Origin of the sequence: Glycomyces niveus, assembly GCF_017592475.1 — a bacterium.
Classification (GTDB): Bacteria; Actinomycetota; Actinomycetes; order Mycobacteriales; family Micromonosporaceae; genus Glycomyces; species Glycomyces niveus.
In genome coordinates this window covers 441,510-496,598 of sequence record NZ_JAGFNP010000002.1, presented here as the reverse complement: position 1 = coordinate 496,598, position 55,089 = coordinate 441,510, and the positions used below count along the sequence as shown (strand labels likewise).

Below are 55,089 nucleotides of genomic sequence, written 5' to 3'. Positions count from 1 at the left end.
GGAGCTCGGTTACGGCGCGGCCGGCGCCGGCGGCGTGATCGGCCCGAACGAGACCCTCGTGTTCGTGGTGGACGTCGTCTCGATCAACGGCCAGTCCTAGCCGAGAAAGTCGAAAGGGGCGCCGCGCGACATGCGCGGCGCCCCTTCGGCGTCTTATCCCCCGGCGATGGACGGGAGTATCTGGATGTCGCGGCCGTCGACGGGCGTCGCGAGGCCCTGGAGCCGCCGGGACTCCTCGTCGCCGATGTAGACGTTGACGTAGCGGCGGAGCTTGCCCGCTTCGTCCCGCAACCGCCGGCCCAGCCGCGGGTGGGCGGCGGCGACCTGGTCGAGGACGTCCGCGAGGGTGGCCCCGGGCCGCGCGTCGACGTCGAGGTGGCGGGCCCCGCCGCATTCGGAGGCCAGCGCGGCGGGCAGTTTCACGTCGATCATCACGGGGTCTCCATGGCGCGCACGCAGAGGACGTCGGGCAGGTGGGCGGCGATTTGGTGCCAGTGGCCGTCGTCGTCGGCGGCCCAGACGTCGCCGCAGCGGGTGCCGAAGTACCAGCCGGGGTCGGTGGCGCCGTCGGTGCAGGCGCCGTCGCGCATGACGGTGCCGAAGTAGGGTTCGTCGGGGAGGCCGGTGCCCCAGGCGTGCCAGGTGTCGCCGCTGTCGGTGGTGCGCCAGGCGGTGATGCGGTGGTCGGGTGGGGTGCGGTCCATGGATTCGCCGACGGGCCAGGCCATGACGGTGCCGGCTTGGTGGGGGTGGGCGACCATGGCGAAGCCGAAGTTGGACGGGAGTGTGGCGGAGATGTTGGTCCAGCCGCCGTCGGGGCGGGTGGCGCGGTAGGCGGGGCCGTGGGATTGGGCGTAGAGGGTGCCGGCGGCGTCGCGGGTGACTTTGTGGATGCATTGGCCGGAGTCGGGTTCGGGGTCGGGGCCGTAGTCGATGGTGATGCCTTTGGTGATGCCGGTCCAGGTCTGGCCGTCGTCGTCGGTCTGGTAGATGCCTCCTGAGGAGATGGCGACGGTGAGGTGCTGCGGGTCGGCGGGGTCGGGGACGATGGTGTGGACGGCGGGTCCGCCGGCGCCGGAGGCCCAGGTGGTGTGGTCGGGGTGTTCCCAGAGGGGTCGGTTGAAGGTGAAGGTGTCGCCGTCGTCGTCGGAGGTCCAGAGGCTGGTGGGTTCGACGCCGGCCCAGACGCGGCGGCCGGGGCCGAAGGTGAGTTGCCAGATGCGTTTGACGGTGTTGGTCTGGTCGGTGTCGGGTTGGTCTTCGCCGGCGGTGTCGGAGAAGTCGAGGGGCCGGTAGGGCAGGTCTTGCGGGAAGGCCATGGGGGCGTTCTCGGGTTCGGACCAGGTTTGGGCGTAGTCGGTGGAGCGCCAGATGCTGGGGCCGAAGAAGGTGGCGGCGCCGATGAGGATGCGGCCGGTGGCGGGGTCGCAGGCGGCGGCGTAGATTTCGGCGACGGCGGTGAAGCCGTCGTCGTCGAGTTTGGCGGGGCCGTCGACGGACCAGTGGACGCGGTCGTCGCTGGTGGCGGTGAACAGGCCTTTGCGGGTGCCGATGAGGACGAGGTAGGCCATGGCGGGCTCCTTTGCCGTTCGTTGTGGCTTCTCGTTCCCCATCGTCGCGCCCGGGTGTGACGTTTTCTGGGAGTTACGCGTTTAGGGCGGCCTTGATGTGTGCGGCGACTTGTTCGGGGGTGCGGTGGGTGGTGTCGATGACGTGGGTGGCGTCGCGCATCCATGTGTCGAGGGCGGTTTCGTAGGCGGGGCGGTGGTCGAGGCGCCATTGTTTGGCGGTGGGTTCGTCGGTGTCGTTTTCGACGCGGTGGCGGAAGGTGTCGGGGTCGGTGTGGAGGGTGAAGGCGCGCAGGGGGATGCGGGCGGCGGTGAAGCCGTCGGTGAGTTCGGTCCAGTAGTCGTGTTGGAGGACTGATTGGGGGATGACGAGGGTGCCGCCGACGTAGTCGAGGACTTGGCGGGCGGTTTCGATGGTGAGGCCGCGCCAGGGGTCCCATTCTTTGAAGTCGTGGTGCGGGAGGTCGCCGATGATGCCGCGGAGGAGGTAGCCGATGTGCTCGGCGTCGAAGACGCGGGCGGGGAGGGTGTCTTTGAGGATGCGGGCGGTGGTGGTCTTGCCGGCGCCGAAGTTGCCGTTGAGCCATACGATCATTCGGGGGAATCTAGCAGGAGCGGACCTGTTCGGGCGCGGGTGTTTGTGTTACGTTGCGAACACCCCGGCCGTCCTTTGCTCGAATGTGTCCCGTTAGGACTCTGCTCATGCGCGCTCCCCGTCTGCTCCTGGTGCTCCCGCTGCTGTTCGCCGCCGGCTGCGCTGACCTGGCCGATCTGGCCGACGATGTGGCCACGACCGATGCGGCCGGTACGGGTTCGGAGGTGTCGAACGAGTTCAGTGCGACCGCGCCGTTCACGGTCACGGTCGACCCCGCGGAGTTGACGGCCGCGATCGAGGCGCTCGAGGTCGCCGAGGAGCGCGACGACGGCTACGACCGGTCCCTGTTCCCGCACTGGAAGGACGACGACGGGAACGGCTGCGACGCCCGGGACGACGTCCTGGTCGAGCAGGACCGCTCCGGCGCGTTGACCGAGGCCGACTGCGACGATGCGATGACGGGCGAGTGGATCTCGATGTACGACGGCGAGACGGTCACCGCCTCGGGTGACATCGACATCGACCATTTCGTGCCGTTGAAGGAGGCGTGGGGGTCGGGGGCGGTCGACTGGACCACCGAGGACCGCCAGGCGTACGCGAACTGGCAGGAGAACAACTGGCACCTCATCGCCGTCACCGCCTCCTCCAACCGCTCGAAGTCGGACCAGGACCCGGCGGAGTGGATGCCGACCGACGAGGGGGTCTGGTGCGCTTACGTGTGGGCGTGGGTGGCGGTCAAGACGGAGTGGCATCTCAGTGTCGACGAGGCCGAGAAGACTGCGCTGTTGGACTACACCGCTTCGTCCTGTTAGCCGAGTGCGAGCCAGGTGATCCCGCGCGCTTCGACCGCGGCCTGTTCGGCTGGGGTGAACGCGTCGCGGCCGGTGGCCTTGGCGATGAACGCGACCTTGTCGAGGCCGAGGGCGGCCAGCGCGGTGTCGTGGTCGGGGCCGAGGAGGAGGGCGGTGACGTGTGCGGCGGCTTCGGGGGTGGTCCAGCGGGGTCGGTGGAGGGCGTCGGCGAGGTCGATGCCGTGGACGGCGGTTTCGACGACGCGGGTGGTGAGGAAGTCGTCGAGGGTCATGGGGTCGCCGTGGCGGGTGGTGACGCGGCGTCCGGGTGCTTGTTCGGCGCAGCGGGTGAGGATGCGGTGGCAGGTGGCGTCGAAGTCGGCGGTGAGGGCTGCTCCCCCGGCGCGGGCGGCTTGGGTGGCCGAGTCGATGCGGATGTCGTTGACGGCGGGTGAGAAGCGTTCGTCGGGCCGGTAGTAGCCGGCGGCGTCGACGGTGGCCGCGGGGGGTTCGGGGGCGTCGAGCATGGTGTCGAGGCGGGCGAGGGTCCCGGTGATGTGGGCGAGGAGCGCCCCGGCGTCCCAGGGTTCGCAGCGGGTGGGGGCGTTCCAGTCGGTGATGTCGTTGAGCGCCAGGGACAGTCGTGCGGTTTCGGCGGCGAGCGCGGTGAGCGGTGCGGGTGGCATCATGGGGGCTGATCCTATCCTCTCTGCCTTGTGGAGGCTGTCATGTCGCATCCGCTCGCTTCGTATGCCGCTGTGATCCGTCCGGTGGTGGACCGTCTGCATGTGGCGGTGCGGCATGCCTCGCGGGCGGAGGTCCGTGCCTTGTATGCGGCTCGCGGGCTGGTGCCGGGAGTGGAGATCGATCTGTTCGCCGCGCTGCTGGACCATCCGGTGCCGGAGACGGCGCTGGCGGCGCGGGTGGTGTACACGGGTTTCGATCCGGAGGCGACGCAGGCGCAGGGGCTGGTCGAGCTCGTGGACGGCTGCTGGCGTTTGACGGGGCCGGGCCGTGAGCTCGTGTCGGCGGTGGACGAGGTGCTGGGTGCGGCGGCGGAGCGGTGCTGGTCGTACCGGCCGAGCCCGTCGCTGCCGGGTCTGGCGGCGGTCGAGGCGGCGCTGCCGTTGGTGGAGCGGCTGCTGGAGGCCGGGCAGGCGTCGGGCGGTCCGGTGTTCCGGGCGTTGACGCCGGTGTGGGAGCGGCCGGGCGCTTCGGCCGCGGCGCGCCTGGCGGTGCGGTTGGAGGCGCTGCGCCACCACCGCGCGGATGCGCACCGCGCGGCGTGGGCCGCGGCGGGTTTGACGGCGGCGGAGATCCAGGCGCTGGGGCCGGGGCCGCAGCGGGAGGCGATCGAGGCGGAGACGAACCGTCTCGATGCGCCGGTGTACGAGGCGCTGGACGCGGAGGAACGGCTGGTGCTGCTGGGGTCGCTGGGGGCGCTGCCGGACGGGTTCCAGGTGCCCGCGTAGGGTTCGCGGCTATGACTGGTGAGGCTTGGGAGGCGCGGGTCGCCGCGTTGTGGGAGCGGCTGGACGCGATGGGCCGCGACGAGTTCGTGCGGGCGATGCTGGATCTGGCCGCCGAGTGCGACCCGGAGGATCCGGTGGCGCTGTTCGAGGTCGGGTCCGCCCATGATTCGACCGGGTACACCGAGGCCGCCGTGGGCTACTACGAGCGGGCCGTCGAGGCCGGGCTTGCCGGTGTGCGGCGCCGGCGGGTGTCGATCCAGTTGGCGTCGTCGCTGCGCGAGACCGGCCACCCCGAGCGGGCGCTCGCGTTGCTCGCCGAGGAGCGGGGGCGCGGCTCGGACGAGTACGACGGCGCGCTCGCGATGTGCGAGGCGTTGACGCTCGCGAAGCTCGGCCGCGACCGGGAGGGCCTGTCGGTCGCGCTCATCGCCCTCGCCCCGCACCTGCCGCGTTATCAGCGGTCCACGGTGAACTACGCGCGCGGCCTGGTCGGCGAGCCCCCGATGCGGTAGGCCGGCGGCGTTTCGGCGCGAGCCGCTCCCCCGTCGGGCGGCGGGCGATAGGTTCGATGGCGTGGACGAGCGTGTGACGGTGGCCGAACTGGTTCCGGACCGGTGGCCGGATTTCCTGGCGCTGGCGCGGCAGATGGGCGGCAATCGCAGCTGCTACTGCATGTGGTGGCGCGAGGAGCGCGGGGAGCGCCTGCGCCGGCCGCGGGCCGAGGCGGCCCGGGAGGTCGTCGAGGAGGGGCCGCCGGGGTTGATCGCCTATGCGGGCGGGACCCCGGTCGGCTGGTGCGCTGTGGCGCCGCGCGCGGCGTATCCGCGGCTCAACACCGCCCGTGACACCCGGCCGCTGCCCGATGCCGGGGATCTGGACCGCGTGTGGGTGGTGTCCTGTTTCTTCGTGCCCGAGCAGTGGCGCGGGCGCGGCGTGTCCCGCGCGCTGCTGGACGCCGCCGTGGCCTTCGCCTATCGGAGGGGCGCCACCGTCGTCGAAGGCGTGCCGGTCGACCCCGCGGTGGTCGACCGCAGCCCGGGCGGCTCGTACACCGGGACGCTGCCGCTGTTCCTGGCCGCCGGGTTCGAGGAGGTCGCCCGCCCTACTCCGAAGGCCCGGGTGACCGTGCGGCATCGCCCCCGGCGCTGAGGCTCACCCGTCGATCGGGTCGGCCAGGACCGCGGCGAGGTTGCGGGCCTGGGCGCCGTCGTCGTCGGTGCCGGAGATCCCGGCGATCATGATGAGGGCCTTCCAGAGGGTCCAGGCGCGGGCGCGCGCCCAGGTGGCGTCGTCGAGTCCCGCGGCGGCGCGGAAGCGCCGCCGTTCGTCGCCGGTGAAGTAGGTCCAGGCGATCTGCAGGTCGCAGGCGGGGTCGCCGACGCCGCAGGTGCCGAAGTCGATCAGCGCCGAGAGCACGCCATCGGTGGTGAGGAGGTTCCCGGGGGCGATGTCGCCGTGGAACCACACCGGTCCCCGCGCCCACACGCTGCGCACCCCCGCCTCCCAGACCGCTTGGCACGCTTCGGTGTCGACCGCGCCTTCGAGCAGCCGCAGCGACCGCTGGACCTGGTCGGCGTAGGCGCTGGGGTGGCAGCCGCGGTAGAACGAGTGCCGCCCGGCCGCGGGGCCGCCGGCGGCGGGGACGGCGCGCAGGATCGTCAAGATCTTCCCGAGGTCGTCGGCGAGCCGCCCCCGGTCCACGTCCGGGGCGTCGAGGAGGGTCTCGCCCTCGAGCCAGCGCCGGACCGACCACGGGTGCGGGTACGCCTCGGAGGGGCGGCCGGTGGCGACCGGTTCGGGGACGGGCAGCGGCAGGTGCGCGGCGAGGGCGGGCAGGCACTGGTCTTCTTTGGCGACGGCCGCGACATAGGCCGCGGCGCTGGGCAGGCGCACGGACAGGTCGGTGCCGAGGCGGAAGGTGCGGTTGTCCCAGCCTTGCCGGGGCACGGGCGTCACGGGCAGGTGCGCCCAATGCGGGAACTGGTCGGCGATGAGGGCTTCGACGATGCCGGTGGTGGGTTCAGGCACGGGTGTGCTCCTCCGCGGTCAGGTGCAGGACCAGCGCCGCGCGTTCAGGTGCGGGCGCGGGCGGGATCGAGAGGCATTCGTAGCCGAGTTCGCGGTAGGTGTCGCGGTGGATCTGTTCGAAGTGGAGCGCTTCTTGGAGGCCGATGTGGCGCGCTTCGGTGTGCGTGATGAACCCGAGGTTCTCGACGAAGAGGACGCGGCGCTGATAGACCGCTTCGCGGCGGATGCGGTCGAGTTCGGCGGTCAGGGCCGGGCCGATCGCGCGGCCTTGCAGCCGCGCCAGCGCGAGCGTGCATATCGGGGACCGGTCGAAGTACTGGGAGGGTCCGGGCAAGGTGTCGGCATGGACTTGCCTGCGGTGCTGCTCGCGGGCGATCGCGTCGAGGAAGTCCGGGGCGTTCCAGGGCAGGGGGTCGCCTGCGGCTTGTGCTCGTGTGATGAGGTCGGTGGCGGTTTCGGGGACGACGGTGTGCCCGGCGGCGGCGAGCAGCCCGGCGATGGTGGTCTTGCCGGCACCCGGTGTGCCGGTGAGGATGTGGCGCCGCAAGCGGTCCCTTTCAGATGGTGAGGTCGCGGGCGGTGTCGACGATCGCCCGGTCGCCCGCGTCGAGGTGGTGTGCGAGGCGGTCGGCGGCGATCCGGTACAGGGCGAGGGCGGCCCGGCAGCCGGTCTCGTGGTCGGCCGGGAGGACGCCGGCGGCGGTGTCCCAGGCGGCGGCCCAGTCGGGGCCTTCGGCGGCGGCGACGGCGTCCCAGAGGTCGTTCTCGGAGTCGCACACGAGCCGGCCGGCGACGGCGAGGGCGTAGCCGAGCTGGAGGACGAGGATCGCCCGGTTGGCGGCCGCGGCGCGGGGCCGGTCGAGGGCGAGCATGCCGTGGGTCTTGTGGACTTCCTCGGCGAGGCCGACCAGTTCCCGTGCCGCCCACCGGTCGGCCTCGGCCCCGATCGACTCCCAGGTCCAGGCGCGGGCGCGGGCTTGGAGGTCGGCCATGCGCCCGTCGGGGTCGTGGAGGATCCGCGCGGTGCGCCAGGCGCCGACGGCGGTCACGGCCTCCCACGGGTGGGCGAGGCCGCCTTCGAGGTCGGCGGCGCTCTTGCGCGCGAGGGTGACCATGCGGCCCTCGACCTGCCGGACCTCGGTGCCGGGGTCGGCGTCGACGGCGAGGAACAGGTCGATGTCCGAATGCGGATGGTCGGTGCCTTTGGCGACGGATCCGAACAGGCCGATCCCGAGCGTCCCGGGGGCGAGGTCCGCGGCGAGCCGCTCGGCGATCGCCAGCGCCTGGGTGTGGTGGTGCACGCGTCGAGTATCGCCGCGGGCCCCGTTGGTGTCGAGGGGTTTTCAGACGGACCGGTAGTAGTCGATCTTCCCGGAGATGTAGTCGCGTTTCGCGGCGAGGTCGGCCATACGGTCGTCGACGGCGAGGCGGTGGGTTTCGAGGAGGCGGATGCGTTCGGGGATGGTGTGGTCGCCGTCGCGGACGAGGTCGGCGAAGCGGGCCATCTGCTCGACGGGCATGCCGGTGTCGCGCAGGCATTTGAGGGTGCCGAGCCATTCGAGGTCGCCGTCGGTGAAGCGCCGCTGCCCGGTCGCGGTGCGGCCGACCGCGTCGATCAGGCCGATGCGCTCGTAGTAGCGGAGGGTGTCCATCGTGAAGCCGGAGCGGCGCGCGCATTCGCCGATGGTGTAGGTGGGGGCCGTTGCATTGTCTGCCACAAGCAACGACGATACTCCACTGCCGCTGCCTGCGGGTTTGCGTTGGAGTCCACTCCAAGCCCTAGCGTCGGGGTCCGGAAGAGAGGAGACCGCTGTGGAGCGGATCGCATTGGGACCGGACCGGATCGGCGTCTCGCGCCTGTGCCTGGGGGCCATGGCCCTGGGCGGGGTGCAGGACGAGGCCACGAGCTTCGCGATTCTGGACCGGTTCGTCGAACTGGGCGGCAATTTCATCGACACCGCCAACTGCTACATGTTCTGGATCGACGGCGGCACCGGGGATGAGTCGGAGCTGCTGCTGGGGCGCTGGCTGGCCGCCCGCGGCAACCGGGACGACCTGGTCATCGCCACGAAGGTGGGGCGCCGCCCGTCCTTCCCGGGCGGGGGCCTGGAGCATTCGGAGCCGTTGACGCCCGAGCGGATCGCGACCGGCCTCGAGGAGTCGCTGGCCAGGCTGGGCACCGACCGGGTGGACCTGTTCTGGTCGCACCGCGACGACCCGGGCACGCCGCTGGAGGCGACGGTCGCGGGCTTCGACGCGGTGGTGCGGGACGGGAAGGCGCGCATGGTCGGCGCGTCGAACCACACCGCGTGGCGCGTCGAGCGCGCCCGCGGCATCGCCGCCCGGACGGGGGCGGCGGCGTACACGGCGATGCAGAACCGGTACTCGTACCTCAAGCCGCGGCCCGAGACGGTGCTGCCCGAGGGCGGGCACGTCCACGCCGCGCCGACGGACCTGGAATTCATCGCCGCGACCCCGGGTGCGGCGCTGCTGGCGTACTCATCGCTCCTGTCGGGCGCGTACACCAACCCGGCCAAGCCGCTCGGCGACCACTACGAGCACCCCGGCACGACCGCGCGCCTGCGCGTGCTCGACGAGGTCGCGGCGGAGACGGGCGCCTCGCGCAACCAGGTGGTGCTGGCGTGGCTGGCCGGGCACGACGCACCGGTCATCCCGCTGGTCGGGGTCTCGTCGGTCGCGCAGCTCGACGAAGCCGCCGCCGGACTCGAGTTGAAGCTCGACCCGGGGCAGTGGGCGCGCATGACCGACGCGGCCTAGCCGAGGAAGGACAGGCGCACGGTCCGGTCGGGGTTGTCGCGGTTGGTGTCGACCAGCAGCACCGACTGCCACGTGCCCAACGCGATGCGCCCGGCCACGACCGGGAGCGTGGCGTGCGGGGCGACCAGGGCCGGCAGGACGTGGTCCCTGCCGTGCCCGGTCGAGCCGTGCTGGTGGCGCCACCGGTCGGTGCGCGGCAGGAGGTCGGCGAGGGCGTCCAGGAGGTCCTCGTCCGACCCCGCGCCGGTCTCGATGACGGCGATCCCGGCGGTCGCGTGCGGGACGAACACGTTGAGCAGGCCGTCGCGGGCGCCCGCCTCGGTCAGGAACGCCTCGCAGGCGCCGGTGAGGTCCGTGACGGTCTCGCGGCGTCCGGTGTGGACGGCGATGGTGGTGGTGTGGAACGCCGAGCTCATGACGCGATCTTGCCACGCCGGCGCCTGTCGTACCGTCGGGGTACGTTGCGTCCATTGCGGCGAGAGGGGACATCGTGACGACCTATGCGGCACTGCTGCGGGGCGTGAACGTCGGCGGGCACCGCAAGGTGCCCATGGCCGGCCTGCGCACCGCGCTCACCGAGGCCGGGTTCGCCCGGGTGCGCACCTACATCCAGTCGGGGAACCTCGTCCTCGACGCCGACACCACCGCCACAGCGGTCGCCGAGGCGATCGCGGGTGTGATCGAGGCCGAGTTCGGGCACCGGGTCCCGGTCATGGTCCGCACCGGCGCCGAACTCGACCGCATCATCGACGCCGACCCGTTCGCCGGGCGCGGCCTCGATGAAGCGAAGGTGACCGTGACGTTCCTGTCCGGGCCCGCGCCCGCGCTGGCCGTCCCCGAGGGCCGGCCCGAGGAGGCGGTCGTGGCCGGCTCGGAGGTGTGGGTGTACTACCCGGACGGGCTCGGGAAGTCCACGCTGGACCGTTCGGGGTTCTGGAAGCCCCTGGGCGACACGGCGGCCACGACCCGGAACCTGCGCACGGTCCGCCGGCTGCGGGACATGGCCGCTGAGACGCCAGAATGATTGCGGGGCTTGGGTTATGGTGGGACGCATGGCCGCTGAACTCATTGGTGTCGACTGGTCCGCCGCCCCCGCCCCCCGCGGGCCGGGCGCCGATCCGTACCGGGCCTACCTCGACACGCTCGGGTCGGCCGAGTCGCGGCGGACCATGCGCGGCTGCCTCGACCGCATCGCCCAGCTGCTCTCGGGCGACCCCGAAGCGGTCGGCGAAGGCCAGCCGTGGCATCTGCTGCGCTACGAGCACACGTCGCGGCTGCGGGCGGCGATGATCGACGCGGGCTGGTCCGGCGCGTACGTCAACAAGCACCTCGCGGCCCTGCGCCGCGTCCTTAAGGAAGCGTGGCGGCTCGACCTCATGGCCGCCGAGGACTACCAGCGCGCCTGCGACCTGCAACCGGTCAAAGCCCAGCGGCTCCCGGTCGGCCAGGCCGTCGACGCCGAAGCGCTCGGCGCGGCCCTGTACGCGTGCGACGCCGACCCCGGCCCGGCCGGCGCCCGCGACGCCGCCGTCCTCGCCACCTTGTACTCGACGGGGTGCCGGCGCTCGGAGATCGCCTCGATGCGCCTGGCCGACTACGACCCGGCCGAGCGGTCCATCCGCATCGTCGGCAAGGGCAACAAGGAGCGCGCCGTCTACGTCACCGAGGCCGCCCAGGCCCGCCTCGACCGGTGGACGCAGATCCGCGGCAACGACCCCGGCGCCCTGTTCTGCCCGATCAACAAGGCCGGGCGGCTGCGCCGCACCGGCACGCACCTCTCGGGCATGACCGGGCAGGCCATCGCCGACCTGCTCATGAAACGCCTGGTCGAGGCCGGGCAGCGCCGCCACACCCCGCACGACTTCCGCCGCACCTTCATCGGCGAACTCCTCGACGCCGGCGTCGACCTGGCCATCACCCAGTCCCTGGTCGGCCACGCCTCCCCCGCCACCACCGCCCGCTACGACCGCCGCCCCGCCCGCCGCTCCCGCGAGGCGGTCGACCGACTCCAGCTCCCCGAATCGTGATGTCGATTTCTGGCTAGCCGTTGTCGTACCAGGGAGGCAGTCTTGGGGGCATGGACTTCCACGCGATCCTCGGCGACACCGACCGGCTGCAGGCCGCCGTCGCCGGCCGCGACGCCCGCTTCGACGGCTGGGTGTTCCTGGCCGTCACCTCGACCCGCATCTACTGCCGCCCCTCCTGCCCCGCGGTCAAACCCAAACGCGAACACCAGCGGTTCTACGCCTCCGCCGCGGCCGCGCAGGACGCCGGCTACCGGGCCTGCAAACGCTGCCGCCCCGACGCCTCCCCCGGCTCCCCCGCCTGGGACTGGCGCTCGGACGTGTGCGCCCGCGCGATGCGCCTCATCGGCGAAGGCGTCGTCGACCGCGACGGCGCCGCCGGCCTCGCCGCCCGCCTCGGCTACTCCCTGCGCCAACTCGAACGCCTCCTCATCGCCGAAGTCGGCGCCGGACCGGCCGCCCTCGCCCGCGCCCAACGGGCCCAAGTCGCCCGCACCCTCATCGAATCCACCGACCTGCCCATGGGCCAGGTCGCCTTCGCCGCCGGATTCGCCTCCATCCGCGCCTTCAACCGCGTCGTCGCCGACGTCTTCGCCTGCTCCCCCACCGAACTGCGCGCCAAAGCCAAAGGCCGCACGGCGCCCGGCGGCGGCGCCATCACCCTCCGCCTCGCCTACCGCGAACCGTTCGAGCCCTCCAACCTCTTCGGGCACCTCGCCGCCGCCGCCGCCCCCGGCGTCGAAGAATGGAGCGACGGCGCCTACCGGCGCACCCTGCGCCTGCCCCACGGCCCCGGCACCGCCGCCCTGCGCCCCGGACCCGGCTACATCGAATGCCGCCTCCGCGTCGCCGACCTGCGGGACGTGACCGCCGCGGTCGCCCGCTGCCGCCGCGCCCTCGACCTCGACGCCGACCCCCACGCCCCCATGGAAGCCCTCACCGCCGACCCCGTCCTCGCCCCCCTCGTCGCCAAGACCCCCGGCCGGCGCGTCCCGCGCAAAGCCGACGGCCCCGAATACGCCCTGCGCGCCGTCATCGGCCAGCAGATCGCCACCGCCTCGGCCGCCACCGTCGCCGCCCGCCTCGCCGAACGCTACGGCGAGCCGGTCGAGGACCCCGACGGCGGCCTCACCCGGCTGTTCCCGTCCCCGGCCGCGCTGGCCGAGGCCGATCCCGCGCATCTGCCGATGCCGGCCCGCCGCAAGGCCACCGTTCTGGGCCTCGCCGCGGCGCTCGCGCAGGGGCGGGTCGATGTGGGGCCCGGCGCGGACTGGGCGAAGGCCCGGCAGGACCTCGCCGGGGTGCCGGGGGTGGGGCCGTGGACGATCGAGATGATCGCCATGCGCGCGCTGGGGGACCCGGATGCGTTCCCGGTCAAGGACCTCGGGGTCGTCAAAGGCGCCCGGCACCTCGACCTGGGCGCGGGGAAGGCCCTGGAGGCGAGGTCGCAGGCGTGGCGGCCCTGGCGGGCCTACGCCGTCCAGTACCTGTGGGCCTCGAGCGAGCATCCGACGAACCACCTGCCGACCGACACCGTGAAGGAGACCGCAGCATGACCACCGCGATTGATCCCACCGCAAGGCATTTGACGATGGAGTCCCCGCTGGGGCTCATGGCCGTCTCGGCGGTCGACGCGGGCGTCACCTACGTCCACATGGGCGTGGAGGAGATGAAGGACGCCTGGGGGCCCGAGGAGGCCACCCCGGTCCTGGGGGCCGCCGTCGACCAGCTCGAGGCCTATTTCGCCGGGGACTTGAAAGACTTCGACCTGCCGCTCGCCGCCGCCGGCACGGCGTTCCAGCACAAGGTGTGGAAGGAGCTGTGCCGCATCCCCTACGGCGAGACCGTGTCTTATATGGACATCGCGGAGCGGATCGGGGACCGCAAGGCGGTGCGGGCGGTCGGACTGGCGAACGGGCGCAATCCGATCGCGATCGTCGTCCCCTGCCACCGGGTGATCGGCGCGAACGGGAAGCTCACCGGCTACGCCGGGGGCCTGTGGCGCAAGGAGCGGCTGCTGTCGCTCGAGCGGGGCGAGCCGGCCCTGTTCGGCTAGATGAGGGTGACGTCGAGTTCGACGGTGACCGCGTCGTGCTCGACGATGATGGTCGCGGCCCAGCAGATCTCGTCGTCGCATCCGGCCGGGATGACGCCCGTGGCGGTCCCGCCCGGGCTCGTCCCGGCCAGCAGCGGCGCGTCCATGCCGTTGCCGGCGAGGAAGTCGTCGAAGTCGTCCGAGGGGATCTCGACGGTGACTTCGGCCCGGTCGCCGGGGGTCGGGGACTCCATCGCCGTCAGGTCGGCGTCGGTCACCTCGGTGTCCTCGGGGAAGTCCAGGTGCGTGGCGCTCTGGACGGTGGCCAGGCTCGGCTGCGGGCCGCCTTCGAGCGCCCAGGCCACACCCCAGACGGCGGCGAGGAGCCCGGCGGCGACGCACGCGAGCCACAGGGCGGCGATGAGGGCGCGGCGGACCGTCGGCTGCGGCTGGGGTTGCATGGCCGCGACCCTACCCGAATCCCGCGAGTGACCGTCACATCCACTCGTGCCCCGCACCGGCGGGGCACGAGTGGATGTCAGTGGCCGGCTTCCATGCGTTCGACGGCGTCTTTGGCCTCTTTGAGGCTGGTCCCGGTGATCTCGCGGTAGACCTTGATCGCCTGGATCTTCTTGCCGCGCCGGGCCAGGTCGCGGACCTCGGTGAACGGGTCGGGCTCGGGCGGGGCGTGGTCGACGATGTCGAAGTGGCGCATGACGAGGTCGAGTTTGCGTTCGATCCGGGCGAGGGCCTGCAGGGTCGGGTCGTGGCGCATCGGGTTCCTTCCGGTGGTGCGGTGGCGACCATGCTAGGCGGTCACTGCCGCCAGGCCCGCCACCCGCCCGCGGCCGTGATGTCCTCCCCCGAGGCCTCGGCCGCGCAGAACCCGGTGGCCCAGGTGCCGTCGTCGAGCTCGACCTTGCCCAAGGTCATGGGTGCGGGCAGGCCGTCGAGGAACCGCCCGAGCGCGGCCGGGCTCAACTGCCAGCGCTCGCCGGGCAGGCTCGCCCCGCCCGCGGCGGCGCGGACGACGAGGGGTTTGGGCGGGTCGGTGTCGAGGGCGTGCATCCGGTAGGCCGGTGCGGTGCGCACCTCCCCGATGCGGCGGGCGCGGGCGTCGGTGAGTTGGTGGTTGAGGGGCATGCCGGTGAGGTGGGCGCCGAAGACGACGAGGTCGCACCCGCCTGGCGCGTAGGCGGGTGCGTAGGTGCCGAGGTGGCGGGCGGCGAGGTCGAGGGCGATCTGGTCGGCGAAGGCGGGGACGATGAGGCTGACGCCGAACCCTTTCGTGCCGGCCCGCCCGGCGGGGACCGCGATGGCGGCCATGTCGAGGAGGTTGACGAAGTTGGTGTAGGTGCCCATGCGGGCGTTGACGCCGACGGGGTCGGCGGCGACGTCGGCGAGCGAGGGGTGGAGGGGCGCGGTGGGCAGCACGAGCGCGTCGAACCCGTCGAGGAGCGCGGCGGCTTCGAGGCGGGTGGCGCGCAGGCGCTGCTGGTCGGCGGCGAGGTCCGCGCCGGAGTATTTCAAGGCGCCGCGCACGATCGCGGCGACGGTGGGGTCGGTGTCGTCGGCGTCGAGCCGGTGCCCGAAGGCCGCGTACCGCTCGGTGACGAGCGCGCCTTCGTAGAGCAGGAGCGCGGCGTCGAGCAGCGGCTGCACGTCGATGACGGCCGTGCGGGCGCCGGTCGCTTCGAGCCGCGCGACCGCCTCGGCCCACAGGGGCCGGAAGTCGGGGTCGAGGGCGGCGAGCGCGTCGGGGTGCGGGAGCGCGATGCGCGGTGCGGGCGGGGCGGCGAGGGGGGTGTCGGCGGGCCAGGGCCGGGAGGCGGGGTCGGCCGGGCTGGGGCCGGTCATGGTGCGCATCGCGGCGGCGGCGAGGTCGAGGCCCGGGGCGAAGACGGTGAGGCAGTCGTAGGAGGCGCAGGCGGGGACGACGCCGTCGACGGGGACGAGCCCGAGGGTGGCTTTGACGCCGATGAGCCCGTTGAGGGCCGCGGGGACCCGCCCGGACCCGGCGGTGTCGGTGCCGAGCGCGAAGTCGGCGATGCCCAGTGCGACCGCTACGGCTGATCCGGAGGAGGACCCGCCCGAGATCAGGGCCTCGTCGTGGGCGGAGCGGACCGGCCCGTAGGGGCTGCGGGTGCCGACCAGGCCGGTCGCGAACTGGTCGAGGTTGGTCTTGCCCAGGCAGATCGCGCCGGCGGCGCGCAGGCGCGCGACGGCGGTGGCGTCCCGTTCGGGTTCGTACGCGAAGGAGGGCGCGGCGGCGGTGGTGGGGAGGCCGGCGACGTCGATGTTGTCCTTCGCGGCGAACACGGTCCCCGCCAGCGGCAGGTCCTCCCCGGCGGCGAGGGCGGCGTCGACGGCGGCGGCTTCGGCGAGGAGGTCGTCGAGGCCGCGCACGGCGATCCACGCTTCGGGCCGGTCGGCTTCCTGCATGCGGGCGTAGGCGTCCCGCACCCGCTGGGCGGCGCTGGTGGTGTTCACGGATTCCCCTGTCTGATGGTCGGTCGTCTACCGGTCGGCGATCACGAGCAGCGGTGTGCCGGGCGCGGCCTGGTCGCCGGGCCGGGCGAGGACGCGGGTGACCGTCCCGGTGACGGGTGCGGTCACGGGCATCTCGAGTTTCATCGCTTCGAGGACGACGACGGTGTCCCCGGCGGTGACGGTGTCGCCTTCGCAGAGGTCGATGCGCCAGACGCTGGCGGCCATGGGCGCTTCGACGAGGGTCTCGCCGGCGGCGAGGTCGACCGCGGGCCCGGTGTGGGGGGCGGGTTCGGTGTGGTCGCGGTCGAATTCGCCGGCGTCGGCCCACCGCTGCCGCTCGGCCTCGAACGCGGCGGCTTGGCGGGTGCGGAACGCGTCGATGCCGGCGGCGTTGTCGGCCAGGAGCCGCCGGTAGTCGGCGTACGCGAAGGTGCCGGGGCGGATGTCGATCCGGGTCCGTCCGGCGGCGAGTTCGCGGCGGGTCTCGGCGAGCTGCTCCTCGCTGACGCGTTCGAAGACGACGCGGTCGAAGAACCGCAGGAGCCAGGGCAGGCCGTCGTGGAAGGACGGGAGGTCCCGCAGGCCGGCCCAGATGGGTGCGGTGCGGCCGACGAGCTGGTACCCGCCGGGCGAGTCCATGCCGTAGACGCACATGTAGGAGCCGCCGATGCCGACGGTGCCTTCGGCGGTCCAGGTGCGGGCGGGGTTGTACTTGGTGGTGACGAGCCGGTGCCTGGGGTCGACGGGGACGGCGGCGGGCGCGCCGAGGTACACGTCGCCCAGGCCGAGGACGAGCCATTCGGCGCTGGTGGCGATGCGGGCGACGTCCTCGATCGAGTCGAGGCCGTTGATGCGGCGGATGAATTCGATGTTGGAGGGGTTGAACAGGGCGTCGTCGCGGACGTTGGTGGTGTAGCGGGCGATGGCCTCGTCGACGACGGCGTCGTTCCAGGAGATGGGGAGCCGCACTTCCCGTGACGGGACGGTCATGTCGTTGATGTCGGGCAGGTCCTGCTCGAGTTCGACCAGGAGCCCGGTGAGGGTGCGGATCGGCAGGATGTCGGGGTCGACGTGCAGGTGGAGGGACCGCACTCCGGGGGTGGTGTCGATGAGTCCGGGCGGTGCGGCGGCGGCGAGGGCGTCCATGAGGGCGCCGACGCGCATGCGCAGGCCGAGGTCGAGGTGCATGGGCCCGTATTCGAGGAGGAGCGCGTCGTCGCCGGCGCGCCGGTAGGCGACGGCGGGCCGGTCCTGGCTCGCGTCGGTCGCGGCGAGCGTGGCGGTGTCGTGCTCGGCGCGATCGAGCGGGCGGGGCGGGGCGAGGGGGTGGGCGCGGAGGCGGTCGGCTTCGGGTTCGTCGACGGGCAGGAAGCGGACGGTGTCGCCGGGGCGCAGCTGCCCGAGTTTCCACCGGTCGGCGGTGGTGACGGTGAAGGGGCAGGCGAAGCCGCCGAGGCTGGGCCCGTCGGGGCCGAGGAGGGCGGGGGTGTCGCCGGTGAAGTTGACGGTGCCGACGGAGTAGGGGTTGTCGTGGAGGTTGGAGGGGTGGAGGCCGGCGTCGCCGCCGTCGGTGCGCGCCCACTGGGGCCGGGGTCCGTCGAGGCGGACGCCGGAGCGTCCGGCGTGGACTTGGACGGTCCATGCCGCGTCGTAGATCCGGGCCATGTCGCCGGTGGTGAAGTAGTGCGGGGCCGGCTGGGGCCCGGGGGTGACGGCGAGGGTCCACGCGTGCGTGAAATCGGGCCGGTCGGTGACCGGGACGGCTTGGGCGGCTCGGGGTTCGGTGGCGGCGGGGAGGAGGCGGTCGCCGGCGCGGAGCTGGTCGCCGGTGTAGCCGCCGATGCGCCCGGGCGGGAACGTCGAGGCCGAGCCGAGGAAGCGGGGGACGTCGAGGCCGCCTTGGAAGAGCACGTACGTGCGCGCGCCGGCGTCGGTGACGGCGCCGACGGCGAGGACGCCCCCGGCGGGCACTTCGAGGGGTTCCCATTGGGGTGCGGGCTCGCCGTCGAGGGTGAGGGGTGCGGGGGCGCCGGTGACGCACACGGTCGCGGGGGCGCTGAAGCGCAGGGTGGGGCCGGCGATGGTGCATTCGAGGCCGGGGGCGCCCTCGGGGTTGCCGAGGGCGCGGTTGCCGAGCCGGAAGGAGTAGTCGTCCATGGGCCCCGACGGGGGGACGCCGACCTGCCAGTGCCCGAGCCGGCCGGGCCAGTCCTGGACGGTGGTGAGGACGCCGGGGGCGATGACGTCGATGCGCGGGGTCGTGTCGGTGATGGTGGCGATGGTGCCGGTGTCGTGGGCGACGGCGGCGACGCGGGGATCGACGGCGGCGGCGGCGAGCTGCCCGAGGTTGGTGTGGACGCCTTCGATCCTGGTCTCGCCCAAGGCGTCGGCGAGGGCGGCCCACGCGGCGGCGCGGGTGTCGCCGGTGGTGATGATCTTGGCGAGCATGGGGTCGTAGGTGGCGGGGACGTCGAGGCCGGGCGCGATCCACGTGTCGACGCGGGCGCGGGCGGGGAGGTCGACGCAGGTGAGGAGCCCGGCGGAGGGGAGGTGGTCGCGGGCGGGGTCTTCGGCGTAGACGCGCGCTTCGACCGCGGCGCCGTGCACGGCGGGGCCGGTGTCGGGCAGGCCGTCGAGGAAGGCCGTGTCGCCGGCGGCGGCGCGGATCATCCATTCGACGAGGTCGATGCCGAGGACCGCCTCGGTGACCGGGTGCTCCACTTGGAGGCGCGTGTTGCACTCCAGGAACGAGGCGGTCTCGCGTTCGGGGTCGTAGATGAACTCGACGGTGCCGGCGGACTGGTAGTGGGCCGAGGCGGCGAGGGCGCGGGCGGCGGCGTGCATCTGTCCTCGGACGGCCTCGGGCAGGCCGGGGGCGGGGGCCTCTTCGATGACTTTCTGGTGGCGGCGCTGCAGGGTGCAGTCGCGGTCGGACAAGGACACGACCCGGCCGCGGCCGTCGCCGAAGACCTGCACTTCGACGTGGCGCGCGCGCCGGACGTACTGCTCGAGGTAGACCGCGTCGTCGCCGAAGTTGTCGGCGGCGAGGCGCTTGACGGTGGCGAACACGTCGGCGAGCTCGCCCGGGTCGCGGGCGACCCTCATGCCGATGCCGCCGCCGCCGGCCGAGGCCTTGACGATGACGGGGTAGCCGATCCGCTCGGCCGCGGCGACCGCGGCTGCAGGGGTGGGGAGGGCGCCGGTGCCGGCGGCGAGGGGCACGCCCGCGGCGGTCGCGGCGGCCCGGGCGGTGACCTTGTCGCCGAACAGTTCGAGCTGCCCGGGGGTGGGGCCGATGAACACGAGTCCGGCTTCGGCGCAGCGGCGCGCGAATTCGGCGTTCTCGGCGAGGAACCCGTACCCGGGGTGGATCGCCTGCGCGCCGGTGTCCTTCGCCGCCGACAGGATTGCATCGATGTTCAGATAGGACTCCGCGGGCGCGGCCGGGCCCACGCACACCGCCGCGTCGGCGTCCCGCACGTGCAGGGACGCGGCGTCGGCCTCCGAGTAGACGGCGACGGTGGCGGCGCCGAGCCGGTGGGCGGTGCGGGTGATGCGCCGGGAGATCTCGCCGCGGTTGGCGATGAGGATGCGGTCGAACACGACAGGTCTCGCTTCCAGTTCAGCTTCGGTTCAGGGGCGGACGGCGTTGGCCAGGTGCGCCCAGGTCAGGGCGGCCTCGGCGCGGCCGACCACGATCGACCGGGAGGTCTCGATGTGGCGGGTGAGGATCGCCGTGGCCTCCGCGTACCGGCCCTCCAGGGCCCCTTCGGCGATCGCGATGTGCTCCTCGATCGTGTCGGCCATCCGCTCGGCGGTGAAGTAGTCGAACATCCGCGCCGGGCGGATCCGGTTGTTCACCGCTTTCAGCGACTCCGCCAACTGGGCGTTCCCGGAGGCGGCCAGGAGCGTCAGGTGGTAGCGCTCGTCGGATTCGACGAACCCGGCGTCGGGGCCCGGCGGGGCGTCCCGCAGCCGGTACCACCGCTCCAGCTCCGGCCCCAGCAGATCCGCGTCGTGCGTGATCGCGGGGTCGGCGGCGGCGCGCGCGAGGCCCCGCAGCTCGAGGGTCAACCGCACTTCGTACAGGTCGTTGAGCTGGTCGATCCGCGGCCGGTACGGGTAGAGCCCGTCGACTTCGCGCGAGACGAGCCCGTCGGCGGAGAGTCGGCTGAGCGCTTCGCGCACGGGGGTGCGCGAGACGCCGTAGTTCCCGGCGAGCCGTTCTTCACCGAGGCGCTTGCCCGGCTCGTACCGCCCGGCCATCAGGTCGGCGCGCAACGCCACATAGACGCGCGCCGCGAGCGGCTCGTCCACATCGGGCAGGGGCGTGAAAGCCGTGTTCATATGGCCATCGCCTCTCGGACCCGCTCGCGGGCGCCGGCGCCGGTCGCCCCGTGCGACGCGACCCGCCCCGACCGCAGGACCGCGTATTGTGCGGCGGCTTGGAGTGCGAACCCGAGGTGCTGTTCGACCAGGAGCACGGACAGGCCGGACCGGGCGAGGTCGACGATCGCCGCTTCGATCTCGGCGACGACGTTGGGCTGGATGCCTTCGGTGGGCTCGTCGAGGATGAGCAGGCGCGGCTCGGTGATGAGGGCCCGGGCGATGGCGAGCTGCTGGCGCTGGCCGCCGGAGAGGAGTCCGGCTTGGCGGTTTTGGAGGGGGCGGAGGGCGGGGAAGCGGTCGAGTTGCTCGTCGATGAGGGTCTTGCCGTGTTTGCGGCCGTCGGCGACGAGGCGGAGGTTCTCGCCGGCGGTGAGGTGGGCGAAGCACTGCTGGCCTTGGGGGACGTAGGCCATGCCGTGTGCGATGCGTCGGTGGGTGGGGGTGCGGGTGAGGTCGCGGCCGTCGAGTTCGATGGTGCCGGTCATGGCGGGGAGGAGGCCGACGACGGCGCGCAGGAGGGTGGTCTTGCCGGCGCCGTTGTGGCCCATGACGGCGACGACTTGGTCGGTGCCGACGTCGAGGTTCACGTCGTGGACGACGGGGGTGCGGCCGTATCCGCAGGTGAGGTTACGCAGTGTGAGCATCGGCGGTCTCCTTCGTGCCGAGGTAGACGGCTTGGACGCGCGGGTCGGTGGAGACGTCGTCGACCGATCCTGTGGCGAGGACGGCGCCGGCGTGGAGGACGGTGACGCGGGAGGCGAAGGCGCGCATGAAGTCCATGTCGTGTTCGACGACGGCGACGGCGCGGTCGGCGGCGATGTCGTGGAGGAGTCGCCCGGTGGTCTCGCGTTCGTCGTGGCCCATGCCGGCGATGGGTTCGTCGAGGAGGAGGACGTCGGCGTCGCCGACGAGGAGCATGCCGATTTCGAGCCATTGCTTCTGGCCGTGGGCGAGGATGCCGGCGGGGGTGTCGGCGTGGCCGGTCAGGCCGATGCGGTCCATGGTGGCGGTGACGGTTTCGGGGAGGTGGCGGCGTCGGCGCAGGAGGGTCCAGGGGGTGCGGTGGGCGCCGGCGGCGATGTCGAGGTTCTGGGCGACGGTGAGGTTGTCGAAGACGGTGGCGGTCTGGAAGGTGCGGCCGATGCCGGTGCGGGCGATGTGGTGGACCTTCTTGCCGCGCAGTTCGACTGCGCCGGTTCCGGGCGTGTCTTTGGTGACGGATCCGGTGTAGGGGGTGAGGCCGGTGATGGCGTCGACGAGGGTGGTCTTGCCGGCGCCGTTGGGTCCGATGAGGAAGTGGACTTCGCCGCGGGCGAGTTCGAGGTCGACGCCGTTGACGGCTTTGAAGCCGTCGAAGTCGACGGTGATGTCGGTGCAGGTCAGTGCGATGGTGTTCATGCTGCGGCCTCCGCGGGGGCTCGTTTGGTCGGGATCCTCTTGGCCAGGGCGGTGATCGAGGCGATGCCGCCGGGGAGGAGGGCGATGACGAGGACGAACAGGAGTCCTTGGGCGTAGACCCAGCCGGAGGGGAACTGTTCGGAGAGGGTGGTCTGGGCCCAGTAGACGGCGAGGGCGCCGAGGACGGGGCCGAGGAGGGTGGCGCGGCCGCCGATGGCGACGCCGAGGAGGAACATGATGGAGGGGACGATGCCGATGGAGGCCGGGGAGATGATGCCGACGATGGGCACGAAGACGGCGCCGGCGACGGAGGCGAAGAGTGCGGCGGTGGCGTAGGCGACGGTCTTGATGTTGGCGGCGTCGTAGCCGAGGAAGCGGACGCGTGCTTCGGCGTCGCGGACGGCGAGGAGGAGTTCGCCGTAGCGGGAGCGGCGCAGCTGGAGTGCGATGGCGACGGCGGCGAGGAGGACGCCGGCGGCGATGTAGTAGAGCATCTGCTGGTTGACCGGGTCGTCGAGGTTGTAGCCGAAGAAGTACCGGAACCGGGAGAGGCCGTTGAACCCGCCGAGGGACTGCTGTCCGATGAGGAGGATCGCGAAGGCGCCGGCGAGGGCTTGGGAGAGGATCGCGAAGTAGGCGCCTTTGACGCGGCGTTTGAAGACGGCGAGGCCGAGGAGGACGGCGAAGCCGGTGGGCAGCAGGAGGATCGCGGCGATGGTGAACACGGGCGAGGCGAAGGGGGCCCAGTAGGCGGGGAGTTCGCGGATGCCGGCGAGTTCCATGAAGTCGGGGACGGCGCCGGGGCCGTTGCGGAATGCGGCGTCGGCCATTTTGAGGTGCATGGCCATGAGGTAGGCGCCCATGCCGAAGAAGACGCCTTGGCCGAGGGTGAGCATGCCGCCGCGGCCCCAGGCGAGTCCGATGCCGACGGCGACGATCGCGTAGCAGAGGAACTGGGCGAGCAGGCCGAGCCGGAATCCGGACAGGACGAGGGGCGCGAGTCCGAACAGGACGGCGGCGGCGGCCGCGAACCCGGCCCAGGTGCCCGGGCGCGAGGCGAAGAAGCGGTTCATGCGAGGCTCCTGGTCCGCAGCGTGAACAGGCCTTGGGGGCGCAGCTGCAGGAAGACGACGATGACGATGAAGACGCCGACTTTGGCGAGGGACGCGGTCGAGTAGGTCTCGAAGACCGCTTGTGTGGCGCCGAGGGCGACGGCGGCGACCACGGCGCCTTTGATGCGGCCCAGGCCGCCGGCGACGACGACGAGGAACGCGTCGACCAGGTAGGACTGGCCGGTGGTGGGGCTGGTCGAGCCGATGAGCGTCAAGGCGACGCCGGCGACGCCGGCGAGGCCGGAGCCGATGAAGAACGTGCCGGCGTCCACGGCGCGGGAGGAGATCCCGGCGGTCTCGGCGAGGTCGCGGTTGCCCACGACGGCCCTGATGCGCCGCCCGGCGGGGGTGAACCGCAGGACGAGGGCGACGGCGGTGACGGCGACGATGGCGAGGCCCATGATGAACAGGCGGGTCTTGGGGACGGTGACGCCGAGGAGGTCGACGCCGCCGCGCAGGGCCGGGGGGACGGACACGTTCACGGCGGGAGCGCCGAAGACGTCCCGGGCGACCTGCTGGAGGATGAGTCCGACGCCGAAGGTCACCAGGAGCGTGTCGAGGGGCCGGTGGTAGAGGTGGCGGATGAGCAGGGCCTCGAGGACGAGGCCCATGGCGCCGCCGACGGCGAAGCCGAGCGGCAGGGCGATCAGGAGGGACACGCCGGCGTCCCCGGCGATCTGCTGCACGACATAGGCGGTGTAGCAGCCGGCCATGATGAACTCGCCGTGCGCCATGTTGATCACGCCCATCTGGCCGAACGTGAGCGACAGGCCCAGCGCCGCCAGCAGCAGGATCGATCCGGTGCTCAGCCCGGTGAACAGCTGTCCTACGAGCAGGTCCATGGTGTGTCCTTCCTGATCGCCCGCACGGCTACTTGCTGACGGTGAGGTCGGCGGCCCAGTCGTAGCCGTCGAGGAACGGGTCGGGTTCGATCGCGCCCTCGGACTCCCACACGGTGTGGAGCAGGCCGTCGGCGCTGATCTCGCCGATGCGCGCGGTCTTGGTGACGTGGTGGTTCGCGCCGTCGATGACGACCGTCCCTTCAGGGGCGTCGAACGAGACGCCGTCGGCCGCGCCCTGGATGTCGGCGACGGCGAACGACCCGGCCTTCTCGGCCGTGGCGGCCCACAGGTGCACCGAGGTGTACGCGGCCTCCATCGGGTCGGAGGTGACGCGGTCGGCCCCGTACTCGGCCTTGAACGCCGCGACGAACGCGGCGTTCGCGGGCGATTCGACGGTCTGGTAGTAGTTCCAGGCCGCCAGCTGCCCTTCGATGTTCTCCACGCCGATGCCGCCGACTTCCTCTTCGGCGATCGAGACGCTCATGACCGGCATCTGCTCGGCCGTGAGCCCGACGTTGGCGTACTCGCGGAAGAACGCGACGTTCGAGTCGCCGTTGAGGGTGTTGAACACCGCGTCGGCCCCGGCGGACTTGACCTGGTTGACGATGGTGGAGAACTCGGTGGAGCCGAGCGTCACGTAGTCCTCGCCGAGGACCTCGATGCCGTGCGCTTCGGCGTAGGCGTTGATGATCGCGTTCGCGGTGCGCGGGAAGACGTAGTCGGACCCGACCAGGTACAGCGACTTGACGCCGGTCTCGGCGAGGTAGTCAAGCGCGGGGATGATCTGCTGGTTCGTGGTCGCACCCGTGTAGAAGATGTTCTCGCTCGCCTCCAGGCCCTCGTACTGGACCGGGTAGTACAGCAGCGAGTCGTTGTCCTCGAAGACCGGCAGCATCGCCTTGCGCGAGGCCGAGGTCCAGCCGCCGAACACCGCCGCGACGCAGTCCTCGCGGATGAGCTTCTCCGCCTTCTCGGCGAACACGGTCGGCTCGGACGCGCCGTCCTCGGCGACGATCTCGATCTTTTTGTCCAGGACGCCGCCGGCGGCGTTGATCTCGTCGACGGCGAGGTAGATGGCGTCGCGCACGGTGGTCTCGGAGATGGCCATGGTGCCCGACAGGGAGTTGAGCGCGCCGACCTTGACGGTGTCGCCGGAGGTGTCGACACAGGACTCGGCCGCCTGCGTCTCCTCTCCCGCCCGCGAACCGCATGCGGCGGTGGCGAGAAGGGCGCAGGCGGCCGCGGCGGCGCCGGTGGCGCGGGCCAGGCGGGTGATCGTGGAACGCTGTGGCATACGGGGGTTCGACCTTTCACGCAGGGAAGCCCGGGCGGATGGGGACCCGGGACCGCAAGGGGTGTCGCCGCAGGCAGCGGCGGTGTACAGGTGCGTATACAGCGTCGTATCCGCTATGGGTTCAAGCTAGGGGCGCGATGTTTCACCGCCGTGCGCGTCAAGAACGGCCCGGTGAACTCCCGTTGCCGGAGCGTAAAAAAGCGCGCACGACCCCACACCCCGAGAGTGAGAACAATCGAAATACATCGATACCTAGGTGAGTTCGGACGCCCCCGCAAACAAACTTTGACCAGCCCCCCACCACCCCGATATGCTTCCCCCACAACGCAACGCGTGACCAAAGGAGAACTGCGCATGCGCAAGAACCCCCAAGCCACCGCCAACACCCGCCGCCTCACCTACCTCGCCCCCGCACTCGCCGCAGCCGCCATCCTCGCCGCCGCCACACCCGCGACAGCCGCACCCGCCGACACCACCACCGCCGGCGAATGCCCCTTCACCGACACCCTCTGCCTCTTCGAAGGCGACAACTACACCGGCGAACGCTTCACCGTCAGCTCACTCGTCGAACCCGGCACCTGCGTCAGCCTCGTCGACCACGGCTGGGCCGGCCGCGTCAACTCCGCCATCAACACCAACGACAACGCCGCCGCACTCTTCCCCAACGACGACTGCGGCGGCGGCCCCTACCTCGTCCCCGGCAACAGCGCCATCCCCGACCTCGGCATCCAACCCCTGAGCGTCTGGGTCCCCGCCTAGCAACACACGAAAAAAGGGGCCGCCGGCGATCCGGCGGCCCCACTCTGTCGCCCTACTCCCCCAACCGCGCCAAGAAGAACGCCCGCACATCCCCCGCCAGCGCCTCCGGCACCTCCATCGCCGCGAAATGCCCGCCCCGCCCGAACTCCGACCAACGCCGGACATCGAACAACCGCTCAGCAAGCGGCCGCACCGACAACGTGATGTCATACGCGAACACCGCCACCCCCAACGGCACCCCGCACGCCACACTCGCACCGCGCTGACTATCGCGGTGCAGCCGGGCCGACGAGGCGGCGGTCGCGGTCAGCCAGTACAGGGAGACATCAGTGAGCATCCGCTCATCGCTCACCGGCGTCGCCGGGTCCGTCCACTGCGCGAACCGCTCGGCGATCCACGCGAGCTGGCCGACCGGAGAATCGGTGAGCGCGTACCCGATGGTCTGCGGCGTGAGCGCCTGCAGCGCCTGGTACGGCGGACGATTCGCCATCAGCGCCCGCACCGCGTCCAGCCGCGCCTCGTCCGAAACGGACAACTCGAGCCCGGCATCAGGGTCCGGCCGCGTCGGCAAGTAGTTGACATGAACCCCCACGACATGCTCCGGCGCGAACGCGCCCAACGCGATCGACACCCCCGAACCGAAATCACCGCCCTGCGCCCCGTACCGCTCGTACCCCAGGCGCCGCATGAGCTCAGCCCAGGCCCGCGCGACCCGCGGGACACCCCAGTCGCGCTCATGCGTGGGCCCGGAGAAGCCGTACCCGGGAATCGAGGGGACCACGAGGTGGAAATCGCGCGAGAGCGGCTCGATCACGTCGAGGAACTCCAGAAACGACCCGGGCCAGCCATGCGTGAGCACCAGCGCGAGGGCGTCGGGGTCCTCGGACCGGACATGCACGAAGTGGATGTTCTGCCCTTCGATCTCGGTCGTGAAATGCGGCAGCTCATTGAGCTTCGCCTCCTGCTCGCGCCAACTGAACCCGGTGCGCCAGTACTCGGCCAGCGCCTTGAGCCGGGCGAGAGGGAACCCGTAGTCGGTCCCGGCGTCGGCGACCTCGTTGGGCCAGCGGGTGCGCGAGAGCCGGTCGTCGAGGTCGTCGAGGTCGGCCTGCGGGACATCGATGCGAAAGGGGCGGATGGCGGTGTCGTCGGCGCTCATGGTGATGCACTCCTGGGGGTCGCGCTCGCCCGATGATTCGGGCAATTAACGTTCGTGACACTAACGATAACACATTCGTTAGAACCACGAACGATCTGTCGCCGCCATCACCGATAAAGGACTCGATAAAAGGTCGCGCTGGCCGTCTCCGGCGGTCGGAGCGTCATCGGCAAGCTCCGCAGCCCACCGCTGTGACCAATCAATGAGCGGATCCAAAGCCTCACGGGCCTCGTGACCAAGTGTGGTGAGCGCATAGCCGCCGTCGTCCGACACCTCCGCGAGCCGAACCTCCTGCAGCTCGGCGAGTCGTTGCCGCAGCACACTGGACGACATGCCATCGCACCGCCGCTGCAGCGACCGGAACCCGAGCGGCCCGTCTCCCAGCTCCCAGATGATGCGCAACGTCCAGCGCCGCCCGAACAGATCGAGCGCCGCCATCAGCGATCGGCCCGTAGTGGAACCACGGACCGGTCGACCCGGCATCGGCGTCGGCGACGCGTCCATAACCCTCCGTCAATACTTGCGCTTCGAAATTCGAAGCAGTAGTATCCCACATCGAAACGATGCTTCGAAAAACGAAGCACCCATCCCACCACTGGAGGCACCATGCCCAAGGGCTACTGGGTCAGCGTCTACCCCACCATCGAAGACCCGATGAAACTGGAGACCTACAACGAACTCGCGGGCATAGCCGTCAGAGCCGCAAACGGCCGCGTACTCGCCGGCATCGGCAGCCGCATCGACGCACACGAGGCCGGCCTCCCCGAACGCGTCGTCCTCATCGAGTTCGACAGCTACGAACAAGCAGTCGCCGCACGCGCAAGCACGGTCTACCAGAAAGCGCTGGACGAACTCCCCGACGGCTTCGAACGCGACTTCCGCATCGTCGAAGGCCTCGACTGACCGAGGTTGTCACCGAAGTCCTGAAGGGGCGAGGACCGGAGCGCCCTGCGCTCCGGTCCTCGTACGATCAGCCCATGACCGACCGCCCCACCGCCGCTGAGATCGCCGCACTCCCAAAATCCGAGTTCGCCTTCCCCGGCCCGCTGCGCGACCGACTCGTGGCCGCCATCCTCGACGGCCGCAAGACCGCCACCACCGGCCTCGCCGTCGAATACGAGACCCACCCGCTGCCCGAGCCCGGCGAGCAAGAGGTCGTCATCGACTCCGACGGCCATCCCGTCGCCGTCATCGAGACCACCGACGTCCGCATCGCGCCCCTCGCCGAAGTCCCGCTGGAACACGCCATCGCCGAAGGCGAAGGCGACCGCACGCTGGAGACGTGGCGCGCCAATCACGAGGCCTTCTGGACCAGTGACGACATGCGCGGCGAACTCGACGACCCCGACTTCGCCATCGACGACGCCACGCCCGTCGTCCTCATGCGGTTCCGCCTTATCGCCGATCTCCGCTGATCCTCTGACGCGCGCAACCGACGCAGGTCAGCCCTTCGCGCCCCGGCACTCGAGAATCCCGCTGCGACTGGTGACCCGCAGGACCTCGTGATCGGCGAAGTGCGCCTCCAGCCGCTGCTCGATCGCGCCCATCAACCGCTCGAAATCACCCGGCGGCAACCCGATGAAGTCCTCCTCGGACCGGAACGCCGCCATCAGCGGCCCCGGCTCGGGCACCTCGATCACCCCTGGGAGGTCGTGCAGCGCCACGGTCTCGAACCGCTCGGCCAGCATCGACTCCGCCGTCTCCAGCGAGAACCGCTCCAGCAGTGACGTCAACGCCATCCGCACCTCGCCCCCGAGCACTTCCCGTGCCGCGTCCTGCCAGATCGGCACATATTCCTGCTTGTCGTCTGCAGCGAGCGTCGAGACGAACAGGACCCCGTCCGGCGCGAGCACGCGCTGCAACTCGTCGAGCGCGGCCGGAATGTCGGGCACGTGATAGAGCATGTGCATCGCCAGCACCACCTCCGCCGAACCGTCCTCGAACGGCAGCTCGGCGACATCCGCCACCACCGTCGGCTCCGGCACCGCCGCCAGAATCCCCTCCGCGAGATCCACCCCGATCACCTCCGCGCCAGGGAACGACTCCCGCAGCCGCCCCGTGTAGCGCCCGTTGCCGCACCCGACATCGAGCACCCGCCCCGGCTGCTGGCCGACCCTCGAGACCACGACACCCGGCAGGTCGTAATCCGGGGTCTTGTACTGGTAGAGCCCCTGCCGGGCCGCGAGACCATCCTCGCTGCGGTAGTTGTCGACCTTCTGGAACCGCTCATCGGTCGTCTGTCCCTGCATCGCATGGTCCTTCCGCGTTCTTGTCGAACCCCGGCCATCACTGAGTGCTCACTGCTTTCGCGTACGGGTACACCACGCCCTACCCCCGTACCCCGGTTGCGCCCCAACCACAACCGCGGCCGACGATACGCGATTGCGAGCGGGCGGCGAACCTGCTGAGATGACTCCCGACCCCAGCCGAGGAGCCCGCTTGCCACCCACCTCCTACACCCAGGCCATGCACCGCGCGGCCGAAACCGCCCTCACCGCCTACGACCTCCCCCAGCCCGCCACCGCCGCACCCATCCGGCTGCTCAACAACGCCGTCTACGAAGTCACCGCCGCAGGCGGTCACCGCTACGCGCTCCGCGTCCACCGACCCGCCTACCGCACCCCCGCCCACACCCGATCCGAACTCGCCTTCCTCGACACCGTCCACGACGACCTCGCCGCAGCCGGCATCCGCACACCGAAACCCGTGCCCACCAACGACGGCGCGCTGTCCGTCGCCATCCCCTCGCCAGGCGGTGGGCGCACACTCCACTGTGACCTCCTGACCTGGGTCGAAGGCGTCGTGCGGCGGCCGGGAACCGGCCTCGGGACCATAGGCGTCCACGAGACCGGCCGCTCGCTCGCACACCTGCACCGCGTCGCCGAATCCTTCACGCCGCCTGCCGGGTTCGACCTCCCAGCCTGGGACGCCCGCGCACTGTTCACCGAGGACTCGCCCTATCGCCCCGGCCCGTTCCGCGACCTGCTGGAGCCCGCCGACCGATCGCTCTTCGACCACGTCGCCGACCGGACCGCCGCGATCCTCGACCGGCTCGGCGGCGACCCCGAGGCGTTCGGCGTCGTCCACCACGACTTCATCCTCGGCAACTGCCACACCCGCCGCACTCCGCAAGGCTGGAGCATCGGCGTCCTCGACTTCGACGAGACCGGCTGGGGCCACTACCTCGCCGACATGGGACCCGTCCTGGGCAACCTCAGCGACTATCCCCACTTCCGGCGACTCCGCGCCGCGTTCCTCGCCGGATACCGTTCCGTCCGGCCGCTGCCGGTCGAGCTGGAGGTCCACTTGCCGATGCTCATGGCCGCCCGCCACGCGGCCCAATGCCTCTGGGCCGCAGGACTCGTGCACAGCAACGGCAGCGAAGAGGTCGACACCGCCGAACACATCAAGTACCGGATGCGGGAAGTCCGCCGCTGCCTCGATCTGTCAGCCTGACACGAAGTGACGCGGGGCCGCGCCCGCAGCGCGGTGGCAATAGGTTCAGCGGTGGTCCTATGCCCGTCCCCGCGACCCGCCCGATCCGGTCCTGCACCGCGCTTTGGAGGTTCGGAACCCCTTGTCGACTTTCGCGAAGGGCCTCGCCTGGACCGTCGCGTTCCTGTCCGGCGTCGCGACCATCTTCGCGCTGTTCGGCGGCCAGCAGTGGCTCGAGCAGAAAGGCTGGACCCTCGCCCCGAGCACCGCGCAGACCGCCGAGGCCGAACCGGACGCGCAGCAGACCGCATCCGAGGTCGCACAAGATGAGACCGCCGATGAGGGCGACAGCGCGCAGGAGCCCTCGGACGAGGGAGCGGGCTTCTCGTGGGACGCCGTGCTCGCCTGGTCCGAGGGCACCTTCGACAACCTGCTGTGGGGCATCGCCGCGATCGGGATCTCGATGCTCATTGCGGGCGCGGCGGGTGCGGCCGCGCTCCACGCGACAGTCGAGGCGACCTATTCGCCCCCGTCTACGCCGACAGCTAGGCGCGGCGCGTGTAGACCACGCCCACCTTGTCGACCGCCGTGCCCGAGCGGCCGTGGAAGCCCGCGATCTGCCAACCTGACGGGGCCGTGAAGGTCGCGCACTCCCCCGTCGCCGTCCCGCCCTCGAGGGTGCGGCCGGTGTTGGTCGTGAAGCGGGCGTAGAAGATCCGCGTGCGGCCGTCATGCTTGCCCTGGCACACGCGCAGGGCCGTCGGGTACTCCCCGGCCGCGAGCGTCAGCTCCTTGAGCGTGCCGCCGCTGCCGCCGTGGTCGAGCACGGTGCCGTCGGCGAGCGTGACGCCGAGCAGGTCGACCCGCTCACCGGCGCGCAGGCGCAGCACGCGGGCCGCGTCGCCGGCGCCGAGGTCGTCCACATCGGTGAAGAACGCGCCGTGCGGGCCGCCGAACTGGTCGCTGAGCGTGAACGCCGCGCCGGTCGACCACGAGAAGTCCACCGCGATCGGATAGTGGTCGGAGAGGTTCTTCCCGTTCGCGTCGCGGAACGCCGCATGGTCGTTGCGGTACCGGCCCGCGTCGAGCTTGACGTGGTCTCCCGAGCGGTACAGGACCTTGTCGACGACCTCGCACGACGCGTCCACCGTCGCGTCGTCGCACACGAGCGCGGGGTCGCCCTCGTCGGGGGCGTCGCCGCCGCGCACCAGCTCCACCCACGCGTCGGTGAGGCCGTTGCCCGCCGCGAACGCCGCGATGCCGTCGCCGGTGCGCGTGTACCGGGTGTTGGTGTCGCCGTAGACGATCACCGCGTTCCCGGCCGAGTGCTCGGCCATGAACGCCGAGACCTGCGCGAGGTTCTTCGCGCGCGCGGCGATGTCGGCCGCATCGCTCCCGGCGTCGGTGTGCAGGTTGTACAGGTCGACCCACACGCCCTCGGCGAGGCGGGCGCGCATGAACGTGAAGCCCTTCGGGGTCAGGCAGTCGCCCGATCCGGAGGCGCAGTCGTTCCACTTGACCCGCTCGAAGTCCTCGAACGGCAGGTCCGAGAGCGTGTTGAGGCCGTCCCCGAACGGGACGCCGCCGCTGGTGGCCGTGCGGTGCGGATGGTCGTCCGCCGCGTACAGCGCCGCGTGGTAGTTGAAGTCCTCCTGGACGTGCACGATGTCGTAGGAGCCCAGGCGGGACCCGATGATCGGCGTGTTCGTCTCGGGGTCGCCGTCGCCCAGGCCCAGCGGCAGGCCCGCGACGTTGTAGGAGAGGACGGAGAGGTCGCCGCTCGCCGCGGCCTCCTGCGCCTCGACCGGTTCAGGTGCGGCGGCGAGGGCGAGGGCGGCGAGCGAGGTCAGCGCGGTGAGCGCCGCCAGGCGGGACGGGAGGTGCATGGGGCTCCAGTGGTCTCGCGGCCGAGGGGGCTCGGCTTCGGTTATGGCGCAATCAGATTGCCCGAATAATGCGAAATGTTCAAGACTGCTGGGGAAACCGCGCCCCGCCCGGCGGTGAACGCTCGCGCTCACGCCGCCAGATCGAGCGCCAGGATCGCGACCGAGGAGGCGAGGAACGTGAACGTCAGGATCGTCTCCTTCGGCCAGTAGTCCGCCAGGATGTGCGTGTGGACCGCGCAGGTCCAGAACAGCACCAGGCCCGCCGCCGCGGCCGTGCCGACCGGCGCGAACGCGAGCCCGGCCAGGAGCCCGACCCCGCCGACGGCCTTGAGGACGCCGATCGGGAAGACCAGCATCGAATGCGGCACCCGCGCGCCGTCCATGAGCGGCAGGATCTGGGGCAGCCGGACGATCGCGCCGATCCCCGAACCGAGGTTGAGGACGCCGAACGTGACGGCGAGGACGAGATGAAGCGTGGACATGGGTGTACTCCTTCGTGCAGTAGGTGATTGTCGAAGTCATGGGCGAGCAGGGCACAGCGCGGCCGGCCCGGCCGCGAGGGCGCGTTCCGGGGAACCCCGTCGGATCAGTGCAGGGTGGTGAGCTTCTGCGGGTTCGTGACCGCGTAGACCGCGGCGACCCGGTCGAGCGCCGGGGTGAGGTCGAGCATGAGGACGCCCACGACGCGGCCGTCCCGCCACATCAGCGCCGCCGGTGAGCCGTTCACCGGACGGAAGTCGACCTCGAGCCCCTCATGGCGGCGGAAGCGGCGGCTGACCAGGAACGACGCGATCCGCGCGGCATCGCGCATCGGCCGCGGCCCCGCCGCCGGCCCCAGACCGCCGCCGTCGCAGGTGAGCACCACGTCCGGGGCCATGATCCCGAGCAGCGCGTCGATGTCGCCGCCCGAGACCGCGGCCATGAACCGCTCGGTCACCTGCCGGTGCACCGCCGGGTCCACCTCGTACTTCGGACGCCGCGCCTGCACATGCGACCGGGCGCGGTGCGCGATCTGCCGCACCGACCCCGCCGAGCGGCCCAGCAGCGCGGCGATCTCACCGTGCGCGTACCCGAACACGTCGGCGAGCACGAACACCGCCCGCTCCGCGGGGGTCAGCGACTCCAGGACCACCATGAGCGCCAACGACACCGACTCGGCCCGCAGCGCGGGCTCGGCCGCGTCCGGCGCCGTCTCGGTCATCACCGGCTCGGGCAGCCACGGCCCGATGTACGTCTCGCGGCGGCGCTTCACCGCCTCCTGCCGCCGGATCGCGGCGTTGACCGCCACCCGCACCAGGTACGCGCGGGCGTGCTCGATCGGATCGCCGTGCGAGCGGCGCTCCCAGGCCAGCCAGACGTCCTGGAGCACGTCCTCGGTGTCGGCGACGGTGCCCAGCATCCCGTAGACGATCCCGAACAGCAGCTCGCGCTGCTCGGCGAACACCACGGCCGGCCCATCAGGTACATCGTTCACGGCGGCCCTCCTCGAAGTCTCTCGGCTGCATCGCAATCCAAGAGCCGAACAGGGCCGCCGTCTGTGACACCCGAGCCGCGATCGTGACCGGGCTCGCAGTCGCTCTTTTGATGAGAGCGCGGCGAAGCCGCGCACGTTTCAGTCTTTTTGTCTGTTTCGAAGGAGAGGTTTTAAACCTCGGAGCCGATATATATCAGAGATTTCAGGACGTGCTTCCCCGGTTCGAGGACCCCTCTGAGTACCGGCAGTACCGTTGCAGGCCAGTACAAGTGGGTTCCTGGCATCGGCTCGATGAGCGCCGCCTCCCGCTCCCCCGTGCTGTCGATGAGCTCCGAGCGCAGCCCCTGCCCCACGACCGTGACGCGGGCGTCGCCGACCTCCGCGACATGGCCGGGCTTGGGCACGCACCAGCCGCCCTCCCCCGTGTGCAGCGCCCGCTCGGTCTCGATCACGTGGACGCGCGCGTGCCAGCCGTCGACGGCCGCCTCGAGCGAGGTCGTGATCGTCACGTCCTCCCACGGCTGCCAGTTGACCGTCAGCACCCCGTTCTCGTCGATCGCGCCCTCGTCGGAGTCCTCCCGGCCCCGCCAGTGGCGCCCGTCCTCCGACAGCAGCAGCGCCCCGTCGGGCACCGCCGACTCCAGGCCCGGCCCGCCCGTCGCGTGCGAGAACCCCGCCAGCGTCGAATACGCGAGCTTCCCGTACGCCGCTTCGCCCGTGCGCGCCCACGGCACCCACGCCTGGCCGTTCAGCCGCGTCACGTTCCCGCCCCGGTCGCGCACATGCACTGCCCGCGCGGCCTTGTGCGGCTCCACTACCGGGCCCGGCAGGGCGGCCTCAGCCGTCCAGAAGGGATGGTCCTCGCCCGCCAGCAGGCCCGCGAAGATCTTCGTCGCCCACCACGGCGAACCCGCCGTCAGGTACTGCTCGGCCACGGCGTTGTTGGGGTACGCGTATCCGACCGTCAGGCGCCCTTCGGGGTCGAGGATCGGCTTGTCCCACCACCACTCGAGGTGGCGGCGGCTGAACCCGGCGGCCTCTGCCCACGGCACCGCCTCCACGTCGGCGGCCGCCAGCGCGCCCCACAGGCAGCCCTGCGCGAACCGGTAGCCGAGGCTGCGCCCGTAGGGGACGGCCGCGCCGTCGGCGGCGAACCAGGAGCGGAACTTGCGGGCGAACGCGGCCGCGTTCGCGACGTACCGGTCGTCGCCGGCGAGCTTGTAGTGCAGGAGCGCGTAGGTGTGGAACGCGAAGGGGTTGTAGTAGTCCACCCGGCCGCCGGGGCCGTCCTCGAAGACGCTGTCGCCGAGGGCGAACTCGCCCATGCGCTCGAGGTGGCCGTTCGCGACGGCCGGGTCGTGCGCGATGCCGAGCCGTTTGAGGCCGTGGCCGGCGAAGACCGGGAAGTAGTGCCAGTTCATGTCGGCGACGGGGCCGTTGTAGGCGGCGGTGAGCCACGCGGCGGTCTTGTCTTTCGCCTTGGGGTCCAGGGGGTCCCAGAGCTTCTCGGGGGCGAGGTGGAAGGCCCAGCCGACGGCGGCGGCCTCGACGATGCGCTGCCCGCCTTGGGCGACGTCGCCGACGTACCAGGGGTCGTCGGGGTCGAGGGCGCGGGCGAGGGTCGGGGCGAGGGTGTCCCAGAGGTCGGCGGGGACGGCGTCTTTGGCGGGGGCCAGGCCCCACAGGGGGCGGGTCAGGAGTTCGAACCAGTCCTCGGCGTGGGAGTGGTTCGACATGGTGACCGGCATGGCGTCGGGTCCGGCGGCGGCCAGTTCGGCGGCGGGCCTCCCGATCGCGAGTGCGGCCGAGGCCCACCCGGTGCGGCTGTGGTCGAGCGGTCCGAAGGTGCGCAGCGGTGAAGTCACGCTGGCAGACGCTATCAATGCCGGTGGGATACGGCAAGGGGTCCGGGCGATCGGGTGGCGAGTGTGGGTTTTTCACGGTGCGATCGGTGATGAAACGGGGTAGTTCGGACCTATCGGGATCTTGCAGGATGAGTTGCAGCACCGGTTGCGGCTCAAGGAGGTTCCGGGGAATGGACGACAGGTACGCGGCGTTCACCATGGCCGATCCGGCGTTCTACGACGCGATGTACTCGGCCGAGACGGCGGGCGAATCGTTCGCGGTGGCCGGGCGGGAGCTGCCGGAGGGGTGGCGGCGCTCGGAGTCGGACGACTGGCTGACGATGCGCCGCGAAGACGTCGCCCTGCCGGCGCAGGGGTGGAAGATCCACGCGTCGGCCACGATGGACGGCGCGGAGCGGGTGCTGGCGGCGGCGTGGGACTACTGCGTGCCGCGCGGCATCCAGTTCAAGTTCCTGCGCTCGCCTTCGGCGCTGCTGGTACGGGTCTCGAAGTACGCGCCGCGCGGCTACTCGGGGAAGCTCGTGACCGTGTACCCGGGCTCCGACGCCGAGTGCGAGCGGATCCTCACCGAGTTGGGAGCGCTGCTCGACGGCGAGGCGGGGCCGTACATCCTCTCCGACCTGCGCTGGGGCAAGGGGCCGCTGCATGTGCGGTACGGTGCGTTCGCGAACCGGTACACCACCGACGAGCGCGGCGCGGTCGTCCCGGCGCTGCTCGACGGCGAGGGGCGGCTCGTGGCCGACCGGCGCGACCCGGTGTTCCACGTCCCCGACTGGGTCGAGCTGCCGGCGTTCCTGGCGCCGCATCTGGAGGCGCGCTCGGCGGTGAAGGTCGACGCGATCCCTTACACGATCGAGAGCGTGCTGCACTTCTCCAACGGCGGCGGCATCTACCTGGCCCGCGATGCCGAAGGCGGCCAGGCGGTCCTGAAGGAGGGCCGCCCGCACGCCGGGCTCGACGCATGGGGGCACGACGCGGTCGCCCGCGTCGAGCACGAGCACGCGGTACTCGAGCGGCTCGAGGGCGTGGCCGGGGTGCCGGCGTCGCGGGGCGTGTTCTGGCTGGGCGAGCACCGGTTCCTGGCCATGGAGTACGTCGAGGGCGAGGTGCTCAGCAAGGCCGTCGTCACCCGCTACCCGCTCGTGGACGCGGACGCGACGCCTGAGGACTACGCGCGGTTCACCGCGTGGGCGGTGGACGTGCACGCCCAGATCACCGCCATTGTGGAGCGGCTGCACGAGCGGGGCGTCGCCTACGGGGACCTCCACCTGTTCAACGTCATGGTCCGCCCCGACGGGCGCGCGTGCCTCCTCGACTTCGAGGTCGCCGGCTCGGTCGACGACGAACGCCGTGCGGGCCTGGGCAACCAGGGCTTCGCCGCGCCGCGCTCGCTCACCGGCGCCGCCGCCGACCGGTACTCCCTGGCGTGCATGAAGCTCGCCCTGTTCCTGCCGATGACGAACCTGCTGGGCCTGCACCGGCTCAAGGCCCGCCATTTCGCGGCCGTCATCCGCGAGCGCTTCCCCGTCCCCGACGGGTGGCTCGACGACGCGGTCGACCTCATCGCCCCGCCCGAGTACGCCTACGAGCCGCCCTCGACCGAACCCGAGGACTGGCCTGCGGTGCGCGACGCGATCGCCCGCGCCATCGTCGCCAGCGCCACCCCCGAACGCGAGGACCGGCTCTTCCCCGGCGACGTGCAGCAGTTCGAGTCCGGCGGGCTCGGCCTCGCCTACGGCGCCGCCGGCGTCCTGCACGCCCTCGACACCGCGGGCGCGGGACGCCACGAGCGGTTCGAGGACTGGCTCCTGCAGCGCTCGGTCGACCCCGCGCCCGGATCACGCCTGGGCCTCTACGACGGCCTGTGCGGGGCGGCGTTCACCCTCGACCGCCTCGGGCACCACCAGGCCGCCCTGGACACCGTGGACGTCGTCCTCGGCGAGGACTGGAAGTCCTTGGGCGGCGATCTCTTCGGCGGTCTCGCCGGGATCGGCCTGACCCTGCTGCACCTGGCCGGGACCCGCGGCGAACCGGACCTCGCCGCGACCGGCCTGTCGTGCGCGGGACTCGTCGCCGACCGCCTCGCGACCGAGACCGCCGGCGGCGCCACCAGCGGCGGCCGCGAACCGTGGGCCGGGCTCATGCGCGGCGGCGCCGGCCGCGCGATGCTCCTCATGCGCGCCTTCGACGCCACCGGCGACACCGGGTACCTCGACGCCGCCGCGGCCGGCCTGCGGGCCGACCTCGTCCGCACCGTGGTGCGCTCCAACGGCTCCCGCGAGATCGACGAGGGCTGGCGCACCATGCCCTATCTGGAGGCCGGCAGCGTCGGCCTCGGCATCGCCCTCGACACCTACCGCACGTACCGCCCCGACCCGGGGTTCGACGAGGCCGCCGGGCAGCTCGCCCTGGCCGCCCGCTCCCCCATGTACATCCTCCCGGGCCTGTTCACCGGCCGCGCCGGGATCCTCTACTACCTCGCCGGGCGCAGCGGACGCCCGGCCGCCGACCCCGGTGTGCGCCGACAGGTCCAGGCCCTCGCCTGGCACGCCCTCCCTTATGCGGACGGCATGGCGTTCCCCGGCACCGGTCTGCTGCGGCTCTCCATGGACCTCGCCACCGGCGGCGCGGGCATCCTGCTCGCACTGGCCGCCGCCCTCGGCGACGACCCGGAAGCCCGGCTTCCGCTCATCGGCAGTTCCACTGCCCCACAAGCGCCCGCGTTCGAGACGCGGGTGGACCCAGTTTCACGGTAGAACGACGAAAGGAAGAGAAACATGGCTCTCCTCGACCTGCAGGGCATGGAAGGCGGCAAGGACCTCAACACCGCCGGCAGCTCCAACAGCGGGCACTCCTGCCCGTCCAACCTGAGCGCCACCCTCTGCGGCGGCACCAGCAGCCTCTCCGTGCTGCTCTGCCACTAGCACGCCCTGAACCTCGGCCCCGGACGATGTTGCACATCCGGGGCCGAGGCCCATGAACGGAGCCGCTCGATGACCGCAACCGCCCTCGCCTTCGCCACCGTGGTGCGACGCTCCCGCCGCAGGCTCCCGCTCCTGGGCGCCTCCGCGCTCATCGGCACCGCGAGCCTGCTCGCCCTGCCGCTGGCGCTCGCGAACGCGGTCGACGCCGCCGTGGCAGGCGACGGCGCCGGCACCTGGGCACTGACCGCGGGGGCGCTGATCCTCGCGGGCGTCGCGTGCGACCTCGTCGACGCGTTCGCCGAGACCACCTGCACCGCCGACGCGGCCGCCTGGCTCCGCGGCGGCCTGGTGCGCCGCATGCTCGCCATCCCGCACCGCATCCGCGACTTCGACACCGGCGACCTCGTCGCCCGCACCTCCGCGGGCGCCGCCGACGCGGCCCAGGCCGGGCCGGGCCTGATCGGCGCGCTGGCGGCTACGCTGCCGCCGGTGGGCGGGCTCGCCATGCTGCTGTGGCTCGACTGGCGACTCGCAGCGGCGTTCGCGCTCGGCCTCGCGCTCGTGGCGGTCGTGTTGCGCCTCTTCGCGAAGGAGACGGCGGCCGCCGCGATCGCCTACCAGCGCGTGCAGGGTGCGATGGCGGCGCGGCTGACCGAGGCGATCGGCGGCAGGCGCACCATCGCGGCCGCCGGGACCGTCGACGCGGAGACCAAGCGCGTGCTGCGCGACCTCCCCCACCTCGCCGAACACGGCAGGACGAGCTGGAAAGCACTCGCATCCGCCGGCGCGAGGGCGGCGTTCGCAGGTCCACTGGCGACGGTGGGTGTGCTGGCGGTCGCCGGGTTCCTGGCGGGCCGGGGCGCATTGAGCGCGGGCGAGGTGCTGGCGGCGGGCCAGTACGCGATGCTCGGCGCGGGCCTCGGATCGCTCACGGGCGTGCTCGGCGTCCTGGCGAGGGCGAAGGCGGCCGTGGCAAGGCTCGACGAGGTCCAGCAGATCCCGGCCCTCGCTTACGGCGACCTGAACCTGCCGGAGACGGGAGCAGGCCGACTCGAATTCCGGGCGGTGACCGTGGACGGCCCCGACGGTCCACTGCTGACGGACGCCGCCTTCACGGTCCCCGGCGGCGCGATGGCGGCGGTCGTCGGCACGTCAGGATCGGGCAAGTCGGTCCTGGCGACGGTCGCCGCAAGACTGCGCGACCCCGACAGCGGCGAAGTCCTCCTTGACGGCGTGCCGCTGCCTCGGCTGTCGCACAAGGCATTGCGCGACGCCGTTGGCATGGCGACCGAGCGCCCCGCGCTCGCGGGAGCGACGCTCGCCGACACGATGGGCCCGGGTCGCCCACGCGAAGCGGTCCTCACCGCAGCGGCGGCGGTCGGCGCGGACGGCTTCGCCGAGCGTCTGCCCGACCGGTACGACACCGCGCTCGACCGGGTCCCGATGTCGGGCGGCGAAGCGCAGCGGATTGGCCTGGCCCGGGCATGGCGAGCCGAACGGCTGCTGGTCCTCGACGACGCCACGGCCGCGCTGGACGCGGTGAGCGAACTGCGCGTCGCCGACGCCCTGGCCGCGAGTGGCAGCACCCGGCTGGTGGTCACGCACAAGGCTCTGATCGCCGCCGAGGCCGACCTGGTGGTGTGGCTCGACGAAGGCAAGGTCCGCGCGACCGGCCGGCACGAAACCCTATGGGGCGACCCCGAATACCGGGAGGTGTTCCATCAATGACCCACCACCATCGAACAGGAAACGGGCGCGACGCCCGTGCCTCGGCACCCCGCTGCCCAACCCGACACGCCCGACCGCGTGGCAAAGCCCTCTCACGGCTGCCGTACCCCCGCGCCACCATTGGACCGGGGGCGACTGCGAACCAACACACCCGACCCCGGGGTACGGCCAGCCCTCATCATCCTGCACGCCCCCGCCATCCCCGCCATCCCCGCAACCCGGCGACGCACGTCCACCGCCGCAGCATCGCAGCATTGCACCCCCACCATCCCCGCCCTTCGGCACCGCGCGCCCGCCACCCCCGCACCCGGACTGCGCCTTCCTCGGATCACCGCATCCACCAGAAGGCACAGTGGAATGTCACGCATTACCGCGCCTCCCATCTCCGGAACTGCTCATGAAGGCCGTACTGCGATACGCCGCATCCGGGCTGCGCCCCCGGGCGCTGATCGCGCTCTTCCTCTGGTCGCTCCCCGAAACGCTCCCGACTGCGCTCTTCGGCTTCATGGTCGCCCGCGCTCTCGACGACGGGTTCCTCGCCGGACACCCCTGGACCGGCGCCGCCTGGCTCGGCGGACTCATGGCCGCGGCAGCAGTCGGCGCATTCGGCACCCGCGGCCTCTACGCGACCCTCGGCGCGACAGTGGAGCCTTTCCGGGACCGCCTGGTGCGCCATGTGATATGTCACGCGCTACACGCCGCAGTGGCAGGACGACCCGATCCCGGAGCCGTCTCGCGGCTCGCCCGACAGGTCGAGATCGCCCGCGACTCGTACGCGGGCGTGGTGCTCGCCGTCCGCGGCTGCCTGGTCACCTCGATCGGCGTCACCGTAGGCCTCCTCGCCCTCGACCCGCTCCTCGCCATGTTCGTGCTGCCGCCGTTCCTCCTGGGACTCATCGGCTTCATCGCCACCATGGGCTTCGCGGCCGACCGGCACCGGCGCGCCGCCGAAGCCGACGAACGCCTCGCCGCGCACGTCGGCCAGGTCGCCTCCGCCGCAACCGATCTCGCCGCCTGCGGCGGCGAGGCCTACGCCGAAGGGTTCACCGCCGGCCCCATCGACCGCCTCGCTGCGGCGGAGCGCGCACTCGCCGGCGCGGCGGCCTTGCGCGCCATGTGTTTCGCAGTGGGCGGCTGGCTCCCGCTCATTGCAGTCCTCACGGCCGCACCCTGGCTCGCCGACAGGGGCCTCACCGCCGGGGCGCTAACTGGCGCATTGCTTTATGTCCTCACCGGACTCCAGCCCGCGCTCAACAGCCTCATCTCGGGCCTCGGCAACAGCGGCCTTCGACTCTGTGTCGCCTTGAGCCGCATACTCAACCCAGAGACGAGGACGACCGTGGACCGGATCGAGAAGTCGGCTGAATCCGCCCGTCCCACTGCTGCGATCCCGCGCTCACCCGCGCCCGAATCCCCGGCTCCGCCCTCACACCCGACCACCAGCGCGACCAGCGCGACCAGCGCGACCAGCGAAATGTCGCACCCCCGCGCGACCATTGATTCAGGGGGCCTCGAGCTCCGACACACCCGACCCCGGGTACAGGGCAAACCGACCATCGGCCGCCCACCCGCGAGCACCAACGGCACCCCCCTCCCAGCCGCAACCCCTGACCCGGCCGGCTCCACGGCACCCGCCGCCCTTGCAGCCCATAGCCTCACCTTCGCCTACGGTCCCCACGCCGCACCAGTCCTCCGCGAACTCGACCTCACCGTCCCCGCAGGCGACCATCTCGCGATCATCGGCCCCAGCGGTATCGGCAAGTCCACACTGGCCGCGTTGCTCTGCGGCCTCCTGCGACCCGCCTCGGGCACCGTCGCCTACGGCCACACCGAGGCCCGGACCCTCACCACCGCCGAACTCGCCGAGCGGCGTGTGCTCATCCCGCAAGAGGCCTACGTCTTCACCGGCACGGTCAGAGACAACCTGCGCTACCTGGCCCCCGCATCCTCGGACGCCGAACTCGTCGACGCCGTCCGCGCCGTGGGCGCGGCGCCCCTGGTCGAGCGGCTCGGCGGGCTCGGCGCGGAACTCGAGCCGAGCCGTCTCTCCGCCGGGGAGCGGCAGATCATCGCGCTCGCCCGCGCCTACCGCTCCCCCGCCCCGATCGCGGTCCTCGACGAGGCCACCTGCCATCTCGACCCCGCCGCCGAGGCCCGCGCCGAGGCGGCGTTCGCCGCCCGCGGGACCCTCATCGTCATCGCACACCGCGCGAGTTCCGCAATGCGCGCCCGCCGCCTGCTCGTCCTCGACGGCGGCACCGCCGCCATCGGCGACCACGAGCACCTGCACGAGACGTCGCCGCTGTACCGACGCCTGCTCGCGCACTGGGGAGCCGACGTCTCGACAGACCCGTTGCCGCCCAAGGCGACGGCCCGCGCCGCGGCTCAGATCCAGCCCGCCTCCTGAGCGATGCGCACCGCGTCGATGCGGCTGCGCGCCCCCGACTTGTGGATCGAGTTCGACAGGTAATTGCGCACCGTCTCCACCCGCAGGAACAGGGACTCCGCGATCTCCCGCGTCGTCGCGCCCGTCCCGACGAGGCTCAGGACCTCCCGCTCCCGCTTCGTGAGCGGGTTGCTCCGGGCGCGCATGGCCGCCAGCGCGATCCCGGCGTCGATCACGGCCTCGCCGCCGGTGAGCCGGTGGATCGCGTCGATGAGCCGTTCGAAGGTCTCGCCGGTGGTCATGAACCCAACGCGTGGGGCGAGCCGGGCGAGGTCTTGTGCGAGACCGGCGTTGCGGGTGGGGTCGACGAGGAGCAGGACGCTCGTGTCGGGGAGGGCCGTGCAGAGTGCTTCGGCGCACTCGGGGGGCATTAAAGCGGAGTCGTGGACGAGGATGTCGGGCCGCAGTCGCAGGGCGGCGGCCAGCGCGTCCTCATCGCGTTCGGCGTCTTCGATGACGATGCCCTGCTCGCCTGCCAGGCCGCGGTGCAGTGCGGTGTGCCAGAGGCACTGGTCGTGCTGGACGAGTACACGGATCATGGACTCCCACCTGTCTCACCTTCGCAACTCCCTGCCGACGCCCACCCGTCGTGTCCGGGCTCTCTGGTTTCAGGCCTCAGGGTACCGGTCCGCAAAGGACACTAAACACGGGTATTTGTCAGATTTTCGACAATTGCCATTCGAGCCAGACATTGACGCATCGCAATACCACGAGAAGGCACAGCAGGACCCGTCCGAGTCTGGACGGGTCCTGCTGCTGTGTCACATGTGATATGCCACAGGCCCTTTCAAGCGGCCCGGGCCGCCGATCCGCCCGCGCCGTCCGGCTCGTCAGCCGGCGCCGGGAGCGCCGCGTCGGGTGCGGGCTGCGCGGCGAGGACTACTGCAGCGGTCGCGGTGTTCACGACGCTGTCGGGGTGGGTCCGCTGCCAGCGGCGGGCGAGCCAGCCGAGGAACAGCCCCACGGCCGCCACCGTCACCACCGAGCCGACGAGCGACTGGAGTCCCGGCCCGGCGATCCAGGCGATCACCAGGCCTAGGCCGACCGAGTACGCCGCCCACAGCACGCCCCCGAGGGCGGCCATGCGCGCGTACGGCGGCCTGGCAGTACCGGCCGCCGCCCACGCCAGCGCGGTGCGGCCGGCCGGCAGGAACCGCGCCACCATCGTCGTGCGGTACGGGTGGTCGCTGATGGTGCGCTGCAGGAGCGCTTCGAGTTTCGCGACTGTGCCGGTCACGAGCCCGCGCACGACGCGCGGGCTGCGGCGCGCGAGCCCGGCCCGCAGCGACCGGAACAGCCGGTAGCCGAGGAACTCGCCGAGCCAGGAGGCGACGGCGGCCCCGACGAGCAGCACGCCGATGAGGAGCGGATTGCCGAAGACGAGCCCGGCGGCGGCGGTCACGAGCGTCGCGCTCGGAAGCATCGGGACGAAGAAGTCCGCGACCACCATGCCGATGAGGATGAGCATCGCCCAGTAGAAGACCGTCATGGGTCCCCCGTTCGCCGAACGCCGGAGGGGACCGGGCCGGGGGTGGGCCCGGTCCCCTTCAGGCATCGGCTACTTGGACGCTCCGACGAGCTCGCGCTCGTCCTCGTGCGGGGCGTCCTTGGCGAGGTGCTGCTGGAGCTTGTCGCCTTCGACGTCGACGTTCGGCAGGATGCGGTCGAGCCACTTGGGGATCCACCACGAGCCGCGGCCCATGAGGGCCATGATCGCGGGGATGATCGCCATGCGGACCACGAACGCGTCGAAGATGACAGCCGCGGCCAGGCCGAAGCCCATCGCCGCGATCATCGCCTCGCCGCTGAAGATGAACGCCGCGAACACGCTGATCATGATGAGCGCGGCCGCGACCACGACCCGCGAGGAGTGGCCGTAGCCCTCCACGATGGCCTGCTTCGGGTCGGCGCCGTGCACGTACGCTTCGCGGACGCGTGTGACCAGGAAGATCTGGTAGTCCATCGCGAGGCCGAAGACGAGGCCGATCATGAGGATCGGCATCATCGACATGATCGGGCCGGGCTGGTCCACATTGAACAGCTCCGCCATCCAGCCCCACTGGAAGACCGCGACGAGCGCGCCGAGCGCGGCGAACACGCTGAGCATGAATCCGAGCGTGGCCGTGACCGGCACCAGGATCGACCGGAACACCAGCAGCAGGATGAGCGCCGCGAGGCCGACCACGATGAGCATGTACGGCAGCAGCGCGTCGTTGAGGTTGTCGGAGATGTCGATGTTGAGCGCGGTGGCACCGGTGACGGCCCAGTCGGCGTCCGCGTCGTCGGCGAGGACCCCGCGGATCTCGTGCACGAGCTCATTGGTGGCGTGGTCGGACGGCCCGGTCTCCGGAATGAGGGTGACCATGACGGTGTCCAGGTCGGCGTTCGGGAACGCCTGGCCCACGACGGCGATGCCGTCGATGCCGCCCAGCTCGTCGGTGATGTCCTGCGCGGCCGTCATCGCGTCGACGCCGTCCTCGAGGTCGCCCACGATGATGAGCTGCCCGTTGAAGCCTTCGCCGAAGCCCTCGCTGATGAGGTCGTACGCCTGCCGCTGGGTGGTCTCCTCACCGGAGGACCCGGCGTCGGGCAGACCCAGCTCCAGGTCGAGCGCCGGGTAGGCGAGCGTGCCGAGGCCGACGATGCCCACGAGGGCGACCAGGATCGGGTGGCGGGTGACGAAGCCGGCCCAGCGCTTGCCGCCGTTGGGCTTCGCGCCGTGCAGCCCCTCGGCGATGCGGCGGCGCTGCCGCTTGGTGAAGATCCGCTTCCCGGCGAACCCGGCGAAGGCCGGGAGCAGGGTGACGGCGATGAGCACCGCGATGACGACGGTGACCGCGGCGGCCACGGCCATCTCGGTCAGGAACGGGATGTTCACGACCGACAGGCCCAGGAGCGCGATCACGACCGTCAGGCCCGCGAAGAACACGGCCGAGCCGGCGGTGCCGACGGCGCGGCCCATGGCCTCGGCGCGGGCGCGCTTGTCCTCGACCCGGCCGTCCTTGGCGAGTTCACTGCGGTAGCGCGAAAGGATGAACAGCGCGTAGTCGATGCCGACGGCGAGACCGATCATCGAGGCCAGCGTGCCGGTGGACTCGCTGACGTTCATGAACGAGGTCGCCGCCAGGATCCCTGCGGTGGTGAGCATGACGCCGAGCACCGCGGTGATGATCGGCAGGCCCGCCGCGATGAGGGCGCCGAAGGTGACCACGAGGACGATCAGGGCCACGACGATGCCGATGAGCTCGGTCGTCCCGGTCTCGGGCATCGCCTGGAGGACGTCGCCGCCGACCTCGACGCGGACGCCCGCGTCCTCGGTGTCGGCCACGGCGTCCTCGAGGTAGTCCACCGTGGACTCCTCGAGCTCCATGGCCGGCTCGGCGTAGGTGACCTGCATGACGGCGATGGTCTGGCCGTCGGCCGAGATCATCCCGATCGGGTTGCCGGCCTCGTCGGTCGCGAACGGGCTCGTGACCGCCGCGACCTGCGGCGAGTCCTGCATGAGGGCCGCGAGGTCCTCGATGGCGGTCCGGTCGGCGCCCTCGGTGAGCGGTTCCCCGTTCTCGGACTCGAACACGATCTGGGCGCTGCCGCCGTCAGCACTGGCTTCGGGGAAGCGTTCTTCGAGGAGGTCGAACGCCTCCTGGGATTCGGTGCCGGGCAGGACGAACTCGGGGTTCGTCTCCTGCTGCATGGTCGCCGCCGCGGCGCCGACGCCGCCGACTATGAGGATCCAGACGGCGAGGACGAGCCATCGCAGTCGGAAGGACCCTCTGCCGAGACGGTAGAGGAAGGTGGCCACGCTGGGTGCTCCTTACAGGGTTCGCCTCCCAGCCCCGCCGCACGCGCTGCGCGGTGTGGACGCAGTGGGTGTGCGGCGGCGGGGCCGGTCGGCTCGGGTGGTGTTCGCCGACGGCTTCGACGGCGGGTTTCCTGGATTTGCTGCTGTTCAGTTGTGGACTTGGCTCACGGGCGGTTTCAATTCCCGGGCAAGGTGGGCGGCTGGGTGATGCCGCGTTCGAGGACGGCGAAGCCCTCGGTGATCGCCTCGGGGAGGGTGCGTTCCCCGGGATCGGCGAGCCAGTGCTCGGTGGTGGTCTTGATGCAGACCAGGGCGGTCCCGAGCACGAGGCGGGGGTAGAGGTCGGTGGGCGCGGTGCCGGTGCTCTCCGCGACGATGCCGATCGCCTCGGAGAACAACGCCATGAACTGGCCGGACTGCTCCTTGATGAGGGAGGGCGAGTTGTGGATCAGCTGCTCGCGGCAGCGCATCATCTCGAGGTCGAACTTCTCGTCGAGGTGCATCTCGATGGCCGCGTCGCGAATCGCGTCCCAGATCGGCTGGGTCGAGGCCCGCTCGCGCAGGTCCGCGAGGAGCGCGTTGGAGGTCTCGTTGAAGTCGTGGAGGAGCGCGGCTTCCTTCGAGGCGAAGTAGTTGTGGAAGGTGCGGGTCGAGACGCCGGCTTCGGCGGCGATCTCGTCGGCCGTGACGTTCTCCACGCCTTCCTTCGCGATCGCGAGCCGGAAGGTCGCCGCGGAGAGGGCCGCCTTGGTGGCGGCCTTCTTGCGTTCGCGGAGTCCGGAGCCGTCGGCCATGAGAGCAACCCTAGTGATGGTTACTCATGTTTACAAGATGCAAGTGAAGAAATTTTGCAGGAGGCGCAAAGTTTCCTGGTCGGAACGTTCTATGTGAGCGGGGCCACGCAGGTGACGCCGGGAACGGTCCACTCCGTCACCGGCTCCGACCCGCCTTCGGGGTCCACCCGGTTGACGACGCCCGAGTGCTGGCAGGCCACCAGGAGCGTGCCATCGGGAGTGAGCACGGCGTCGCGCGGCCAGGCGGCTCCGACCGGGACCGAGCGCACGAGCGTGCCCCCGACCGGGTCGATCGCCACGAGCTGGTCGGTGCCGCGCACCGTGACGTACACCAGGCCGCGCCCGGGGTCGGGGACCACGGCCGCGGGCAGCACCTGCGGCGAATCCTCTTCCAGGCCGATGTCGGGCAGGGCCGCGAGGTCGGCGACCCCGCCGCCGGGCAGCGGCACCGGGACGCCGAAGGAGAACACGCCCGAGCGCTCGTCGAAGGAGCCGACCGAGACCGCGTTCGCCAACTCCCCCACGATGACCGCGCGGTCCCCGAGGAACGCGAGGTGGCGCGGGCCGAAGCCCGGCTCGAGCTGCGTGGTCGCGGCCGGGGCGAGCTTGCCGTCCTCCCCGAGGTCGAACGCATGGATGCGGTCCGAGCCCAGGTCCACCGCCAGCACGCGTCCCATGTGGCATACCACCTGGTGCGCGTGCGGCCCGGACTGGCGCTCCGCGTCGGGGCCCGACCCGGAGAGCTTGAAGACGTCAGCGGCCTCGCCGAGCGTCCCGCCCTCGCCGATCGGCAGGACCGCGACCGAGGCGCCGCCCCCGTCGCCGTTCCCGTAGTTGGCGACCAGCAGCCAGCGCCCGGTCGGGTCCACAGTGGCGTGGCAGGGGTTGTTGCCGCCGGTGGACCGGCCCTGGCCGGCCCGGTCGAGCGCGAAGTCCTCGCCGAGGCGCCAGGCCGCGGCGAAGCCCGGCTCGGTCTCGGTGAGGGTGTAGACCGCTTCGGGGCCGACGTGGACCCACGACGGGTTGACCACCGCCGCGGCCGCGCCGAGGCCGTCGGGCCCGGCCACGACGAGGCCCGGGCCGCCTTCAGTGGTGTAGTCGCCAAGGAGGTACCGCATGCGCCGATCCTAGCGGCCCGCCTTGCGGGAGACGCGGGCTCGGGCGGCTCTGCGTCCGCGAGAGGGGACGGTGCGCACCCGGGCTCCTACACTTGAGGCATGGCCGAGGACCGTAAGACCGACGCGCAATGGCGCGAGCAGCTGAGCCGTGACGAGTACAAGGTGCTGCGACAGGGCGGCACCGAGGCGCCCTGGACGGGCGAGTACGTCGACGAGAAGCGCCGGGGCGTCTACCGGTGCCGCGCGTGCGGCGCCGAGCTGTTCGCCTCCGACACGAAGTTCGACTCCCGCTGCGGGTGGCCCTCGTTCTGGACGCCGATGGCCGGCGACCGGGTGCGGCTGCTGGAGGACGACAGCCTCGGCATGCGCCGCACCGAAGTGCGCTGCGCCAACTGCGACTCGCACCTGGGCCACGTGTTCTACGGCGAGGGCTGGGACAACCCCGACGACGCGCGCTTCTGCATCAACTCGATCAGCCTGACCCTGGAGCCCGCCGAGGACGCCGAGTAGCGCGACCGCTGTACATCGGCAGGCGGTGCGGCGGTGGTATATCACGTGTCACGCATTTGCGACCGGATCGCGTTTCCTGGTGCGTTGTGAAGGTGACATATCACATGTCACGCATTGCGACCGGGCCAAACCAGTCCTGACTGCCCCGGACGCCCTCCGGCCGCCTCGCGCCGCCCGACTAAGCTCACCCTCGTCCCCTGCTCCCCGAATCAGAAGCGAGGCCGAGGGTGGAACCCGGGAACCTGATCGCTGGCCGTTACCGCCTGGACCAGCGCCTGGCCGCGGGCGGCATGGGCGCGGTGTGGCGCGGCACCGACACCCGGCTCAACCGCACCGTCGCCATCAAACTCCTCCATTCAGGACTATCCGGCAACGACCGGTTCCGCGCCCGCTTCCACCAGGAGGCGCAGGCCGTGGCCCAGCTCCAGTCGCCCGGCATCGTCGGCCTGTACGACTACGGCGAAGAGCACGCGCCCGAAGGCCTCGTCTCCTACCTCATCATGGAGCTCGTGCGCGGCCAGGCACTCGACGGCGTCCTGCGCGAGCGGGGCCGCCTGTCCCCCAACGAGACACTGAAGATCATGGCCTCGGCCGCCGAAGCCCTCGACGTCGCCCACCAGGCCCACATCATCCACCGCGACATCAAGCCGGGGAACATGCTCGTCGGCTCCGACGGCACCGTCAAGATCGTCGACTTCGGCATCGCCGCCGCGAAGGGCGGCGCCGGGCTCACCGAGACCGGCACCGTCATGGGCACCCTCGCCTACGCCTCCCCCGAACAGCTGCAGGGCGCCCAGCTCACCGGCGCGACCGACCTCTACTCGCTGGGCATCGTCGGCTACGAATGCCTCGCCGGGCGGCCCCCCTTCGCGGGCAACGAGCCGACCGCCGCGATCGCCGGCCACCTCACCGGCCAGCCCGGGCCGCTCCCGCCCGACGTGCCCGGCCCGGTCGCCCAGATCATCATGCGCTGCCTGGCCAAGGACCCGCGCCAGCGCTTCGCCTCGGCCGCCGAACTCGCGCAGGTCTGCAAGTCCGGCGGCATGGGAGGCGGCACGACCGCGATCCTCGCGCCCTCGCCGAACCCGTACCAGTCCGGCCCGTCGCCGCAGTCGTTCCAGTCCACCCAGGTGATGACGCCCGGCGCGGCCCCGGCGATGGCCGCCGGCAGCGTCGCCGCCCACACGTCGGTGCAGCCGGTGCAGCGCGACGAGTACGGCTCCCCCGGGACCGGCCAGTACCGGACCGGCGGCGCCCCGGAGCGTCCGCTGCCCCCGCCGCGCGAGGCCGAAGAGCCGCGGCGCAACCCGACCGGCCCGATCCTCGTGGTCGTCGCGGGCATCGCGGTCATCATCGTCGCCCTGGTGCTGCTCAAGCCCTGGGACCGGTCCGACGACGACAAGGACCTGACCGCAGGCGAGGGCACCAGCGCCTCCTCGGAGACCGAGGCGAGCGCGGAAGCGACCGACGCCGCCGAAGAGGAGGAGTCGAGCGACGACTCCGGCGGGGACTCCGAAGAGGACGACTCCAACAACGGGAACGGCAACGGGAACGGCAACGGGAACGGCGACAACGAGGAAGAGGAGCATCCCGACGAGTCGACGTCCGAGGAAGGGCCCCAGCAGCTCGAACTCGACGACTACACCGGCTGGAACGTCAACGACGCCATCGAAGACCTCGAAGGCCAGGGCTTCTACAACGTCTCCGCGGTTCCGACCTCCACCGAGAGCGGCGATCACGACACCTGCGAAGTCCTGTACCAGTCCCCCGAAGGCGGCGTCGAAGCCGGCGAGGACACCCAGGTCGAACTCAGCTACGTGTCCAACGACGAGTCCTGCCCGGGCGGCAACCAGGCCGGCTGACCGCGTCGACTCCCACGTTCGCCCCGGCCTGAGGCCGGGGCGAACGTGCGCTCGGCGAGAATGGTCGGCATGCCGCCACCGCCCGCGCTGCCCGAACTGCCGATCCGCGCCGCCCTGCCCGACCTCCTCGATGCCGTGGCGCGCACCGGAACGGCCGTGCTCGCCGCCCCACCGGGCACCGGCAAGACGACGCTCGCCCCGCTCGCCCTCGCGGGCCTCATCCCCGTGGCGGGAGCACCCGGCGATAGCACGTCACGCGTGACACGTGATATGCCACAGCGCCGCGTCCTCGTGGCCGAGCCGCGGCGCATCGCCACCCGCGCCGCCGCCGTGCGCATGGCCGCGATCCTCGGCGAACAGGTCGGCCAACGGATCGGCTACCAGATCCGGGGCGAGACGCGCCGGTCCGCCGCGACCCGCGTCGAGGTGGTCACCACCGGCGTCCTCCTCAACCGGCTCATCGCCGACCCCGAACTCCCCGGCGTCGACCTCGTGGTGCTCGACGAATGCCACGAGCGCCACCTCGAGACCGACACCGCCTGCGCCTTCCTCGCCGAGACCCGCCAGATCCTGCGCCCCGAACTCGGCCTCGTCGCCGCCTCCGCGACCGCCGACATCGGCCTGTGGACCGCCCTCCTCGGCGACGGCACGCCCGCGCCGGCAGTGAGCTCCGAACCGATGCGCCACCCCGTACAGATGCATTGGGCCCCACCGAGGGAGCGCGTCAACGCCCCCGACGGCCTGCGCGTCGACCCGAGGTTCCCCGCCCACGTCGCCCACACCGTCGAACGCGCCCTCGACGCCGACGACGGCGACATCCTGGTCTTCCTTCCAGGCGCTTCTGAGATCCGCAGGGTGGCCGACCGCCTGGCCCACCACGAGACGGAAAGCCTCGGAGTCGATATATATCAATTGCATGGCTCGATGTCGTCGGCCGAGCAGGACCGCGTCATGCGCACCGGGGACCGCCGCCGGATCATCCTCGCCACCGACATCGCCGAGTCCAGCCTCACCGTGCCGGGGGTGCGGATCGTGGTCGACGCCGGCCTCGCCCGCCGGCCCCTCATCGACCACGCCCGCGGCCTGCCGGGGCTGACCACGTCCTACGCCTCACGCGCCGCGGCCGATCAGCGCGCGGGCCGCGCCGGACGCGAAGGCCCCGGCGCGGTCTGGCGATGCTGGAGCGAAGCCGAGCACGCCCGCCGCCCCGCCCAGCCCGCCCCCGACATCGCGTGTTCCGACCTCACCGCGTTCCGGCTCCAAGCGGCCTGCTGGGGTACGCCCGTCGCCGAACTCGCCCTGCCCGGTCCGCCGCCCGCTGGCGCCGTCGAGGCGGCAGAGGCGACCCTGATCTCCTTGGGCGCCATCGACGACGACGGCGCCGCGACCGCACGCGGCCGCGCCCTCGCCCGAATGGGCGTCCACCCCCGGCTCGCGCGCGCACTCGTCGACGGCGCCGCCCGCGTCGGCGCCGAAAAAGCCGCCGAGGTCGCCGCCCTCCTCAACCTCGACCGCCGCGCCCGCGGCGACGACCTCCTCGCCCTGTGGCGGCAGCTGCGCATCAGTCGCGACCGCCAGTGGGAGAACGAGGTCAAGCGCCTGACGCGATCGCTCAGCGCGGCGGGCGCGTCAGGAGGGCGATCCGAGCGGCGCTCCGCGGTCGGCGACGACGAAGCCGCCGCCACCGTCATCGCCCTCGCCTTCCCCGAACGCGTCGCCAAACTCCAGGCGAGCGCCGCCCCCGCGGCAGGCCGGGGACGCACGGGCGAGCCGGGCCGGTCCGGTCCGCCGGTGAGCGCCGGCCAGTGGCGCACCGTCGCCGGAACCGGCGCGGTGGCCGCCGAACGCTCCCCGCTCGCCGGGAGCCCGTGGCTGGCCATCGCCGACGCCGACCGCTCCCCCGGCCGCGCCGCGGCGCTCATCCGCGCGGCCGTCCCCATCGACGGCGAACTCGCCTGCGAACTCGTGGGCGACAGCGTGGGCGAACGCGTCGAATGGGACGCCGAACGCCGCGACGTCGCCGCGCGCCGCGTGCGGTCGCTCGGCGCGATCGAGGTGTCGTCGCAGCCGCTGAAGGAGGCCGATCCCGCACTCGTAGCGGCGGCCCTCGCCGAAGGGCTGCGGCGCGAGGGCCTCGGCCTGCTGCGCTGGTCGGAGGAGTCGAAGCGGCTGCGCGAGCGGATGGCGTTCTGCCACCGGGCCGTCGGCGAGCCGTGGGCCGACGTCTCCGACGCCGCGCTCACCGCCGGCACCGACTGGCTGGAGCCGTGGTGGTCCCGGGCGCGGCGACGGTCCGATGTGGAACGAATCCCGGTGGGTCAGGCGCTGCGGAACCTGCTGCCGTGGCAGGCCGGGATCGACGAGACCGCGCCCGAGGCGCTCGCCGTCCCCACCGGCCGCGAGGCCCGCGTCGACTACTCGGGCGAGGCCCCGGTGCTGGCCGTCAAGCTCCAGGAGATGTTCGGCGCCGTCGAGACGCCGCGGATCGCGGGCGTGCCGGTGCTCCTGCACCTCCTCAGCCCCGCCGGGCGGCCGCTCGCGGTCACCGCCGACCTCGCGTCCTTCTGGGAAGGCCCTTACCAGGACGTGCGCAAGGAGATGCGCGGCCGCTACCCCAAGCACCCTTGGCCCGAGGACCCGTACTCGGTCGCACCGACCGCGAAGACGAAGCGGCACCTGCGCTGAACGCGCCGCGGCGGGCTAGGCGGCGGCGAACCACTCATCGGCCGGGAGCAGCAGGTACGTGCCCCACAGGGCGGCCGCGATCGTCGCGACGGCGAACAGGAAGACCCATCCCCCGGCGGGCATCGCGGTGATCCCGGCGAGCTGGTCGGCGTCCGACTGGCCCGCCCCGTGGCGGCGGCGACGCCGACGCGAACCCAGCTCCAGGACCGGCTTCACCGACCCGAGCAGCAGCAGCCACGCGCCGAGGTAGGCCGCGACCGTCTGCACGATCGCGTTGCCGTACCAGGTCGCGGCGAAGACGCCCGCACCCGTCACGATCAGCGCCAGCGCCCCGTACCAGTTGCGGATGAACACGAGCATGACCACCAGGAGCGCCAGCGTGACCCACAGGAGCACCACGATGCGCCCGGCACCGATGAGCGCGGCCGCGCCCAGGCCGAGGGCGGCGGGGGCGGTGTACCCGGCGACGAGGGTCATCGCGGCGCCGAAGCCCGTGGGCTTGCCGCGTGAGAAGGTGAGGCCGGAGGTGTCGGCGTGGAGGCGGATGCCGGTGAGGCGGCGGCGCACGAGGACGGCCATGAGCGCATGCCCGCCCTCGTGCGCGATGGTGACCAGGCCGCGGGCCCAGCGCCACACGGGCGTGTACAGGACGGCCGCGGCGGCCGCGGCCAGGCAGGCGAGCATGACCCACAGGGGCGGGGCGTCCTGGGTCTGGGTGAGGGTGTCGACGACGGTCTCGATGGATTCCACTGGGCCTCAGACTTCGGGGTGAATCGGTCGCGCGGTGAAGGATGATCGTAGCCGCGCCCGTATGGTAGAGGGGGTAGCGGCACCTCCTCGTGGAAGGACGGCCCCATGGGCACCGACGACCGCCCCGATCCTCACCTGAGCTTCCTCGAGCTGACCGACAGCATCGTGGAGGACCTGGCGATGCACAACCTCAGGGCCCGCGAGAAGCTGCGGGAGGGGATCGCGTGGCTGGAGGCGCGCCGCGCGGACGCCGACCCGGCCGAGAACGCCGACATCGAGATCCTGCTGGCCCAGTGCCATGACGCGCTGAAGCGGATGGAGTCGCTGCGGGGCGCCTACCAGGACGTGCGGGCGATCAACGCGGCCGCGCACGCCGAGCACGTGGAGTGGATCGAGAAGCGGATGCTCGGCGGCACGGAGTCGCCCGAGGAGCGCCGGGAGCGCCAGCGGCGCCTGGACCGGCTGCGGGAGGAGCGGCAGGCGCGCCTGGGCGATCTGCAGCGGCGGTCGCGGGAGACGCAGCAGCAACCCCCGCCGCAGGCGGAAGGCGACGAGGGCTCGCGCTGACGCCGCCGCGGAGGTGATCGTTCACCTTGCCTTGCAAGGGCTTACCTGCGCCGATGCGCTGCGCCGCCGATAACGGTTCGGCCACAACCCATTGACATGTACCGATTCGTTCGGGTAGGAATGAGGCCTGGACCGAATGAGAGAGCGCTCTCTCATGATCGATCATAGAGCAGATCGGCAGCGAGAGAGCGGTCTCTCGAATCCTCGGCAAAGGAGCCGTCATGGCACGAGTGCAGACCTCCGAACGACAGCAACCCTCCCATCACCGACTCCCCCGGCGCCGACTCGCCCGCGTCCTCGCCGCCGTCACCGCAGGCGCGGCGGTGCTCGCCGCGGCCGGCCTCACCGTCGCGAACGCCGGCGCCCAGGAGGCCCCCGCGGCCGCGCAGACCTGGAACCAGGTCTGGGCCGACGAGTTCAACGGCGCGGCCGGATCGCAGCCGTCGACCGCGAACTGGATCTACGACCTCGGGCACAGCTACCCCGGCGGGCCCGCGAACTGGGGCACC

56 protein-coding genes (2 of these 56 running past the window's edge) are annotated in these 55,089 nt (G+C 71.9%); 24 read left to right on the top strand and 32 right to left on the bottom strand.

The window, feature by feature from the left end; translation table 11 throughout:
• A protein-coding gene (locus J5V16_RS24220; protein ID WP_307792864.1) for an FKBP-type peptidyl-prolyl cis-trans isomerase crosses the window boundary here: on the top strand, positions 1 to 100 show its 3' end. It extends 335 nt beyond the left edge of the window; the window shows 100 of its 435 coding nt (coding positions 336-435); its start codon lies off the left edge, out of view; the stop codon is at positions 98 to 100.
• 53 nt (positions 101 to 153) lie between these two features.
• Here the strand turns inward: J5V16_RS24220 and J5V16_RS05255 are convergent, their stop codons facing one another.
• From J5V16_RS05255 to J5V16_RS05245, 3 genes are all read right to left on the bottom strand, one after another.
• Entirely contained in the window at positions 154 to 432 is a 279-nt protein-coding gene (locus J5V16_RS05255; protein ID WP_243900743.1) for a MoaD/ThiS family protein, read from the bottom strand.
• Positions 432 to 1,571: a WD40/YVTN/BNR-like repeat-containing protein gene (locus J5V16_RS05250; RefSeq protein WP_208495002.1), complete on the bottom strand. Its 1,140-nt coding sequence runs from the start codon at positions 1,569 to 1,571 to the stop codon at positions 432 to 434. Before J5V16_RS05250 ends, J5V16_RS05255 begins: the two co-directional genes overlap by 1 nt.
• A gap of 73 nt (positions 1,572 to 1,644) precedes the next feature.
• Positions 1,645 to 2,163 carry an AAA family ATPase gene (locus J5V16_RS05245; RefSeq protein ID WP_208495001.1) on the bottom strand — a complete coding sequence of 173 codons (519 nt, stop codon included), beginning with the start codon at positions 2,161 to 2,163 and terminating at the stop codon, positions 1,645 to 1,647.
• Between the two features lie 107 nt (positions 2,164 to 2,270).
• On the opposite strand from J5V16_RS05245, the gene J5V16_RS05240 reads away from it, so the two are divergent.
• Positions 2,271 to 2,975, top strand: coding sequence for an HNH endonuclease family protein (locus tag J5V16_RS05240; RefSeq protein WP_208495000.1), 705 nt, complete (start codon positions 2,271 to 2,273; stop codon positions 2,973 to 2,975).
• On the opposite strand, the gene J5V16_RS05235 is transcribed toward J5V16_RS05240, so the two are convergent.
• Positions 2,972 to 3,643: a maleylpyruvate isomerase N-terminal domain-containing protein gene (locus tag J5V16_RS05235; RefSeq protein ID WP_208494999.1), complete on the bottom strand. Its 672-nt coding sequence runs from the start codon at positions 3,641 to 3,643 to the stop codon at positions 2,972 to 2,974. The genes J5V16_RS05240 and J5V16_RS05235 overlap by 4 nt on opposite strands.
• Before the next feature lie 39 nt (positions 3,644 to 3,682).
• On the opposite strand from J5V16_RS05235, the gene J5V16_RS05230 reads away from it, so the two are divergent.
• The 3 genes from J5V16_RS05230 (at position 3,683) to J5V16_RS05220 (ending at position 5,575) form a co-directional block, all read left to right on the top strand.
• Positions 3,683 to 4,426, top strand: coding sequence for a hypothetical protein (locus J5V16_RS05230; RefSeq protein WP_208494998.1), 744 nt, complete (start codon positions 3,683 to 3,685; stop codon positions 4,424 to 4,426).
• 11 nt (positions 4,427 to 4,437) lie between these two features.
• On the top strand, positions 4,438 to 4,938 hold the full coding sequence (locus J5V16_RS05225) for a tetratricopeptide repeat protein (protein ID WP_208494997.1): 501 nt from the start codon (positions 4,438 to 4,440) through the stop codon (positions 4,936 to 4,938).
• Positions 4,939 to 4,999: 61 nt separating this feature from the next.
• Positions 5,000 to 5,575 carry a GNAT family N-acetyltransferase gene (locus J5V16_RS05220; protein ID WP_208494996.1) on the top strand — a complete coding sequence of 192 codons (576 nt, stop codon included), beginning with the start codon at positions 5,000 to 5,002 and terminating at the stop codon, positions 5,573 to 5,575.
• 3 nt (positions 5,576 to 5,578) lie between these two features.
• On the opposite strand, the gene J5V16_RS05215 is transcribed toward J5V16_RS05220, so the two are convergent.
• From J5V16_RS05215 to J5V16_RS24920, 4 genes are read right to left on the bottom strand one after another with little or no spacing between them, the layout of a single operon-like run.
• Positions 5,579 to 6,454: an aminoglycoside phosphotransferase family protein gene (locus J5V16_RS05215; protein WP_208494995.1), complete on the bottom strand. Its 876-nt coding sequence runs from the start codon at positions 6,452 to 6,454 to the stop codon at positions 5,579 to 5,581.
• Positions 6,447 to 7,001 (bottom strand): ATP/GTP-binding protein, encoded by a 555-nt coding sequence (locus J5V16_RS05210; protein ID WP_208494994.1) that lies wholly within the window; start codon positions 6,999 to 7,001, stop codon positions 6,447 to 6,449. Before J5V16_RS05210 ends, J5V16_RS05215 begins: the two co-directional genes overlap by 8 nt.
• A 10-nt stretch (positions 7,002 to 7,011) precedes the next feature.
• Entirely contained in the window at positions 7,012 to 7,755 is a 744-nt protein-coding gene (locus J5V16_RS05205) for a nucleotidyltransferase family protein (protein WP_208494993.1), read from the bottom strand.
• A gap of 42 nt (positions 7,756 to 7,797) precedes the next feature.
• Complete coding sequence (locus J5V16_RS24920; RefSeq protein WP_307792863.1) at positions 7,798 to 8,172, bottom strand: MerR family transcriptional regulator; 375 nt, start codon at positions 8,170 to 8,172, stop codon at positions 7,798 to 7,800.
• A gap of 94 nt (positions 8,173 to 8,266) precedes the next feature.
• Between J5V16_RS24920 and J5V16_RS05195 the strand changes: the two genes are divergently transcribed.
• Positions 8,267 to 9,232 carry an aldo/keto reductase gene (locus J5V16_RS05195; RefSeq protein ID WP_307792862.1) on the top strand — a complete coding sequence of 322 codons (966 nt, stop codon included), beginning with the start codon at positions 8,267 to 8,269 and terminating at the stop codon, positions 9,230 to 9,232.
• On the opposite strand, the gene J5V16_RS05190 is transcribed toward J5V16_RS05195, so the two are convergent.
• Entirely contained in the window at positions 9,229 to 9,648 is a 420-nt protein-coding gene (locus tag J5V16_RS05190; protein ID WP_208494991.1) for a secondary thiamine-phosphate synthase enzyme YjbQ, read from the bottom strand. The genes J5V16_RS05195 and J5V16_RS05190 overlap by 4 nt on opposite strands.
• A 74-nt stretch (positions 9,649 to 9,722) precedes the next feature.
• Between J5V16_RS05190 and J5V16_RS05185 the strand changes: the two genes are divergently transcribed.
• From J5V16_RS05185 to J5V16_RS05170, 4 genes are read left to right on the top strand one after another with little or no spacing between them, the layout of a single operon-like run.
• Positions 9,723 to 10,256 carry a DUF1697 domain-containing protein gene (locus tag J5V16_RS05185; protein WP_208494990.1) on the top strand — a complete coding sequence of 178 codons (534 nt, stop codon included), beginning with the start codon at positions 9,723 to 9,725 and terminating at the stop codon, positions 10,254 to 10,256.
• A 28-nt stretch (positions 10,257 to 10,284) separates the two neighbouring features.
• Entirely contained in the window at positions 10,285 to 11,259 is a 975-nt protein-coding gene (locus tag J5V16_RS05180) for a tyrosine-type recombinase/integrase (RefSeq protein WP_208494989.1), read from the top strand.
• A gap of 50 nt (positions 11,260 to 11,309) precedes the next feature.
• Positions 11,310 to 12,812 carry a DNA-3-methyladenine glycosylase 2 family protein gene (locus tag J5V16_RS05175; protein ID WP_208494988.1) on the top strand — a complete coding sequence of 501 codons (1,503 nt, stop codon included), beginning with the start codon at positions 11,310 to 11,312 and terminating at the stop codon, positions 12,810 to 12,812.
• Positions 12,809 to 13,312: a methylated-DNA--[protein]-cysteine S-methyltransferase gene (locus J5V16_RS05170; RefSeq protein ID WP_243900742.1), complete on the top strand. Its 504-nt coding sequence runs from the start codon at positions 12,809 to 12,811 to the stop codon at positions 13,310 to 13,312. Before J5V16_RS05175 ends, J5V16_RS05170 begins: the two co-directional genes overlap by 4 nt.
• Here J5V16_RS05170 and J5V16_RS05165 read toward each other — a convergent pair.
• The 10 genes from J5V16_RS05165 to urtA all read right to left on the bottom strand — a co-directional run bounded on the left by J5V16_RS05165 (position 13,309) and on the right by urtA (position 24,816).
• The gene (locus J5V16_RS05165) at positions 13,309 to 13,752 is read right to left on the bottom strand and encodes a hypothetical protein (RefSeq protein WP_208494987.1); all 444 of its coding nucleotides are present in this window, start codon (positions 13,750 to 13,752) and stop codon (positions 13,309 to 13,311) included. The two genes, J5V16_RS05170 and J5V16_RS05165, sit on opposite strands and share 4 nt — an antisense overlap.
• A gap of 77 nt (positions 13,753 to 13,829) precedes the next feature.
• Positions 13,830 to 14,066 (bottom strand): ribosomal protein L7/L12, encoded by a 237-nt coding sequence (locus J5V16_RS05160; RefSeq protein ID WP_208494986.1) that lies wholly within the window; start codon positions 14,064 to 14,066, stop codon positions 13,830 to 13,832.
• 41 nt (positions 14,067 to 14,107) lie between these two features.
• On the bottom strand, positions 14,108 to 15,781 hold the full coding sequence (gene atzF / locus J5V16_RS05155; protein WP_208494985.1) for an allophanate hydrolase: 1,674 nt from the start codon (positions 15,779 to 15,781) through the stop codon (positions 14,108 to 14,110).
• Between the two features lie 27 nt (positions 15,782 to 15,808).
• On the bottom strand, positions 15,809 to 19,384 hold the full coding sequence (gene uca, locus J5V16_RS05150) for an urea carboxylase (protein WP_208494984.1): 3,576 nt from the start codon (positions 19,382 to 19,384) through the stop codon (positions 15,809 to 15,811).
• 30 nt (positions 19,385 to 19,414) lie between these two features.
• Positions 19,415 to 20,128 (bottom strand): GntR family transcriptional regulator, encoded by a 714-nt coding sequence (locus J5V16_RS05145; protein WP_208494983.1) that lies wholly within the window; start codon positions 20,126 to 20,128, stop codon positions 19,415 to 19,417.
• On the bottom strand, positions 20,125 to 20,814 hold the full coding sequence (gene urtE / locus J5V16_RS05140) for an urea ABC transporter ATP-binding subunit UrtE (RefSeq protein WP_208494982.1): 690 nt from the start codon (positions 20,812 to 20,814) through the stop codon (positions 20,125 to 20,127). The genes J5V16_RS05145 and urtE overlap by 4 nt, the downstream gene beginning before the upstream one ends.
• Positions 20,798 to 21,568, bottom strand: coding sequence for an urea ABC transporter ATP-binding protein UrtD (urtD, locus tag J5V16_RS05135; protein ID WP_208494981.1), 771 nt, complete (start codon positions 21,566 to 21,568; stop codon positions 20,798 to 20,800). The genes urtE and urtD overlap by 17 nt, the downstream gene beginning before the upstream one ends.
• Positions 21,565 to 22,641, bottom strand: a complete 1,077-nt coding sequence (gene urtC, locus J5V16_RS05130) for an urea ABC transporter permease subunit UrtC (RefSeq protein ID WP_208494980.1) — start codon at positions 22,639 to 22,641, stop codon at positions 21,565 to 21,567. Before urtC ends, urtD begins: the two co-directional genes overlap by 4 nt.
• Entirely contained in the window at positions 22,638 to 23,522 is an 885-nt protein-coding gene (urtB, locus tag J5V16_RS05125) for an urea ABC transporter permease subunit UrtB (RefSeq protein ID WP_208494979.1), read from the bottom strand. The genes urtC and urtB overlap by 4 nt, the downstream gene beginning before the upstream one ends.
• Before the next feature lie 28 nt (positions 23,523 to 23,550).
• On the bottom strand, positions 23,551 to 24,816 hold the full coding sequence (gene urtA, locus J5V16_RS05120) for an urea ABC transporter substrate-binding protein (RefSeq protein WP_208494978.1): 1,266 nt from the start codon (positions 24,814 to 24,816) through the stop codon (positions 23,551 to 23,553).
• Between the two features lie 333 nt (positions 24,817 to 25,149).
• On the opposite strand from urtA, the gene J5V16_RS05115 reads away from it, so the two are divergent.
• The gene (locus tag J5V16_RS05115) at positions 25,150 to 25,575 is read left to right on the top strand and encodes a peptidase inhibitor family I36 protein (RefSeq protein WP_208494977.1); all 426 of its coding nucleotides are present in this window, start codon (positions 25,150 to 25,152) and stop codon (positions 25,573 to 25,575) included.
• Between the two features lie 52 nt (positions 25,576 to 25,627).
• On the opposite strand, the gene J5V16_RS05110 is transcribed toward J5V16_RS05115, so the two are convergent.
• Positions 25,628 to 26,734: an epoxide hydrolase family protein gene (locus J5V16_RS05110; RefSeq protein ID WP_208494976.1), complete on the bottom strand. Its 1,107-nt coding sequence runs from the start codon at positions 26,732 to 26,734 to the stop codon at positions 25,628 to 25,630.
• A gap of 78 nt (positions 26,735 to 26,812) precedes the next feature.
• Positions 26,813 to 27,238: a winged helix-turn-helix transcriptional regulator gene (locus J5V16_RS05105; protein ID WP_208494975.1), complete on the bottom strand. Its 426-nt coding sequence runs from the start codon at positions 27,236 to 27,238 to the stop codon at positions 26,813 to 26,815.
• 102 nt (positions 27,239 to 27,340) lie between these two features.
• Between J5V16_RS05105 and J5V16_RS05100 the strand changes: the two genes are divergently transcribed.
• Both J5V16_RS05100 and J5V16_RS05095 read left to right on the top strand, forming a co-directional pair.
• Positions 27,341 to 27,637 carry a DUF1330 domain-containing protein gene (locus J5V16_RS05100; protein WP_208494974.1) on the top strand — a complete coding sequence of 99 codons (297 nt, stop codon included), beginning with the start codon at positions 27,341 to 27,343 and terminating at the stop codon, positions 27,635 to 27,637.
• Positions 27,638 to 27,711: 74 nt separating this feature from the next.
• Positions 27,712 to 28,149: an ASCH domain-containing protein gene (locus J5V16_RS05095; protein ID WP_208494973.1), complete on the top strand. Its 438-nt coding sequence runs from the start codon at positions 27,712 to 27,714 to the stop codon at positions 28,147 to 28,149.
• A gap of 27 nt (positions 28,150 to 28,176) precedes the next feature.
• Here J5V16_RS05095 and J5V16_RS05090 read toward each other — a convergent pair whose 3' ends face one another.
• Positions 28,177 to 28,983: a class I SAM-dependent methyltransferase gene (locus J5V16_RS05090; protein ID WP_208494972.1), complete on the bottom strand. Its 807-nt coding sequence runs from the start codon at positions 28,981 to 28,983 to the stop codon at positions 28,177 to 28,179.
• A gap of 190 nt (positions 28,984 to 29,173) precedes the next feature.
• Here J5V16_RS05090 and J5V16_RS05085 point away from each other — a divergent pair, with 190 nt between their 5' ends.
• Both J5V16_RS05085 and J5V16_RS05080 read left to right on the top strand, forming a co-directional pair.
• Positions 29,174 to 30,190: a phosphotransferase enzyme family protein gene (locus tag J5V16_RS05085; RefSeq protein ID WP_208494971.1), complete on the top strand. Its 1,017-nt coding sequence runs from the start codon at positions 29,174 to 29,176 to the stop codon at positions 30,188 to 30,190.
• Between the two features lie 121 nt (positions 30,191 to 30,311).
• On the top strand, positions 30,312 to 30,809 hold the full coding sequence (locus J5V16_RS05080) for a hypothetical protein (protein WP_208494970.1): 498 nt from the start codon (positions 30,312 to 30,314) through the stop codon (positions 30,807 to 30,809).
• Here J5V16_RS05080 and J5V16_RS05075 read toward each other — a convergent pair.
• The 4 genes from J5V16_RS05075 to J5V16_RS05060 form a co-directional block, all read right to left on the bottom strand.
• Positions 30,715 to 32,055, bottom strand: coding sequence for a jacalin-like lectin (locus tag J5V16_RS05075; RefSeq protein ID WP_208494969.1), 1,341 nt, complete (start codon positions 32,053 to 32,055; stop codon positions 30,715 to 30,717). The two genes, J5V16_RS05080 and J5V16_RS05075, sit on opposite strands and share 95 nt — an antisense overlap.
• Positions 32,056 to 32,183: 128 nt before the next feature.
• Positions 32,184 to 32,537, bottom strand: coding sequence for a DoxX family protein (locus tag J5V16_RS05070; RefSeq protein WP_208494968.1), 354 nt, complete (start codon positions 32,535 to 32,537; stop codon positions 32,184 to 32,186).
• Between the two features lie 104 nt (positions 32,538 to 32,641).
• A complete protein-coding gene (locus tag J5V16_RS05065) occupies positions 32,642 to 33,529 on the bottom strand; it encodes a sigma-70 family RNA polymerase sigma factor (protein ID WP_307792861.1) in 888 nt (295 codons plus the stop codon).
• A 170-nt stretch (positions 33,530 to 33,699) separates the two neighbouring features.
• On the bottom strand, positions 33,700 to 35,394 hold the full coding sequence (locus J5V16_RS05060; RefSeq protein ID WP_208494967.1) for a DUF2264 domain-containing protein: 1,695 nt from the start codon (positions 35,392 to 35,394) through the stop codon (positions 33,700 to 33,702).
• Positions 35,395 to 35,564: 170 nt separating this feature from the next.
• Here J5V16_RS05060 and lanKC point away from each other — a divergent pair, with 170 nt between their 5' ends.
• The 4 genes from lanKC (at position 35,565) to J5V16_RS05040 (ending at position 42,453) form a co-directional block, all read left to right on the top strand.
• Positions 35,565 to 38,150, top strand: coding sequence for a class III lanthionine synthetase LanKC (gene lanKC, locus J5V16_RS05055; protein ID WP_208494966.1), 2,586 nt, complete (start codon positions 35,565 to 35,567; stop codon positions 38,148 to 38,150).
• A gap of 21 nt (positions 38,151 to 38,171) precedes the next feature.
• Entirely contained in the window at positions 38,172 to 38,318 is a 147-nt protein-coding gene (locus J5V16_RS05050) for a SapB/AmfS family lanthipeptide (RefSeq protein ID WP_208494965.1), read from the top strand.
• A 69-nt stretch (positions 38,319 to 38,387) separates the two neighbouring features.
• Positions 38,388 to 40,046, top strand: a complete 1,659-nt coding sequence (locus tag J5V16_RS05045) for an ATP-binding cassette domain-containing protein (protein ID WP_208494964.1) — start codon at positions 38,388 to 38,390, stop codon at positions 40,044 to 40,046.
• A gap of 397 nt (positions 40,047 to 40,443) precedes the next feature.
• Positions 40,444 to 42,453, top strand: coding sequence for an ATP-binding cassette domain-containing protein (locus J5V16_RS05040; RefSeq protein ID WP_208494963.1), 2,010 nt, complete (start codon positions 40,444 to 40,446; stop codon positions 42,451 to 42,453).
• On the opposite strand, the gene J5V16_RS25205 is transcribed toward J5V16_RS05040, so the two are convergent.
• The 5 genes from J5V16_RS25205 to J5V16_RS05015 all read right to left on the bottom strand — a co-directional run bounded on the left by J5V16_RS25205 (position 42,432) and on the right by J5V16_RS05015 (position 48,206).
• Positions 42,432 to 43,031 carry a response regulator transcription factor gene (locus tag J5V16_RS25205; protein ID WP_304605230.1) on the bottom strand — a complete coding sequence of 200 codons (600 nt, stop codon included), beginning with the start codon at positions 43,029 to 43,031 and terminating at the stop codon, positions 42,432 to 42,434. The two genes, J5V16_RS05040 and J5V16_RS25205, sit on opposite strands and share 22 nt — an antisense overlap.
• Positions 43,032 to 43,279: 248 nt before the next feature.
• Complete coding sequence (locus tag J5V16_RS05030) at positions 43,280 to 43,981, bottom strand: DedA family protein (RefSeq protein ID WP_208494962.1); 702 nt, start codon at positions 43,979 to 43,981, stop codon at positions 43,280 to 43,282.
• A gap of 69 nt (positions 43,982 to 44,050) precedes the next feature.
• The gene (locus J5V16_RS05025; RefSeq protein WP_208494961.1) at positions 44,051 to 46,294 is read right to left on the bottom strand and encodes an MMPL family transporter; all 2,244 of its coding nucleotides are present in this window, start codon (positions 46,292 to 46,294) and stop codon (positions 44,051 to 44,053) included.
• A gap of 176 nt (positions 46,295 to 46,470) precedes the next feature.
• Positions 46,471 to 47,088: an acyl-CoA-like ligand-binding transcription factor gene (locus J5V16_RS05020; RefSeq protein ID WP_208494960.1), complete on the bottom strand. Its 618-nt coding sequence runs from the start codon at positions 47,086 to 47,088 to the stop codon at positions 46,471 to 46,473.
• 89 nt (positions 47,089 to 47,177) lie between these two features.
• Positions 47,178 to 48,206 carry a lactonase family protein gene (locus J5V16_RS05015; protein ID WP_208494959.1) on the bottom strand — a complete coding sequence of 343 codons (1,029 nt, stop codon included), beginning with the start codon at positions 48,204 to 48,206 and terminating at the stop codon, positions 47,178 to 47,180.
• A gap of 99 nt (positions 48,207 to 48,305) precedes the next feature.
• Here J5V16_RS05015 and msrB point away from each other — a divergent pair, with 99 nt between their 5' ends.
• The 3 genes from msrB (at position 48,306) to hrpB (ending at position 53,263) form a co-directional block, all read left to right on the top strand.
• Positions 48,306 to 48,716, top strand: a complete 411-nt coding sequence (msrB, locus tag J5V16_RS05010; RefSeq protein WP_208494958.1) for a peptide-methionine (R)-S-oxide reductase MsrB — start codon at positions 48,306 to 48,308, stop codon at positions 48,714 to 48,716.
• Between the two features lie 227 nt (positions 48,717 to 48,943).
• Entirely contained in the window at positions 48,944 to 50,578 is a 1,635-nt protein-coding gene (locus J5V16_RS05005) for a serine/threonine-protein kinase (RefSeq protein WP_208494957.1), read from the top strand.
• Positions 50,579 to 50,647: 69 nt separating this feature from the next.
• Entirely contained in the window at positions 50,648 to 53,263 is a 2,616-nt protein-coding gene (gene hrpB, locus J5V16_RS05000) for an ATP-dependent helicase HrpB (protein WP_243900740.1), read from the top strand.
• A gap of 15 nt (positions 53,264 to 53,278) precedes the next feature.
• Here hrpB and J5V16_RS04995 read toward each other — a convergent pair whose 3' ends face one another.
• Positions 53,279 to 54,013, bottom strand: coding sequence for a M50 family metallopeptidase (locus J5V16_RS04995; protein ID WP_307792860.1), 735 nt, complete (start codon positions 54,011 to 54,013; stop codon positions 53,279 to 53,281).
• A gap of 105 nt (positions 54,014 to 54,118) precedes the next feature.
• Between J5V16_RS04995 and J5V16_RS04990 the strand changes: the two genes are divergently transcribed.
• Both J5V16_RS04990 and J5V16_RS04985 read left to right on the top strand, forming a co-directional pair.
• Positions 54,119 to 54,580, top strand: a complete 462-nt coding sequence (locus J5V16_RS04990; protein WP_208494956.1) for a hypothetical protein — start codon at positions 54,119 to 54,121, stop codon at positions 54,578 to 54,580.
• A 221-nt stretch (positions 54,581 to 54,801) separates the two neighbouring features.
• A protein-coding gene (locus J5V16_RS04985) for a carbohydrate-binding protein (RefSeq protein WP_208494955.1) crosses the window boundary here: on the top strand, positions 54,802 to 55,089 show its beginning. It continues 1,143 nt past the right edge of the window; the window shows 288 of its 1,431 coding nt (coding positions 1-288); it begins with the start codon at positions 54,802 to 54,804; its stop codon lies beyond the right edge, outside the window.

Excerpts from the sequence above, each read along its gene's own strand:
- J5V16_RS05030 (WP_208494962.1), bottom strand. The coding sequence starts at position 43,981 with ATGACGGTCTTCTACTGGGCGATGCTCATCCTCATCGGCATGGTGGTC.
- urtC (WP_208494980.1), bottom strand. The coding sequence starts at position 22,641 with ATGAACCGCTTCTTCGCCTCGCGCCCGGGCACCTGGGCCGGGTTCGCG.
- hrpB (WP_243900740.1), top strand. The coding sequence starts at position 50,648 with ATGCCGCCACCGCCCGCGCTGCCCGAACTGCCGATCCGCGCCGCCCTG.
- J5V16_RS05160 (WP_208494986.1), bottom strand. The coding sequence starts at position 14,066 with ATGCGCCACGACCCGACCCTGCAGGCCCTCGCCCGGATCGAACGCAAA.
- urtA (WP_208494978.1), bottom strand. The coding sequence starts at position 24,816 with ATGCCACAGCGTTCCACGATCACCCGCCTGGCCCGCGCCACCGGCGCC.
- urtD (WP_208494981.1), bottom strand. The coding sequence starts at position 21,568 with ATGAACACCATCGCACTGACCTGCACCGACATCACCGTCGACTTCGAC.
- urtB (WP_208494979.1), bottom strand. The coding sequence starts at position 23,522 with ATGGACCTGCTCGTAGGACAGCTGTTCACCGGGCTGAGCACCGGATCG.
- J5V16_RS05235 (WP_208494999.1), bottom strand. The coding sequence starts at position 3,643 with ATGATGCCACCCGCACCGCTCACCGCGCTCGCCGCCGAAACCGCACGA.
- msrB (WP_208494958.1), top strand. The coding sequence starts at position 48,306 with ATGGCCGAGGACCGTAAGACCGACGCGCAATGGCGCGAGCAGCTGAGC.
- J5V16_RS05070 (WP_208494968.1), bottom strand. The coding sequence starts at position 32,537 with ATGTCCACGCTTCATCTCGTCCTCGCCGTCACGTTCGGCGTCCTCAAC.
- J5V16_RS05110 (WP_208494976.1), bottom strand. The coding sequence starts at position 26,734 with ATGAGCGCCGACGACACCGCCATCCGCCCCTTTCGCATCGATGTCCCG.
- J5V16_RS05105 (WP_208494975.1), bottom strand. The coding sequence starts at position 27,238 with ATGGACGCGTCGCCGACGCCGATGCCGGGTCGACCGGTCCGTGGTTCC.
- J5V16_RS05050 (WP_208494965.1), top strand. The coding sequence starts at position 38,172 with ATGGCTCTCCTCGACCTGCAGGGCATGGAAGGCGGCAAGGACCTCAAC.
- J5V16_RS05180 (WP_208494989.1), top strand. The coding sequence starts at position 10,285 with ATGGCCGCTGAACTCATTGGTGTCGACTGGTCCGCCGCCCCCGCCCCC.
- J5V16_RS05075 (WP_208494969.1), bottom strand. The coding sequence starts at position 32,055 with ATGCACCTCCCGTCCCGCCTGGCGGCGCTCACCGCGCTGACCTCGCTC.
- J5V16_RS05175 (WP_208494988.1), top strand. The coding sequence starts at position 11,310 with ATGGACTTCCACGCGATCCTCGGCGACACCGACCGGCTGCAGGCCGCC.
- J5V16_RS05250 (WP_208495002.1), bottom strand. The coding sequence starts at position 1,571 with ATGGCCTACCTCGTCCTCATCGGCACCCGCAAAGGCCTGTTCACCGCC.
- J5V16_RS05100 (WP_208494974.1), top strand. The coding sequence starts at position 27,341 with ATGCCCAAGGGCTACTGGGTCAGCGTCTACCCCACCATCGAAGACCCG.
- J5V16_RS05165 (WP_208494987.1), bottom strand. The coding sequence starts at position 13,752 with ATGCAACCCCAGCCGCAGCCGACGGTCCGCCGCGCCCTCATCGCCGCC.
- J5V16_RS05090 (WP_208494972.1), bottom strand. The coding sequence starts at position 28,983 with ATGCAGGGACAGACGACCGATGAGCGGTTCCAGAAGGTCGACAACTAC.
- urtE (WP_208494982.1), bottom strand. The coding sequence starts at position 20,814 with ATGCTCACACTGCGTAACCTCACCTGCGGATACGGCCGCACCCCCGTC.
- J5V16_RS05255 (WP_243900743.1), bottom strand. The coding sequence starts at position 432 with ATGATCGACGTGAAACTGCCCGCCGCGCTGGCCTCCGAATGCGGCGGG.
- J5V16_RS05020 (WP_208494960.1), bottom strand. The coding sequence starts at position 47,088 with ATGGCCGACGGCTCCGGACTCCGCGAACGCAAGAAGGCCGCCACCAAG.
- J5V16_RS25205 (WP_304605230.1), bottom strand. The coding sequence starts at position 43,031 with ATGATCCGTGTACTCGTCCAGCACGACCAGTGCCTCTGGCACACCGCA.
- lanKC (WP_208494966.1), top strand. The coding sequence starts at position 35,565 with ATGGACGACAGGTACGCGGCGTTCACCATGGCCGATCCGGCGTTCTAC.
- J5V16_RS05170 (WP_243900742.1), top strand. The coding sequence starts at position 12,809 with ATGACCACCGCGATTGATCCCACCGCAAGGCATTTGACGATGGAGTCC.
- J5V16_RS05225 (WP_208494997.1), top strand. The coding sequence starts at position 4,438 with ATGACTGGTGAGGCTTGGGAGGCGCGGGTCGCCGCGTTGTGGGAGCGG.
- J5V16_RS05245 (WP_208495001.1), bottom strand. The coding sequence starts at position 2,163 with ATGATCGTATGGCTCAACGGCAACTTCGGCGCCGGCAAGACCACCACC.
- J5V16_RS05190 (WP_208494991.1), bottom strand. The coding sequence starts at position 9,648 with ATGAGCTCGGCGTTCCACACCACCACCATCGCCGTCCACACCGGACGC.
- J5V16_RS05240 (WP_208495000.1), top strand. The coding sequence starts at position 2,271 with ATGCGCGCTCCCCGTCTGCTCCTGGTGCTCCCGCTGCTGTTCGCCGCC.
- J5V16_RS05015 (WP_208494959.1), bottom strand. The coding sequence starts at position 48,206 with ATGCGGTACCTCCTTGGCGACTACACCACTGAAGGCGGCCCGGGCCTC.
- J5V16_RS05040 (WP_208494963.1), top strand. The coding sequence starts at position 40,444 with ATGAAGGCCGTACTGCGATACGCCGCATCCGGGCTGCGCCCCCGGGCG.
- J5V16_RS04990 (WP_208494956.1), top strand. The coding sequence starts at position 54,119 with ATGGGCACCGACGACCGCCCCGATCCTCACCTGAGCTTCCTCGAGCTG.
- J5V16_RS05045 (WP_208494964.1), top strand. The coding sequence starts at position 38,388 with ATGACCGCAACCGCCCTCGCCTTCGCCACCGTGGTGCGACGCTCCCGC.
- J5V16_RS05230 (WP_208494998.1), top strand. The coding sequence starts at position 3,683 with ATGTCGCATCCGCTCGCTTCGTATGCCGCTGTGATCCGTCCGGTGGTG.
- J5V16_RS05145 (WP_208494983.1), bottom strand. The coding sequence starts at position 20,128 with ATGAACACGGCTTTCACGCCCCTGCCCGATGTGGACGAGCCGCTCGCG.
- J5V16_RS05095 (WP_208494973.1), top strand. The coding sequence starts at position 27,712 with ATGACCGACCGCCCCACCGCCGCTGAGATCGCCGCACTCCCAAAATCC.